The organism is Phyllobacterium sp. TAF24, assembly GCF_052113785.1.
Taxonomy (GTDB): Bacteria; Pseudomonadota; Alphaproteobacteria; order Rhizobiales; family Rhizobiaceae; genus Phyllobacterium.
On the sequence record NZ_JBFRDN010000023.1, the window covers coordinates 1 to 55,763 of the forward strand.

Genomic DNA, 55,763 nt, shown 5'->3' on the forward strand with positions numbered 1-55,763 from the left:
GGGCCGCCCGGGCCGCCCTCATATCAGGCGCATCCTCTACATGGCGTGCCTTTCCATCATAAGGGCCAAGAGCCAGCCACTGGCACGCTTCTACCAGAAACTCAGAGCCGCTGGAAAACCCTTCAAGGTTGCAATTGTGGCCATCATGCGAAAACTCATCGTCATCATCAACGCCATCATCAAAACCGACACACCATGGAGATTAGAACACCAAATCTGATCAACACCCAAACACAGTTGCTCACCATGAGGGAGAGGGGTGATGAAAGGGAACCAAGTTCTGCAATCCTTGTGATCTGCAATGCTGGTGATTATCGTTGCATCCACCCATCTCCCTCATGGTGAGCTTGTCGAACCACGAACCACGCTAATGCAATCCCAAAAGAAAAACCCCGCTGGCAAGCCAACGGGGTTTTTACTCAATCCATCAATCTGCATTTACTGCAGCATAACCGTGCGCAGCTCATGCTCCTGTGCGCCAACAAGAATGTTGTCACGTTCATCGGAAAGCACAATCGGATCGCCGTTGGCAGCAAAAAGTGCCCAGAGTTCAACACCCGGCGTCATCGGTGGCAAAGCGGGGAAACTGGTGGCGAGATCGTCGGTCTTCACCTTGCGCATATAGGCAACCTGTCCGGCGCCAAGACGCGAAAATTCCAGTTCACTCAGGAAATTCTTCGAAACAGTGTTTTGCATATCAGCCTCCATATTCGGACAGTCCTTCCAAAGGCCCTGTCCTGTTAGAGCTACGATCAATCCTGAACCGCAATGTTGATGCGTTTGACCAATCGTTCGGGTTCCGGACGGTCGAGATCGATCGACAGAAGCCCATTCTTCAAAGTGGCGGCGCTGACGCGCATTCCATCGGCAAGAACAAATATGCGCTGGAACTGACGCGCTGCGATGCCACGATGCAAATATTCCCGTTCGCTTTCATCGGCTTGCCGCCCGCGAATGACCAACTGGTTATCCTCGGTGGTCACTTCAAGATCATCATTGGAAAAGCCAGCAACTGCGAGGGTGATCCGAAGCTGTTCCCGGCCATTATCGGCCTGGATGCGTTCGATATTGTAAGGCGGGTAGCCGTCACCGGATTTGGCGATACGCTCCAGCGTCTTTTCCATCGTGTCGAAACCAAGCAGCAAAGGGCTTGAAAACGGTGTCATTCGTGTCATCTGTGCAGTCCTCAGAAAAGCGACCTAAAAGAGAAACCCGGAGATGGCATTTCCCTTCTGTCCTTTGATATGGTTGATCCGGATGCAGACTTCAAGAGAATGAAAGCAAGAGATGACGCGGAAAATAATAATCGATACCGATCCGGGCCAGGATGATGCGCTGGCGATCCTTCTGGCGCTGGCAAGCCCGGAACTGGATGTTCTCGGCATTACGGCCGTTGCGGGCAATGTGCCGCTGAATCTGACACAAACCAATGCCCGTAAAATCTGCGAACTGGCAGGACGCCCTGATGTAAAAGTCTTTGCCGGCGCAGACAGACCGCTGATGCGCGCGCTGGTCACCGCTGAAAATGTGCATGGGAAGACCGGCCTTGACGGCCCTGACCTGCCCGAACCGACCATGCCTCTGCAACAACAGCACGCGGTTGATTTCATCATCGAAACCTTGCTCAAGGAAGAAAGCGGCAGCGTGACCCTGTGCCCGCTCGGTCCCCTTACCAATATTGCGCAGGCGCTGATCCGTTCGCCCGAGATCGCCCCGCGTATTCGCGAGATCGTGCTGATGGGCGGCGGTTTCTTTGAGGGTGGCAACATCACCCCAACCGCTGAATTCAACATCTATGTGGACCCGCAGGCGGCACAGGTGGTGCTTGCGTCAGGTGTACCAGTTGTCATGCTGCCGCTCGACGTAACGCACAAGGCATTGACCACGGCCAAGCGTATTGACCGGTTTCGGGCCATGGGCACCAAATCAGGCACGGCCTGTGTTGCGCTACTGGAATTCTTCGAACGTTTTGATGAGGAAAAATATGGCAGCGATGGCGGCCCGTTGCATGACCCGAACGTGATTGCCTATCTCCTGAAGCCGGAGCTTTACAAGGGAAGGCATTGCAACGTCACCGTTGAAACAGCTTCGGAGCTCACGCTCGGCATGACCGTCGCCGATTGGTGGGGTGTGACCGACAGGCCGAAAAACGCCTTTTACATACGAGATGTGAATGATGACGGTTTCTTCGATCTGCTGGTTGAACGCATAGCCCGTCTCCCCTGAACCAACAGGGTCCGGCGGCGCGTGCTTCCGGACCTATCTCCTTGTTTCATCACAAAAAGTTGAGTCCGTGTAAACCTTCGTTCAGCAATTGAGGCGCATAATCATTGCATGACAGAAGGCCCAAAACGAGGGGCTCAAGCGTATGGGATCGACATGCTGACACGGCGAACGTTCTTTTACGGATTTGCGGCGGCCCTTGCCGCACCACAGCTTGCATTGGCGCAATCCAAGAAGCGGCCCTTTGTTCTCAATCCTGAATATATGCCGCAGATCGTTGACTACCCGGGCTATGAAGAGATCGGGACAGTCGTGATCGACCCGCGCAACCGTTTTCTCTATCTGATCGAAGACGAATATTCAGCGGTGCGTTACGGCATCGGCGTTGGCCGCGCCGGGCGCGCCTTTTCAGGGACGGCGGAAGTCGGACGAAAAGCCAAATGGCCGCGCTGGCAGCCGACAGACAATATGATCAAACGTCAGCCGGAAAAATATGCTCGGTATGCTGACGGTGTGGCTGGTGGTGGAAGCAATCCGCTGGGGGCTCGCGCGCTCTATCTTTACCGCGATGGCCGCGACACCTATTACCGTATCCATGGCACAACCGAGCCTTCGTCAATTGGTAAAGCCGTTTCGAACGGCTGTATCCGCATGATCAACGAGCATGTGATGGATCTTTACGAACGGGTTCCCTTGGGAACTCCCGTTGTCGTGCTCTGATCAATCAGGCAGCGGATGTGCCTCGCTATTGCGTGTCGGGCACACGGCGCCAGCTATAGGTGCCCGCTTTGGTGTGTGAGCCGCGGCCCGGCTGATAATAAACCGGCGTATCGTGCAGATTGTGATCCGCAAGCCGTGTCAATGTAACCGCATGGGTGACTTTCAGCGTATCGAAGCCGGTCCGTAGCATATAGGCGACCTGATCGATCAGCACATCGCCAACCGCACGCAACTCACCCTGAAACTGATGACGGTCCTTCAGCACTTCGGCCTTGGAATAGGAACGGCCATCGTTAAATGCGGGAAATTGCAGTGCAATCACCGGGATGGAACCGAGCAGCGGCAGGAGCGGATCAATGCTCTCCCCCGGTGCAACGGAAACACCAATACGGCGGTTGGTTGCATTGCGCACGCCTTCATCAAGCCCAAACCATACGGCCAAGGGCAGGATCACCGCAGGAGCATCACCCGCCTCTTCCAATGTTTCAGCCGTAATATAGGGGTCTTCGCGAAAACCCTCGCGGCTCCAAAGCTGGCTCTCGGGCTTTTCAGAAATGTCGGTCATAGATTCGAATCCGTCAGGGAAATATTGCTCAACTGGTCGGTCAGGCCAGTCAGATGGATGCCGCATTCAGTTTTATCAGAGCCTGCCCAGCGACCAGCACGATCATCCTCGCCTTCTTTTACAGGGGAGGTGCAGGGCATGCAGCCGATGGACCGGTAGCCTTCTGCGATAAGCGGATGCGGCGGCAACTGATTAACAGCCATATAGGCCTTCAGATCCGCCGAAGTCCAGCGCGCCAACGGATTGATGCGCACGCGCGCCCCGACCGCTTCAAATACGGGCAATGCCGTGCGCGTCGATGCCTGAAACTGCTTGCGACCGGTCATCCAGGCGCGATAGGGCGCAACCGCACGGGCCATCGGCTCGACCTTACGGATGTAGCAGCACCGATCCTTGTTGGTCATGGACAGCGCGCCAAAGGGGTCTTCATCCTTCAGGCTCTGCTTCAGCGGGTGAATATCCTGCACGTCGGTCAGACCAAGATCATGCACCAATTGGTCCCGATAACGCAAAGTGGCCGGAAAATGCTTGCCCGTTTCAAGGAAGAGCACCGGTAAGGCTGGATTCACCTGCGCAATCATGTGCAACAGCACCGAGGATTCGGCACCGAATGAAGAAACCACGGCGATCTCATCATGAAAAAGATGTTCGATGGCGAGTTCTATCACCGCTGATGGTTCGAGATTGCCATAGCGGTCTTCAAGCGCAAGCGCTTCGTCCGCTACGGTGATCTCATTGGCTTCATGCAGCATTTGCAGCCTCGCTATAGAGCGCTTCCTTGAAGGGAGCAGCACCCAGACGCCGGTAGGCAGCAAGGAAAGTTTCCTCCTTGTCCGTCCGCACTTCGAGGTAACGATCGACAATGGTCTCAATCGCATCGACGATTTCTTCCGAGGAGAAACCGCGCCCAGTAATGTCACCGATGGTGCAGACCTCATCGCCCGAACCGCCGAGCGAAATCTGGTAGAGTTCCTCGCCTTTCTTCTCGACGCCGAGAATGCCGATATGGCCAACGTGATGATGCCCGCAGGCATTGATGCAACCGGAAATTTTTAGCTTGAGTTCACCAATATCCGCCTGACGGGCCGGATCGGCAAAACGTTCCGATATGCGCTGGGCAACGGGGATCGATCGGGCGGTCGCCAGAGCGCAGTAGTCCAGACCCGGACAGGCGATGATATCCGTGATCAGCCCTGCATTGGCGGTGGCAAGGCCATCAGTCAAAAGCAGATCATAGACAATGCGCAGATCGGCAATCGCCACATGCGGCAGGATAAGGTTCTGCTCATGGCTGACGCGGATTTCATCCTGCGAGAATTGTTCGGCAATATCGGCAACCAGATCCATCTGTGCATCAGTCGCATCACCCGGAATGCCGCCAATTGGCTTCAGGGAAATGGTCACGACACCATAATCCGGGTTCTTGTGCGGCGTCACGTTTTGGTCTACCCACGCCGCGAAAGCATGATCCGCCTTGCGGGCAGCGGCCAGTGCAGACCAGCCTTCTGGACGCTGCGGCAGATGCGGCGGACGGAAATAGCTGTCGATGGCATCGACATCTGTCTGCGGCAGCTTCAGATCACTGTTTTTGAGAGCCAGCCATTCGGTTTCAACCTGACGGGTCAACTCTTCTGTGCCGGTTTCATGCACGAGGATCTTGATGCGCGCCTTGTACTTGTTGTCGCGGCGACCATTGAGATTGTAAACGCGCATGATCGCGGTGGTGTAGGTCAGCAGGTCTTCGACGGGCAAGAAGTCGCGAATCTTCTTGGCAACCATCGGCGTGCGGCCCTGACCGCCGCCGACATAGACGGCAAAGCCAATCTCGCCCGCTTCGTTGCGCTTCAGATGCAGACCGATATCGTGCACCTGAATGGCCGCGCGGTCGCGCTCGGCCCCGGTAACAGCGATCTTGAACTTGCGCGGCAGATACGAAAACTCCGGATGCATTGACGACCACTGGCGCAGAATTTCCGCATAGGGGCGCGGGTCCGCTACCTCGTCGGCAGCGGCACCGGCAAAGTGATCGGCTGTGACGTTGCGAATGCAATTACCTGAAGTCTGCAAGGCATGCATTTCAACTTCCGCAAGCTCATCCAGCACCTTTGGCATGTCTTTGAGCGCAGGCCAATTGTACTGGAGATTCTGGCGGGTGGTAAAATGGCCATAGCCGCGATCATAGGTGCGGGCGATATGGGCAAGCTTGCGCATCTGGCGCGCCGACAATGTGCCATAGGGAATGGCGACGCGCAGCATATAGGCATGCAATTGCAGATAGACGCCATTCATCAGCCGCAGCGGGCGGAACTGGTCCTCGGTCAGTTCGCCGGCAAGGCGGCGCTCCACCTGATCCTTGAACTGTTCAACGCGGGCTGAAACAAACGCGTGATCAAACTCATCGTAACGATACATTCTGCGGGCCTTCGATTACAGGTTAAGCGGCGTTAGCCGCAGGCTTATCAGCCTGTTTGCCAAGATCAAGACGGACGGTGGGGCCGAGCTGACGGATGCGCTCGCGCAGCCGCACCGGATAAAGATGTTCACCGCGCTCTTCCACATCGATAACATTGACGTCGATGACAAGGTTGGACTTGATCGCCGCCTTACCAGCTTCTTCAAGTGCTGCCGCCGCTTCCGCGTGACGTGCAACAAGGGCACCATCAATATGATCGAGCCATTCGCCATTGGCGCCAAGCCAAACGGCTTCGCCATCGGTCAGACGGTTTGCTGTGAGAACTTTTACACTCATGATCGTCATCCTTCGCGGTTAAGCGGCATTGGTCTGAAGGTGGCGTTTGGCCACCGAAGAGGTTGGAATTTGAACGGCCAGAGGCTCCGCCTTGTCGATTGCAGCACCTGCAACAGCATCACCGATGACCACCATCACGGGTCCATCAAGATCAAGACGCTGTTCCAGCGCCGGCAAATCGTGCAGCGTACCGTGGAACATGCGGCGATCCGCACGACCGGCATTTTCGATGACAGCCACACCGGTATCGGCATGCAGTCCAGCACTCATCAGTCGTTCAGCAACGGATGCAGCAACACTACGGCCCATATAGACGGCGATTGTTGCACCTGAAATGGCAAGGCGGGCCCAATCGGGCAGCACTTCACCTGCCATGTCATGCCCGGTGGTGAACACAAGGGAGGATGCGACACCACGCAGGGTCAGAGGCAATTGCATATCGGCAGCAGCGGCAAAGGCCGATGTGATGCCGGGAACGATTTCGAACGGAATACCGGCAGAACGCAGCGCTGCCATTTCTTCACCGGCACGGCCATAAACCAGTGGATCACCGGATTTCAGGCGGACAACGCGCTTGCCTTCACGGCCAAGGGAAACGAGGAGTTCATTGATTTCACTCTGGCTCTTGGTATGGCAACCCTTGCGCTTGCCAACCGAAAGCCTGACCGCATCGCGGCGACCCATGGAGACAACTGCCTCGGGCACCAGCGCATCATAGACGATGACATCAGCTTCCATGAGAACACGGTGGGCGCGCAAGGTCAGCAAATCCTCAGCGCCGGGACCTGCACCAACAAGCCAGACGTAACCTTTCGGCTCGTCCTGATTGTCTAGGAGCATACCAGCGGCCTGACGGGCACCATCAAGATCATTGTTATAGACTTTGCCTGCCACATCGCCGGAGAAGAACGAACGCCAGAACACGCGGCGCGCCAAGCCCTTCTTCACCAGCTTCTCGACGGCAGGGCGATAGGCATTGGCAAGGCGGGCCAGATCACCCAGACGCGGCGAGAACGCCGCATCGATCCGGGCACGAATAAGCTGGGTGAGGACTGGGCCAGTGCCTTCCGAACCGATGGCGATGGCAATCGGCGCGCGGTTGACGATGGCCGGGGTGAAGAAATCGCACAGTTCCGGTCGATCCACGACGTTAACAGGAACGCGCTGACGGCGCGCCTCACCAGCAATGGCGCTATCCTGCGTTTCATCGCCAGTCGCCACAAAAACCAGTTTTGCTCCAGTAAGATGTTCGGGAGCAAAATTTTCCACGACGTGATCATAGCGCCCGGAGTGGATGAAATCGGCAAGCTCGCGCTCAGGATTGGCAGCGACGATGCGGATCGCGGCATTGGTCTGCACCAGAAGTCGGGCCTTGTTCAGCGCTTCCTCGCCATCACCAACAACCACAACCACTTCATTCCGCACGCGGAAGAAGGCAGGAAAGACAGAAAGCTGGCTGGCATGAACAGACATGAGCAGATAATCCCAATGATTACCGGGATTATCGTTGATCCGACCACTCTTTATAAGGAACGAAAGTGCGCCGAATCGAACAGCGGAGCATGGAATTTCTGAAAATCCGGGAACAAGCGGATTTCCGTTCTACATTACACAGAAAAACACACGTCCGGCTTTTGCATAATCTGCAAAACGGACATGCTGCAACCAAGGGCGTCAGCTCAAAACGCGCTGATCCAATACACGACCACTTTTATCGTGTTAGTGGAGAAATGCAAGCGATTTTTCTACTCGCCGCTTCGGGGATCACCAAATGACCGGGATTGAGCGCAGCCATGAACCAATGCGTTAGACCATGAAAACAGCAGGAACATGCACCGGCCAGCGCCAAGGCAGGATGGCAACAAGATCAAACCGCAGCGAGAGTTTTGCATAATCGGGCTGGCGGGCAAGCCAAAGATCGGCTGTGGATTCGATGCGCCGCATGGTAGTGACGTTTACAGCGTCCATTGCTTGTTCAAGTGTTGTTCGCGCTTTCACTTCAACGATGAGAATGAGATTCCCACGCCGGGCAATAAGGTCGATTTCGCCGAGCTTTGTCCGGTAGCGCCGCTCGACGATACGGAAGCCTTTCAGCATCAAAGCAAGGGCGGCGAAATATTCGGCTGAGTGGCCACGCCTATACGCTTTGTGCCGTTTGCCCGCTCCGTTCATTTCATTGCGAGCAGCCGTTGATAGAGTTCACCCTTGGGACGGCCCGTCATGCGCGAGGCCTCACCGGCTGCCTTTGAAGGCGACATTTCCAAGACGAGCGCACGCAGCAGTGCATCGATATCATCGTCAGAACGGGCAATATTCTGGTCGCCTTCCGGAGGCCCGACTACAAGGACCACCTCGCCGCGAATACGGTCCTCGCCGTCGAATTCCGCTGCAAGTTCGGCCAGCGGCAAGGTGACGATGGTTTCATAGGTTTTGGTGAGTTCGCGGCACAGCGATGCCTGCCGTTTTGGCCCGAACACCTCGACCATATCAGCCAGCGTTGTGGCGGCGCGATTGGGCGATTCAAAGAACACCAGTGCTGCATCCAGCGTCTTCAATGATTCAAGTTTTGAGCGGCGCTGACCCTGTTTTGATGACAGGAACCCGGCAAAATAGAAACTGTCCGTAAACAGCCCCGAGGCCGTCAGTGCAGCCAAAACTGATGACGCGCCGGGAATGGGAACAACACGAATACCGGCCGCCTTGGCTTCCGGCACAAGTCGCCCGCCCGGATCAGAGACGAGCGGCGTTCCCGCGTCGGAAACGAGAGCAACACTTTTCCCTGCGAGCAAGGCTTCGATCAGTTTCGGCCCGGCTTCCGCAGCATTGTGTTCATGATAGGCATAGGGACGGCGGGAAATGCCGTAGCGATCCAGCAGCACACGGCTGACGCGTGTATCCTCGCAGGCGATCACATCCGCAGCCGCAAGGGTTTCAATGCCGCGCAGGGTCATGTCACCAAGATTACCAATGGGTGTCGCGACGATGTAGAGCGCCGGTTCAAGCGGGCGGGCGCGGAATGAACTGTTGCCGATCTGATAGTTTCGTTCGCTGGCTTCCCCGTCAGACACTTTATACCCCTACGCCGCCAGATCGGCGATAACCGCATTCAAAACGATAGCGCCTTCGGGCGTCGTGCGGATGCGACTATTGCCGATATATTCGATAAGGCCCTGTTCGGCCAAGGAAATTACGCGTTTTTCCTTTACACTGTGGCCGGTTAGGCGCTCGTAGCGCGCAAGATCGATACCCTCGACCAGTCGCAGGCCCATCAGCAGGAATTCATCGCCTTCCTGCTCGCCGGTCAGCAGCTCTTCTTCCACGATACCATGACCATCGGCCTCAACCTTGCTCATCCAGGTTTCCGGATGGCGCTCGGTGATCGTCACGGCGCGCTTGCCGTTCTCGATGAAGCGCCCATGTGCACCGGGACCGACGCCGACATATTCGCCGTAACGCCAATAGACGAGGTTGTGCTGGGATTCGGCGCCGGGTGCTGCGTGGTTGGATATCTCATAGGCGGGGAGACCGCGCTGTGCGGTCACATCCTGCGTTTCCGCATAAAGGGCGGCCGCATGATCACCATCCGGCGTGATCAGTTTGCCGGCTTTCCATAGCTGGTAGAATGCCGTGCCTTCCTCAATCGTCAGCTGATAGAGCGACAGATGATCGGCAGCATAGGAAATGGCGCGGTTGAGTTCTTCCCGCCAGGCCTCGATGGTCTGGTCAGGCCGGGCATAGATGAGATCGAAGGACAGGCGCGGGAAAATATCGCGCGCAAGGCCGATAGCCACCAAAGCCTCGTCGACATTGTGCATGCGTCCAAGCCGGCGCAGATCAGGATCATTCAGCGCCTGAACACCCAGCGAGACACGATTGACACCCGCCGCACGATAGCCGCGAAACCGGTTGGCTTCGACGCTGGTCGGATTGGCTTCCAGCGTGATCTCGATATTATCGGGAACAGTCCAGTTCTTTGCGATCTCGTTGAGAACCGATCCCACTGTTTCCGGTTCCATCAAAGACGGCGTGCCGCCACCAAGGAAAATGCTGGAAATTGTGCGTGGACCGGTACGCTGGCGCATTGTCGCCATTTCACGGGCAAAGGCCGCCGTGAATCGCTGCTGATCCACTGGCTGGTGGCGTACATGCGAATTGAAGTCGCAATAGGGGCATTTGGCCATGCAGAAGGGCCAATGGACATAGACGCCAAAGCCCCCTTCATTTTCCTGGCCACGCACCGGATTTGTCATTACGCGCCCAGACAATCGCGGGCAAAATGCTGGAAGGCTCGGGCGCGGTGCGATAGCGCATCGGCTTCGCCGGGCTTCCAGCCGTGTTTCTGCTCGGCAGTCATTTCGCCGAAAGTGGCATCATAGCCTTGTGGCTTGAACACCGGATCGAAACCGAAACCGGCTGTGCCGCGCGGCGGCCAGACAATCTCGCCCTCCACCTCGCCGCGATAGTAATTGGCTTCGCCATCAGGCCATGCAAGGCAGATGACCGAAACAAAGCGCCCGCCCCGATCCTGAGGGTTGGTGACGCCCTTTTCCTGCAAGGCGGATTCAACTTTCTGCATCCCATGGGCGAAATCGCGCTTACCATCTGGCAGTTCGGCCCAATTGGCGGTGTAGACGCCGGGGTCGCCGTTCAGCGCATCAACACAAAGGCCTGAGTCATCGGAGAGAGCAACAAGGCCCGTCGCCTTGGCTGCCGCAAAAGCCTTGATGTAAGCATTTTCTTCAAAGGTGGTGCCGGTTTCATCCGGCTCCGGCAGACCAAGATCACCGGCAGATACCACTTCGAAACCGAAGGGACCGAGCAGGTCGATCATTTCCTGAATCTTGCCCTTGTTATGACTGGCAACGAGCAGCTTGCCTTTTTCGAGTGTTCTCATTTCGGGTTCCATAAAGCCGGTTCGGCAAATTCTATCGAGTTTCCGGAAGGGTCGCGGAAATAAAGGGAGCGGGCGCCGTTTGGCCAGTCAAATTCACTTTCGATGGTAACGCCATTGGCCTCAAGATGGGATTTCCAGCTGGAAATTTCATCCCGCGTTGAGCGAAAACAGACATGACCCGGACCCTTGGCACCATGGGCGGGGATAGGCAGCCCGCCTTTGGGTCTTTCCAGCAGCTTGTCCGCATCAAACAGGATCAGCACACCGGCACCGCAGCGAAAGAATACCGATTCATTGCCCGCGCGCAGAATGACTTCCAGTCCAAGCACGTCCGTATAAAACCGTGCAGCCAATTCGATATCGGTCACATAAAGTGCAGTTTCCAGAATACCCGATGGCTGCATGATGTTTTCCGTTTAGGCGACCGCCATTTTCTGCAGGGAAACCAGACGGGTAATGCCGTTGCGGGCAAGATCCATCAATGCCAGCAGTTCTTCCTGCGAGAATGGCTCGCCTTCCGCCGTTCCCTGCACTTCCACAATACCACCCTTGCCGGTCATGACGAAGTTGGCATCGGTCTGTGCCGTTGAATCCTCGGCATAATCGAGATCGATAACCGGCGTACCGTTGGAAATACCGCAGGAAATCGCCGCGACATGATCCTTCAGCACTTTTTCGACCTTGAGCATCTGGCGGGTTTCCATCCAGCGCAGGCATTCATGCAAGGCAACCCAACCGCCGGTGATAGCAGCGGTGCGCGTACCGCCATCGGCCTGAATGACATCACAATCGACGGTGATCTGCACTTCGCCCAACGCCTGCAGGTCCACTACAGCGCGCAGCGAACGGGCGATCAGCCGCTGGATTTCTAAAGTACGACCACCCTGCTTGCCGGATGAGGCCTCGCGGCGCATGCGGTCGCCGGTGGAGCGTGGCAACATGCCATATTCAGCTGTTACCCAGCCCTTGCCGGTGTTGCGCATCCAGCCCGGGACCTTTTCCTCAAGGCTGGCGGTGCACAGAACGTGCGTATCGCCAAACTTGACCAGGCACGAGCCTTCAGCATGTTTGGAAACACCGCGCTCGAAGGAAATGGCGCGCATTTCGTCTGGGGCTCGTTTGGAAGGACGCATGGAATGACCTCTTGAAAATATGTTTGTCCGGCCTTTTAGAGCAATGGACGCTTAAATGGAACCATGCAGCAAAAGCTTTGATGATTGGACCGACAATGCCTATATTCCCTGACAGGAAACAAGGGCGTTACACAGAATGAACAGGGCAGTCACTCCCGAACCATTGCAATCGCTAGACCAGCGATCGCGAGATATCTTTCGGCGCATTGTCGAGAGCTATCTTGGCGATGGCGAACCGGTTGGGTCGCGCAATCTGTCGCGGATATTACCGGTTGCGCTTTCGCCTGCGACAATCCGCAATGTTATGAGTGATCTGGAGCATCTCGGCCTCGTCTATGCGCCGCATATCTCGGCTGGACGTCTGCCGACGCAGCTCGGCCTGCGATTCTTTGTCGATGCCTTCATGGAAGTCGGCGACCTTTCCTCGGACGAGCGCAATTCCATCGAGGCACAGGTTCGGGCGGGTGGTGATGCCCAATCAACCGAGAATGTTTTGACGCAAGCCAGCCAACTCCTTTCCGGCATGTCGCGCGGTGCGGGTCTTGTTCTGGCAACGAAAGCGGAAGGCGCGCTCAAGCACATCGAATTCGTGCGGCTCGAGCCAACAAAGGCGCTGGCGGTGCTGGTTACGCAGAGCGGCGATATCGAAAACCGGGTGATCGATCTGCCGCCTGGCGTCACCCCCTCCCAATTGATTGAAGCGTCGAACTTCCTCAATGCCCATATTCAAGGCCGCACCATCACCGAAGCGCGCGCCGAAATCGCACGCCTGAAGGACGAGACCCAGCAGGCGCTCGATGCACTATCACAGCATCTGGTCGAAGAAGGGCTGGCAGTCTGGGGTGGAGCAGGCGGCGGACAACCGCCACGGCTGATTGTGCGCGGACGCGGCAATCTGCTCGATTCGATCAATGCTGAGGCTGACCTTGACCGCCTGCGTCATCTCTTTGATGACCTTGAAACCAAGGAAGGCACGATACAGCTGCTTGATCTGGCAGAAGCGGGCTCGGGAGTGCGTATTTTCATCGGCTCGGAGAACAAGCTGTTCTCGCTTTCGGGTTCATCGCTGGTTATCGCCCCCTATCGCGACTCGGAGCAGCGGGTTATCGGCGCACTCGGCGTTATCGGTCCAACGCGGCTTAACTATGCGCGGATTGTTCCCATGGTGGATTATACGGCACAACTCGTCTCAAGACTGTTGCGTTAGCTCCGATTGTACCATTCTGCTGCGTGAACTTGCCCTGCTCAGGGCATTTGCACTTGATTTTCATGGCCTAAACCTCGATATCCAGCGCAGATTGGATTTATGAACGGACAGGATAGATGACTGAAGAAAAGAAACATCATGACGCACCCGATCTCGATCAGCGCGATCTGAAGAATCCGCGCGACCGTGATGCGCTGAAGCGTGCCGCCGATGATTTTCTGAAATCACGCAAGGCGGAAGAATACGCCATGGCGCAGGAAGAGGAAGACGAGGCGCAAGCCATCAGCAGCGCCGAACTGGACGCATTGCGCGCCGAAAACGGCGATCTGAGGGACCAGTTGCTGCGGCTAGCCGCTGACATGGAAAACCTGCGCAAGCGTACAGCACGCGACGTGCATGACGCACGTTCCTATTCGGTTGCAAACTTTGCCCGCGACATGCTGTCGGTTTCCGACAATCTGAAGCGCACGCTCGAAGCCATTCCGGCCGACGCACTTGCCAATGGCGATGCGGGTTTCAAAACCCTCGCCGAGGGCGTGGAACTCACCGAGCGTTCGATGATGTCGGCGCTGGAACGCCATGGCGTAAAGAAGATCGAACCACAGGGCCAGCGTTTCGACCCGAATTTCCATCAGGCCATGTATGAAATCCCCAACACCGACGTGCCGCATAACACGGTGCTGCAGGTGGCGCAAAGCGGGTTTGTCATTGGCGACCGCATGTTACGCCCGGCACTGGTCGGCGTTTCCAAGGGCGGCCCCAAGCAAGCTACAGGCGAAGGTCAGGCGGAGCCGGGCCCTATCAATCCACAGGCTGAAAAAGACGCATAATCAAAGCGCCTTCATGTAAAAAAGGGCCAGATACCGGTAACGGTGTCTGGCCTTTTTCATTTCGCTATTTACCGTCCGGATTGGCCGTGTTCTACCTCTGGTAAAAGGGGGAGCGGTCGATGACATTGATCCAGATATTCAATTATGCGGGCGTTTTTGTCTTTGCTGCCACGGGCGGTCTTGCCGCCTCACGCCGCCAGCTTGATATCATCGCCTTTGTGTTTCTGGCTGCGGTAACAGGCATTGGCGGTGGAACCTTGCGTGATCTCATTCTCGGGGTTCCGGTCTTTTGGGTGAGAGAGCCCGGCTATATCCTCGTCTGCGCCGCAGCCGCTGTCCTTGTCTATTTCTCCGCCAATCTGCTGGAATCGCGTTACCGGCTTTTGCTCTGGCTTGATGCGCTCGGACTTGCCGCCTACAGCGTCATGGGTGCAGCCAAGGGGTTGGCACTTGGATTTGATCCGGCGATTGCCGTTGTCACCGGTATTCTAACGGCCACATTTGGCGGCGTACTGCGCGATATTGTATCGGGGGAACCATCTGTGCTGATGCGGCGCGAGATTTACGTAACGGCAGCGCTTGCCGGTTCGGCCGCCTATACGATCCTCCTTGGACTTTCGGCAGGGCCGGAGGTTTCGGCACTGCTCGCCGCCCTCACCGCTTTCACGGTGCGTGGCGGCGCGCTGTATTTTGGCTGGACGCTACCCAACTATCATAAACCGGGCCGCACGCCTGAAGAACTCAAGCGTGACGGCATTGTGCGGTCAGAGTAATCCGGCCTGCTGCGCAGCAATCTTCAGGTTTTGTGCGGGACGCGGGCCAATCTGCTGGATGACAAGACCGGCTGTCAGCGAACCCAGTTTCGCGCAATCGGTCAATGACCGGCCATTGGTATAGCCGAACAGAAAACCCGACGCGTAGAGATCGCCAGCGCCTGTCGTATCGACCAGTTCGGCAATCTCGATAGCAGGAACCGCGACAGTTTCATCCTTCGAAACAACAACCGAGCCCTTTTCGGAACGCGTGATGGCGGCCAGTTTGCAATCCCTGCGGATCGCATTGAGACCCTTTTCGAAATCGTCGGTCTGATACAGCGATTTGAGTTCCGCCTCGTTGGCGAAGACGATATCAACCGTGCCGGAACGCATCAGATCGAGGAATTCCTCGCGATAACGATCGACACAGAACGGATCTGATAGCGTCATCGATACTTCACGCTTGTGCTCATGGGCAATTTTTGCCGAGAGGCGGATGGCTTCCTTGGCCCGGGGCGGGTCCCAGAGATAACCTTCGAAATAGGTCACCTTGGCTTCCGACACTTTTGAACTTTCCACATCTTCCGGTCCAAGCTCGACGCAGGCACCAAGATACGTGTTCATCGAACGCTCGCCATCGGGCGTTACGAAAATCATGGACCGGGCTGTGGGCGGCGGTGCTTTCAGAACACGCGTATCGAAGGCAACGCCCTGTGCACGGATGTCATGGGTAAAGATATGGCCGAGCGGGTCATCTGCCACCTTGCCGAAATAGGCAGCGCGGCCACCAAGGCTGGCAACGCCCGCCGCTGTATTGCCCGCGCTTCCGCCTGACGCTTCGATCGCCGGGCCCATGCGCTCATACAGAAATTCCGCACGGTCGGCATCGATCAGATTCATCGCATTTTTGATGATACCGTTCTTGACGATAAAATCATCATCCGTGCGGGCTATGATATCGACAATGGCATTGCCGATGCAAAGCACGTCATAACTCGACATGAAAACTCCAGGATTGATTCAATTGCAGTTCTTGGCCTCTCACGGTCCGATTCTGACATTTGCATGGTTCGCGTGATGTCAAATTCGTTCCATTCATTTGCCAAGTCCTAGCGGGAACGATAGGCGTTGACTACCCCCAATAAGTGTCACCGCCTTGTCTGTGCCGAAGTCGTTCCCTATGTCGGAAGTTCCCGAGTGGCCAAAAAGGATGATGGCACAATGATCTTTGAAAGCGCACGCGCCGCCGCAAGCCATCTGTTTCGGCCGGAATTTCGATCCGTGCTGTGGAAATCACTCGGGATGACCATTCTGCTGCTCATCGGAGCGTGGTTTGGACTGCGGGAATTGTTTGAAGTGCTGGCTCTGCCGTTTTTCGATCAGTGGATGCCAGATCTGCCATCCTGGGCCGGTTGGTTTGGTTTTATTGCAGCAATTCTTGCCAGCATTGTCCTTGCACTGGGGCTGGCACTGCTGATTGCTCCGGTTTCAGCCATCGTTGCCGGGCTGTTTCTCGACGACGTGGCGGAAGTTGTGGAAAAGTCAGATTATCCGCTCGATCCAAGAGGCCGCCCGCTGCCGGTGCTGCGCTCCTTCGTGCTTTCGCTGAAATTTATGGGCGTCGTCATCATCGGGAATATCATCGCTCTGCTGATGCTTTTGATCCCCGGTGTCAACATCATCGCGTTCTTCGTGGTCAATGGTTATCTGCTCGGTCGCGAATTCTTCGAATTTGCCGCCATGCGGTTTCGCCCGGAAATGGAAGCCAAGGCGCTGCGGTCAAAACATTCAATAACGGTGTTTCTGGCCGGTCTTGTGATTGCCGCCTTTATGGCTATCCCCATTCTCAACCTGCTGACGCCGCTGTTTGCAGCCGCCATGATGGTGCATCTGCACAAGGCGGTCGCGCAGTCGGAACCACCTGCCGCATTGCGCTAGAAGACTTGCGGCGGCAGAGGCACCAGCGGCGCTGGCATTTCTGATGTTTTCTCGGCTGATTTGCAGATATCGGCGATGACACAGGCGCTGCATTCCGGTTTACGGGCTTTGCAGGTATAGCGGCCATGCAGAATCAGCCAATGGTGGGCGTGATAAAGATATTCCGCCGGGATGATTTTCATCAGCTTGGCTTCCACCTGATCCGGCGTCTTGCCGGGAGCGAGGCCAAGCCGGTTGCCAATGCGGAATATGTGCGTATCAACAGCCATCGTCGCCTGTCCGAACGCCATGCTGAGCACGACATTGGCCGTCTTGCGGCCCACACCGGGAAGCTTGACCAGTTCGTCGCGATCATCCGGCACCTGACTGCCATAATCGCGGATCAGGGCTTCCGAGAGGGCGATGACATTCTTCGCCTTGTTGCGCCAAAGACCAATAGTGCGGATATATTCGCCAAGTTTTTCCACGCCAAGATCGCGCATTTTCTCCGGCGTGTCGGCCACTTTGAACAGGGCGCGTGTTGCCTTGTTGACACCGATATCGGTTGCCTGAGCGGAAAGCGCAACCGCGACAAGCAGTGTGAAGGCGTTGACATGTTCCAACTCGCCCTTGGGTTCCGGGCGCTGGATGGAGAACCGGCGAAAAATCTCATGAATCTCATCAGCCGTATAGCGCGTACCCGCGACAAGACGTGGCTTCTTTGCCGGTTTTCCGGCAATCGCACTCACGTCAATCTGATCAACTTTGCTCTTGGGATTTTCCATGACCCTTCTATACTCAAGCGTCATGAGCCAAACAATGAACCCAATTGACGCTGCCGTGCGCAATGAAGAGGAAATTTTCCGCGCCCTTCTTGTGCCGCATCGCTCGCTTGGACAAAAAGGGTTTCTCATTGTCATGGCCGCTATTGGCGGCTCCAGTTTTCTGACCGGACTGTTTTTCCTTTCGCTCGGCGCATGGCCTGTTTTCGGCTTCTTCGGGCTTGATGTGCTTTTGGTCTACCTTGCCTTCCGCATGAATTATTCGGCAGCGAAAGCCCATGAAGAGGTCAGCGTTTCGCGCATAACATTGCAGATCAAACAGGTAGCGCCATCGGGACGGACGAAACTACACGAGTTCAACCCCTTCTGGACGCGGTTCAGCGTGGCCCGTCATGAGGAAATTGGCATTACGTCCATGCGCGTCGAGGGACAGGGAAAGGCCGTTACAATCGGCTCATTTCTCAATCCCGATGACCGCGAAAGCTTTGCATCGGCCTTTACGCGTGCTCTGGCAACAGCCAAGGGCCGGTAGTTTTCACAAGGTGCAAGAATCGGGTGGCAGATCAGGCACCTGCATGGTCATATGACACTCAACAGAGCAGTTTGTGTCCATCGTAGATGCATAGAATGCTTGAAACGAATTGAAAGCCTGAACCGGCCTTGGCGATGTAACGCACCCGGCACAGGCCTGAATGAGGTAAAGATCATGAAACCCCATGCCATACTTCAAAATGACATCACGCCGACAGGCAATGACTATGCCATCGTCAGCCATATCATCGAGCGAATCAGCGAGGATTATCGCGATCAACCATCGCTTGAAACACTGGCCAAGGATGCGGGTCTATCGCCGACAGCATTGCAGAAGCTTTTCACCCGCTGGGCCGGTCTGTCACCGAAAGGCTTTTTGCAGGCAGTGACCATCGATCATGCACGGCGCCTGCTTGACGAAGGAATGCCCCTGCTTGAAACGGCCTATGAAACAGGCCTTTCCGGTCCGAGCCGCCTGCATGACTTGTTTGTCACCCATGAAGGCATGTCCCCCGGCGATTACAAGACGCGCGGCGCGGGGCTCATCGTCCGCTATGGTTTCCATATCTCGCCATTCGGGCGCGCACTGGTCATGGTGACGGATCGCGGCCTCGCCGGTCTGGCCTTTGCCGATCAGGGCCAGGAGCGCGAAGCTTTAGGCGATATGACATCGCGCTGGCCCAATGCCACCTATGTGGAGGATCTCAACGCAACATCACCCTATGCGGCGCGGGTATTCGATCCGGCTGAATGGCGCTCCGACAGGCCGCTGAAGGTTGTCATGATCGGAACGGACTTCCAGCTTCGCGTCTGGGAAGCCCTGTTGAAGGTTCCTATGGGCAGGGCTTGTGCCTATTCGGATATTGCTCAGGACATCGGCTCCCCCAAGGCTTCCCGTGCTGTCGGCGCAGCTGTAGGTGCCAATCCGCTCTCCTTTGTGGTTCCGTGTCATCGCGCCGTTGGAAAATCGGGCGCTCTGACCGGCTACCACTGGGGCCTGACCCGCAAACGCGCCATTCTGGGCTGGGAAGCCGGACAGATGGGCGACCCTGACCAGCTCGATATGGCGCGCTCCGGCTGATTGCCACATCCTCCCGCAGACAAAAAAGCCCGGCAGAAATGCCGGGCTTTTCATTTTTCCAAGAAACTTTCGAGCAGGCCTTGACCTTCCAGTTACTGGAAAGATTACCTTTGCATCACTATCTCATTACCCATGTCGAAAGTTCTATCATGAAACATGACCATTCCGCCCATCACAATCATGCCCATGACACCCACGGGCATAGCTGTTGCAGCACGCATAAGGATGAGACGGATGTCGTCCGTGATCCCGTATGCGGCATGCTGGTGGACCCTGCTGCGGGTAAGCCCACGGCTGAGCATGCGGGCCGCGTGTTTCATTTCTGCTCGGCCGGTTGCCATAGCAAATTCGTTGCCCATCCCGAATCTTATCTGACTGCGGTTGATCCAGTCTGCGGCATGACTGTCGACCGGGCGACGGCCAGCCATTTTTTGCGGCACGACAATGAAAAATATTATTTCTGCTCGGCAAGCTGCATGGCAAAGTTTGAGAAGGCACCTGAAGATTATCTCGGTGACCGGCCAGCGCCAAAGCCTGTGCCCGCAGGCACGCAATATACTTGCCCGATGCATCCGGAAATCATCAAAGATGGTCCCGGCGCGTGCCCGCTTTGCGGCATGGCTCTGGAGCCGATGGGTATACCGACAGGCGATGAAGGCCCCAACCCTGAACTCGTTGATTTCACCCGCCGGTTCTGGATCAGCGCGCTGTGTTCTGTACCACTGCTGTTGATCACGATGGGCCCGATGCTTGGCTTGCCGTTCCGTGAATGGATTGGCGAAAGCCGCGCAGGATGGCTGGAGTTTGTATTGGCAACCCCTGTTGTTCTGTGGGCAGCCATACCATTCTTTGAAAGGGCATGGGCTTCCTTCGTTAATCGCAGCCCGAATATGTGGACGCTGATCGCAATCGGTGTCGGCGCTGCCTATGCTTTCAGTGTCGTAGCGACACTGTTTCCCGACATTTTTCCGCATGCATTCCGTATGCATGGCGGTGCTGTGCCGGTTTATTTCGAAGCCGCTGCCGTTATCGTTACACTGGTATTCCTCGGGCAAATTCTCGAGCTGAAAGCGCGTGAACGTACAGGCTCGGCGATCCGCGCATTGCTCGATCTTGCACCAAAAACAGCGCGCCGCGTGGCTGCTGATGGCACGGAAAACGATATTCCGCTGGATGAGGTGGTGGCCGGAGACCGGTTGCGGGTGCGTCCAGGCGAAAGCGTTCCCGTGGATGGCATCGTCTTGGAAGGCCGTTCTTCCATAGACGAATCCATGCTCACGGGCGAACCGCTCCCCACCGAAAAGACCGAGAACGATATGGTGACGGGCGGCACGCTTAATCGCAACGGCACGCTGCTGATCAAGGCGGAAAAGGTGGGCGCCGATACGGTCCTGTCGCAGATCGTCGGCATGGTTGCGACCGCCCAGCGCTCACGCGCGCCCATTCAGGGACTGGCGGACCGGGTGGCCAGCTATTTTGTACCGGCGGTGGTCCTCGTTGCCATTGTTTCGTTTATTGCATGGGCATGGTTCGGGCCTGAACCCGGCATGATCTATGGCCTTGTGGCTGCTGTTTCGGTGCTGATCATCGCCTGCCCCTGTGCGCTGGGTCTTGCGACCCCCATGTCGATCATGACCGCCACGGGACGAGGTGCGCTGGCCGGTGTTTTGATCAAGGATGCGGAAGCGCTGGAGCGCTTTGCCGGCGTCGATACGCTGATCGTCGACAAAACAGGCACTCTGACCGAAGGCAAACCGAAACTCACCGATATCGTTTCGGCCGGTCCACTGCCTGACGACCAATTGCTCGTCCTTGCGGCGACACTCGAAACGGGTTCGGAACATCCGCTTGCCGAAGCCATTGTCGAGGGTGCGAAGACACGCAATCTCGCTTTGCTCAAGGCGGAGCAATTTGAGGCGATCACGGGTAAGGGCGTTTCCGGTACCGTTGAGAAATGGACTGTCGCCTTGGGCAACAGAGCGATGATGCAGGATATCGGCGCTGATATCGCTTCCTTGAGCGGCAAGGCGGATACATTGCGCGCAGGCGGCAAGAGCGTTCTTTTCATTGCCGTCGATGGCAAGGCTGCCGGTATCATTGCCGTGGCTGATCCCATCAAGTCCACAACGGCGGAAGCCATCCGCCTTCTGCATAAGGCTGGCCTCAAGATCATCATGGCCACCGGTGACAACCGTATAACAGCACAGTCGGTTGCTTCACAGCTCGGCATTGATGAGGTGCGCGCGGACATGCTGCCCGAGAGCAAGAAACAGCTGGTCGATGAGTTGCGGGCAAAGGGTGCAAAGATTGCCATGGCCGGTGACGGCGTCAACGATGCGCCTGCGCTTGCGGCAGCCGATGTCGGCATTGCCATGGGCACCGGTGCGGATGTAGCCATGGAAAGCGCCGGTATCACCCTGGTGAAGGGCGATCTTAACGGCATTGTCCGCGCCCGTCATCTGGCTGACGCAACGATCCGCAACATCAAGCAGAACCTGTTCTTCGCCTTCGTCTATAATGTGCTTGGTGTGCCGGTTGCAGCCGGTGTTCTCTACCCCGTCTTCGGGGCAATGCTTTCACCCATGCTGGCAGCAGCGGCAATGAGCCTTTCTTCCGTATCGGTTATTGCCAATGCATTGCGGCTGCGCACGCTGAAACTGTGAGGTTCCCATGAATATCGGCAATGCATCGGAAAAATCAGGTCTGCCACCCAAGACCATTCGCTATTATGAGGATATCGGGCTGCTCAAGCCCGACAGATCAGACAATGGCTATCGGGACTATTCGATGTCGGATGTGCACAAGCTGCGTTTTCTGCAACGCTCACGCGGCCTTGGATTTTCCGTGGAAGAATGCCGTCAGCTTCTGGCGCTTTACGAAGACAAGGAGCGCGCGAGTTCCGATGTCAAAACCATAGCGAAAACGAAACTCAAGGAGATCGACCGCAAGATCACCGAACTGCGCGAGCTGCAACATACGCTGCAACATCTGGTCGCCCATTGCCATGGCGACCAGCGGCCGGACTGTCCCATTCTGGAGAGTATTTCCGGTACCGGTGACGCTTAGGCGATAGTGGAAACCACGTCTGCCGAGATGCGCAACTCGCGCAAGGGACGCACAACAGCTGTCGTTTCACTGTAGATCGGGTGTGCCTTATAGGCCGCCAAGGCTTCGGCGCTTTCGAATTCGCCATAGACAACGATGTCAATCTCGCCGGAGATTGGATCGGTCTTGGTGTTCTTCATGACCTCAAAAACGATGGAATGCGGAATTTCTCCAAGCCGTTTCAGGCGGGTGTGGATTGTGTCGACATCTTCGGGATTGCGGGCACTGAAGAATACAATATGGCGGATCACGGTCGTTATTCCTGCTTGATCGAACTGGCGCGGACTTTTAATGCACCTGATCATAGCGTCAATAGATGTGCTGTCGCAGTTTGACCGGCAGCCTTGCCAGCGGACGTAATTTCTGCGCTGGTAGCTGCAAACACGCGGCATCCTGCCCTTGGCATTTTCGGTAAGCTTGGGGTAAACGTTCTGGCGTTTAACATGTCACCCGACGATCTGAAAACACCAATTTGAGGCGTATATGGCCGACTACGGTCAACAGACACGACCCGATCCTGATAAGCTGCTTGAGCTTGCCACGCGTGAAACGCGCGGCAAGCTGACCGTTTTTCTGGGGGCTGCTCCCGGCGTGGGCAAAACCTATGCGATGCTCTTGCGCGCGCGCCGCCTGAAAGAGGATGGCGTTGATATCGTCATCGGCCTTGCTGAAACGCATGGCCGCACTGAAACAGCTGAGCTTCTTGACGGGTTGGAAGTATTGCCACGCAAGCAGTTCGGTTATCGCGGCCGCTCGCTGGAAGAGTTCGATCTGGATGCGGCACTGGCACGTAAGCCAAAAGTGCTGGTGCTTGACGAGTTGGCTCACACCAATGCACCGGGCAGCCGCCACCCCAAGCGCCATCAGGACATTGAAGAATTGATCTGGCAGGGGATCGACGTCTGGACGGCAATGAATGTCCAGCATCTGGAAAGTCTGTCTGATCTGGTAACGAAGATTACCGGCGTGATTGTGCGCGAGACCGTGCCTGACGTCGTGTTGAAGCGCGCCGATGAGGTGCTGCTCGTCGACCTGCCGCCAGCGGAACTCATTGCCCGCCTGAAAGAGGGCAAGGTGTACCTGCCCGGCAATGCCGAGCGCGCTGCCGTGGGCTTTTTCAAGCCAGCCAATCTGACAGCATTGCGCGAGCTTGCGCTGCGCCGCACTGCCGACCGTGTTGATGACCAGATGATCGATCTGTTGCGGCAGAACGCCATTGAAGGCCCCTGGGCTACCGGTGAGCGGCTGCTGGTCTGTGTCGGTCCTGACAGCCTGTCCGACAAGGTTGTGCGCACTGCAAGTCGTCTCGCTTCCGGTCTCAATGCACGCTGGCTGGTGGTTTCGCTGACCAAGACCAGCGACGCCGGCATGGATATTGGTGCAAACCAACGGCTCGATGAGTTGCTTGATCTGGCGGAAAGACTGGGTGCGGAAACCCGGCGGGTGATCGCTCGGGATTTTGTTGATGAAATCTTCCGTATTGCGCGGCGTGAAAACGTCACACAAGTCGTACTGGGCCGCCCCAAGGGCAAGCGCTTTGCCAATCCGTTCCGCCGGTCGCTTCCCGATGAAATCATGAAACGCTTCACCGATGTGGGCGTGCATATTGTAACCGGCGACGAACAGGATAAACCCTACGTGCCGCCTGCGCCGCAAAAACGCTCAAGACGCGAGCTTGCGGAATCCATCGCCATTCCTGTTGTGGCAACCGCTGCAACGACACTTCTGGGGCTTGGCGCCAGTGAAATTGTGCATCCGCAAAACCTTTCCATGCTCTATCTGGTTGCGGTCATCCTTTCAGCCATGTCGAGCGGACGTTTCGCCGCCATCATTGCGGCTGGCCTGTCATTCGTCCTCTACAACTACTTCTTTATTGACCCGATCCACAATCTCAGCATCGCCAAGCCGCATCAGCTGTTTTCGCTGATCATCTTCCTTGGTGTGGCGCTGATGATCGGCGATCTCGCCGGACGTTTGCGTGATCAGGTGGCCCGGTCGCGTAATCAGGCCAAGAATACACAGGCGCTCTACGAATTTTCCCGCAAGCTTTCCGGCACCGCCCGGCTTGACGACGTGCTTGTGGCCGCCGCCATGCACCTGCATTCAACGTTTGGCACAGGCGTTGTTATCCTGCTGCCGGAAGAGGGTGATCTCTCGCTGCAAACCGCGTGGCCGCCGGACCTGACACTTGATAATACGGATATGACTGCCGTCCGCTGGGCATTCGAAAAGAATGAACGATCCGGGCATGACACAGGCACATTGCCGCAAATCCATTGGCAATTCCTGCCCATCCTCACATCGCACGGTGTCGCAGGGGTTCTTGGCCTTTCCATGCTGGAGCATCCGGCATCGCTGACCGAAAATGAGGACCGCATGTTGACCGCGATCCTGGATCAGACGGCAATTGCCATTGATCGTGCATTGCTGGTGCGGGAAAACGCCAAGACGGCGGCGCTGCAGGAGAGCGAACAACTGCATGCTGCGCTGTTCTCTTCCCTTTCGCACGATCTGAAAACGCCGCTGGCTTCGATCACAGGCGCGGTCACGACGCTGCGCGAGCTTGGCGGCCGCATCAAACCGGAAGGCCGTGATGATCTTCTGCTTTCCATCGAAGAAGAAGCGGGGCGTTTGACCCGCTTTGTGTCCAACCTCTTTGACATGACGCGGATTGAGGCTGGCACGCTCAAGGTCAAGAGCAGCCCCGTCGACGCAGCAGATGTCATCGTTTCCTCGGTGGAGCGCATGAAGAAGCTCAAACCCGGCGTTGCGATTGACATCAGCATTGCTCCTGACCTTGCAACGGCGAGTGGCGATTCTTCCCTGCTCGGGCAGGTGCTGTTCAATCTGCTCGACAATGCGGCCAAATATGGTGGCGAGGGCGCGATTTCGGTTTATGCAAAGCAAGATGCAACAGATGTGGTGATCAATGTCACCGATCAGGGAAAAGGCATTCCCGCAAAAGATATTGATCGGATCTTCGAGAAGTTCTACCGGCGCGTAAAAGGCGATGGAAGAGCTGCAGGCACCGGGCTTGGCCTCTCCATTTGCCGAGGCTTTGTCGAGGCCATGGGTGGTACAATCAAAGCCGAAAGTCCTGCTATCCGTAAGCGTGGCACGCGGTTTATTATCCGGCTTCCTATTTTTGACGAGACCAAGAACGAGGATACGGCTGCATGAACGAGAACCGCATTCTTGTGGTCGATGATGAACCGCAAATTCAGCGTTTTCTGCATCCCGCACTGACGGCATCCGGTTACGATGTCATCACTGCCACGACAGGTGCAGAGGCAGAGCGCATGATTGCGACAAGCGCGCCCGATCTCGTCATTCTCGATCTTGGTCTTCCTGACAAGGACGGCAAGGAAGTCATCAAAACTGTACGGGCCTTTTCCGAAGTACCGATTATCGTTCTGTCGGCGCGGGACCGCGAAGTGGAAAAGATTGCAGCGCTTGACCTCGGCGCCAATGATTACGTGGAAAAGCCCTTCGGCATTGGTGAATTGCTGGCGCGGGTGCGAACTGCCCTGCGTCAGAAAGTGGCCGGGACCAGCGTTCCCTCGCGCTTTGAGTGGAATGGCCTTGCTGTTGATATGGCGAAGCGGGTGGTCACGCTCAAGGGCGAGGAACTTCATCTGACCCGCAAGGAGTACCAGCTTCTTGTGCATCTTGTCCTGCACCCCGGTCTTGTTGTGACGCATCGCCAGCTTCTGGCGTCCGTGTGGGGCGCTGCCCATGTGGAAGATGTGCACTATCTCAGGGTTTTCGTCGGCCAGCTCAGGGCCAAGATTGAGGAAGATCCGAACCATCCGCAGTTTATCAGGACAGAGGCTGGCGTCGGCTACAGATTCATCGCCGAGTAAGGCGTTTCACTGCTTCTCCAACTTCCTGTCGACAATTGCTGGCAGCTTTGACAAGCTTCCGTCAATCCATCAACAACAGATTCGGGAAACGCCTCCATGACCTCATTCAGCGCGACGGTTCTATGGAGCCGTGCTTCAGATGCCATTTTTACTGACAATAAGTATAGCCGCGCCCATGTCTGGCAATTTGACGGCGGGGCGGAAGTGCCCGCTTCATCATCGCCGCATATTGTGCGCCTGCCCTATTCGGCGGCGGAGAATGTCGATCCTGAAGAAGCCTTTGTTGCCTCCCTCTCCAGTTGCCACATGTTGTTCTTCCTGTCAGGCGCCGCAAAGGGCGGTTTCGTTGTCGATGAATATCGCGACGAAGCATCAGGGGAACTTGGCAAGAATGAAAATGGCAAGCTCTTTGTCAGCAAGGTCGTACTGAAACCACATGTGACCTATGCTGGTTCTGCACCGGATCGAGCCACGGAAGAGCATTTGCATCACGAAGCGCATGAGCAATGCTTTATCGCCAACTCCGTGCGAACCGATATCAGCATCGATCTGGGATAAGGGAAGAAATATTATGTCAGAACTGAAAATCGGTGATGCCGTCAACACGACCTGCCCATGGTCGGGCGATCCCATCAAGGAAGATAGCCTCACCCTCTACAAGGGTGCCGTAGTGGGTTTTTGCAATACCGGCTGCCGCGATAAATTCGAGAAGGCGGTCAACCATTTTGAAGAAGCGCTTGTTCATAACAGGCACGAAAGCATTTAAATCAGCAGGCCCGGCAAATTCCGTTGACAAATTCAGGCGGCAGATATACTTAAGTGTATGCTTAACCAACAGACACCACTTGATCTCATGTTCCAGGCGCTGGCAGACCCATCCCGGCGCTTCATGGTCGAACGGCTGAGCCGTGGCCCGGCCTCCGTCAGCGAGCTGGCCAAACCATTGACCATGTCCCTGCCCGCCGTCGTGCAGCATTTGCAGGTGCTTGAGAACAGTGGCCTGATCCGTACGGAAAAGGTCGGCCGCGTGCGTACCTGCCATATTGAATGGACAGCCATGCGAACGGCAGAACAGTGGATGGACGAGCGGCGCAAATCTTGGGAGCGCCGGCTTGACCGGCTGGGCGATTTTCTCGCCAGCGATGACAATCAATAATCGGGAGCAGAAGTATGACCAACCGATCGGTAAAACACGATACATTTGTTATCGAGCGCAGCTATGCGGCGGCCCCGGCGCGGGTGTTTTTTGCCCTTAGCGATAAGACAGCCAAGAGCAAATGGTTTGCCGGGCCGGATGAGAGTGCCGCGAGATTCGAGATGGATTTTCGGATTGGTGGCCATGAAATCAACCGCGGCGGACCAAAGGGCGGTCCTGTTTATACCTATGATGCGGTCTATCAGGACATCGTGCCCGACCAGCGCATCATCTATACCTACGATATGTATATCGACGACAAGCGCATTTCTGTCTCGGTTGCAACAATGGAACTGAAACCCGAGGGAACCGGCACAAAGCTTGTCCTTACCGAACAGGGTGCCTTTCTTGATGGGCTCGACGAGCCAGATATGCGCAGACGCGGAACGGAAGAGCTGCTCGATGCTCTTGGTGCCTCGCTGAAGGGCGCGCCAGTCAACGCCTGACGGCTGCCCTCAAAGCGGATCACCGGAGCCGGTGACAATTGTCTCCACCGGCTCTTCTTTTATCCGTCCCTGACGCTTCAGCTGCTGTTCGCGGAAGAAGATGAACAGACCCGATGCGACGATGAATCCTGATCCTATCAGCATGGGCAGCCGCGGCACGTCGCCAAAGACCAGCCAGCCGAACACGATGGCCCAGAACAAAAGCGTATATTGCAGCGGCGCAACCGTGGCCGCATCAGCCATCTTGAGCGCGCGATTAACCAGCATATGGGCCAGCATAGCCACAACGCCGAGAATGCCCAACAGAACCAGATCGCGCGAGCTGACCGGTTTCCAGTCGAAATAGAGCGATGCCGCACCAGCAAGGCCGGCGCCGACGATCTGCCAGAATACCAGCGTCGTGTCGGGCGTTCCTCGCAGCGACCGTCCCAGCAACAGCATCAGCGCAAAGGTCATGCTGCCCAAAATCGAGATAATGGCTTGCGGTGTCAGCGCCTGTGAAGAGGGTTCCAGTGCAATGACAACGCCGATAAAGCCAACGACAATCGCGCTCCACCGCCGCCAGCCGACCGGCTCTTTCAGCACAAGGGGTGAAATCGCCGCAACGTAAATCGGAGCCGCCAGCCAATAGGTCATCACATCCGCCAGCGGCAGATAGACCACGGCAAAATAGAACGCAAAAATCTCGGCAGTTGACGCCGCAACCCGCGCAAATTGCAGGAATGGCTTGTCGACCTGCATGATTTTCTTCGGCCCTGAGAACCAGAGGAAGGGCGCAAGAACGATCAATGCCGCAACACTGCGAACAAACACCACCTGCCCGACGGAATAAGTCGATACCAGCCATTTACCCATCACATCGTTCAGGGCAAACATCAGCATGCCGAGCAGCATCAAAAGCACGCCGGTGCGCGCCAGAGATGGTTCGGACGTTGCAGAAAAGGCACCGGAGCGGGCGGACATGGGAGTTTCCTCGATACTGGTCTTTTTCAGACTGCTTTGATCGATTTTATCAAGCTAATCCAGTCGAAAACAGCAATCGCGGCGCAAGGCTGCAAAATAGTTCACCATTATGGCATTCCGGTCGCGCTTTGCCCGAAAGCTGCCCCTCTGGAATAAACCCGGATTCGGGAATATAAATCTGCGAGACTGATATTTTAGCTCAACGAAAGAATACGCTCATGCCCCGGGTTTCGCAGCTGTTCTTCAAGACCGCAACTGTCTTCTTTCTGATCGGTATTCTGCTAGGGCTTCAAATGGGCATATCGGGCGACCATGCGGCGTTCCCTGCTCACGCGCACCTCAACCTGCTTGGCTGGGTCACCAGCGCCATATTCGGCATTTATTACGCGCTCAATCCCGCCAAGGCCCAGGGTCGATTGCCGATGATCCAGTTCGCCGTCTTTACGATAGGCGTCATCATCATGATTCCGGCGCTGTATTTTCTCAATCTTGGCAACACGGCAATGGAGCCGCTTATTGGTATCGGCTCGTTTATCGTTCTTGCCGGTGTCGTGTTGTTCGCAGCCGTGGTTTTTTCCAACAAGGCTTAATCTGCTTCGCATTCTTTTACTGACTAATTCTTGAACCGAAGACATCCCCAATTGTTCGTGCGTAGGGAGCGATGTTTGGGTCTTTCACTGGCACGACCGTTAGAATTTGCAGCCCGTTTGCAATTGCATAACCGATTTCAAGAAGCGCAGCTGACCCTATATACCCATCAATATTGCAAACAGTGAGGAAGGAAGAAATACGAATCTTGGCGAAAATCGAATCTTGAAGAGTTCGCGGGTCATGTATGGGATCGGCATCAAGGAGCACAAACTCTTCGCCAACGTTGATCGCACCCGAGCCCACCGGAGAAAGAACCCTGATTCCAGCGGATTCCAGCCGCTGCTTTAAATCGTATAGCGCGCGAAGATGCTTGCGATATGAGCCGGAAATAACAGTCGTAAGTTCGGAAGACATGACCTTTCCTTCGTCAAATGCATAAGAGGACCACAAGGCCCAGATAAATGGTTAGCGAAAAGGTTTCTAAAAAACCCCTGAATAAAGGGGAATGAGCAATATCTCCGACAATCGGATCAGACCCTTTCGGTGTCAATGCCAGAAAACTAAAATTTAGTACTGAAGGATTTGGTGGAGCCAAGCGGGATCGAACCGCTGACCTCTTGCATGCCATGCAAGCGCTCTCCCAGCTGAGCTATGGCCCCATTCCATTAGCCGGTTTCGGCTAAGCCGGATAAATCCGGCTGGACAGTCGAACGGTCGGGAACCGTTCCGAGGCGGGTACATAAAGCCCGCCGCAGAGAAGATCAAGGTCTATTCGCCGGATATTTCCGTTATTTTCCGGAAGAGCGAAAGACCTTGATGAAAATCAATTTTCGTCGTCTTCGCCGATACCGCCGCCGAGGATGTCGGTAACGTCATCATCTTCATCTTCCTCGTCTTCGGCAAGGAACGTGTCGTCATCATCGGCATCATCGACATCAACGTCGACGTCATCGCCCAGATCCGGCACATCAGCATCGGTATCGCCGTCAGCTTCTTCAAGTGAAACGAATTCCGGCTTTTCCAGAACAACGTCCACTTCTTCGGTCTCGGCCTCTTCCTCTTCTTCACGAACAGATGGAGCGGTCGAATCAAAATAGCTCAGCGGATAGCTCTTGCCTGTATAGGGCGAGACAATCGGATCGCGGTTCAGATCGTAGAATTTCTGACCCGTTTCAGGGTCAACTCGCTTGGTACCAAGTTTTGCATTTACCACGTTATGCCTCGTCTTCTGGCTGCGCCTGCATTCGGTATGCCATCGTCCAACCGTTTATGCCAGCGCTCATCAAATGGATTTCTGGTCCCATAAACGCAATTCAGCGCATTTGTCAAAGCCAAAAACGATGAGTGATTGCCATTGAGCCAATCAATGCATTTGCGAGATGACCGAACCGGCAAGCTGTGTTACGAACGCCAGCGCCTGTAGGCAACACCTGAAACATCCATTTTCCTTGTGATCGATTCTGCTCATGTCCCATTCCGCATTACCCAAGCCCGCCACAGCCCGCCGCTCCAAAGCCCTTACCGGCGATATCCGGATTCCGGGCGATAAATCGATATCGCATCGTTCCTTCATGTTTGGCGGCCTTGCCTCCGGTGAAACCCGTATCACCGGACTGCTTGAAGGCGAGGATGTGATCAACACTGGCCGCGCCATGCAGGCTATGGGCGCAACGATCGTCAAAGAAGGCGACGTCTGGATCATCAAGGGCACCGGCAATGGCTGCCTCTTGCAACCCGAAGCCCCACTTGATTTCGGCAATGCCGGAACCGGCGCACGTCTCACCATGGGCCTTGTCGGCACCTACGCGATGGAAACCACATTCATCGGTGACGCATCCCTGTCGAAACGGCCGATGGGCCGCGTGCTCAACCCGTTGCGGGAAATGGGCGTTCAGGTGACCGCATCGGAAGGCGACCGTATGCCGCTGACATTGCGCGGTCCGAAAGTTGCCGCTCCCATCACTTACCGCGTTCCCATGGCGTCGGCGCAGGTCAAATCCGCTGTGCTGCTGGCAGGTCTCAACACGCCTGGAATCACAACGGTCATCGAACCTGTGATGACACGCGACCACACGGAAAAGATGCTGCAGGGCTTTGGTGCCAACCTTACCGTCGAAACCGACAGGGACAATGTGCGCCATATCCGCATTGAGGGTCAGGGCAAACTTACAGGTCAGACCATTGATGTGCCCGGCGATCCATCGTCGACAGCGTTCCCGCTCGTGGCAGCATTGCTTGTTCCCGGCTCCGATATCACCATCCGCAATGTGCTGATGAATCCCACCCGCACCGGACTTATCCTGACCTTGCAGGAAATGGGTGCCAGCATTGAAATCCTCAATGCACGCCTTGCTGGCGGCGAGGATGTGGCCAACTTGCGGGTGCGTGCTTCCGAACTCAAGGGTATTGCCGTGCCTGCTGATCGCGCGCCCTCGATGATCGATGAATATCCCGTGCTCGCCGTGGCTGCGTCTTTCGCCACGGGAGAGACTGTGATGAACGGGCTCGAGGAATTGCGGGTCAAGGAATCGGACCGCCTGTCAGCGGTTGCCAACGGCCTCAAGGTCAACGGCGTCGATTGCACGGAAGGGCCTGAAACCCTGAGCGTTCGCGGGCGCCCTGACGGTAAGGGCATCGGCGGCGGTACGGTTGAAACGCATCTTGATCATCGCATTGCCATGAGCTTCCTTGTCATGGGCCTCGTCGCGGAAAAGCCCGTCACCGTCGATGATTCAACCATGATTGCCACCAGCTTTCCGGAATTCATGGGTATGATGACCGGCATGGGTGCCGAGATTTCAGAGCAGGGAACGCCAGCCTGATACGCATATGAGCGCATTTTTTTCCGCATTGACGGTATACTTTCTCTATTTGATGTCGAGCGTACCGTTCATCGTCTGGGCGGGGCGAAGCGCCTATGCGGGCACAATTTCCAGTGGATCATCGCGGCCATGGCCCGGCATTTTGAGCACGATCATGCGGGTCGTTCTTCCTTTGCTGCTGATCTTCCTCTATGCGTGGAACGTCTCCGACGGTTCACGGTCAGGCTTGCCCGAGGTCGAAACTGCAGGAACAAGCGATTGGACGCCATATCAGTTTTTGCTTCTGCCGCCCGCGTTCGGTTCAATCGCCGGTTATGGTATAGGCTTCCTCATGGGCGCAAAGGCCGGAAAAAGAGTGTTATGATCGAACCTGCTGTCCATATGCAGAGTGTATCGAAAACGGTCTTGCCGCAGGCAGGGGGCGTCTGATGTATTTTATCCTAACGTCTCTGGTCATTGTCGGTGTTTCCTACGCTATTGAGCGATTTGCGCTGAAAGTCCGCTTCGGACTGTTCGCTCTCCTGTTCTGGCTGTTCATTTTCCAGTTTGCGTTGATCTTCGCCATTGATGCATTGCTGCAGAATTTATCGGCCTATCTGCCGGACTGGCTTTCCTCGATGGTGACAACGGTGGGTGGCTTTGCCTTTGTGTCAATCGGCATTACGCCCCTGATAACGCTGGTCCTTGCTGCTGCCTATTCGCTATTTGCTCTCGGCAATTGGCTGTTTGACCGCGATGAAAAAGATGATGTCGATGTACCATCCCGGTTCACCATTGCCATTGATGGTCCGGCTGCATCTGGCAAGGGAACACTGGCGCGACGGATCGCCGACTATTACGGCTATCACCATCTCGACACGGGTCTGACCTACCGGGCTGTTGCCAAGGCATTGCTCGACCAGAACATGGCGCTTGATGACGAATTCCTCGCCGAAAAGGCAGCGCGCACGGTTGACCTGTCCAAACTTGACCGGACGGCGCTATCGACACACGACGTCGGTGAAGCCGCATCGAAGGTCGCAGTCATGCCCGCTGTACGCCGGGCACTTGTCGCGTCACAACAGGCTTTTGCCCAGCGCTCACCCGGCACTGTGCTTGACGGGCGCGATATCGGCACCGTTGTTTGCCCGGATGCGCCGGTCAAACTCTATATTACCGCCTCACCGGAAGCACGGGCCAAGCGCCGCTTTGAAGAGATCAGATCAACCGGCGGGGGTGCCGAGTATGAGGAGATTCTGGCCGATCTCACCCGCCGTGATGCGCGCGATATGGGCCGCACGGACTCGCCGCTCAAGCCCGCTTCCGACGCGCACTTGCTTGATACGACAGAAATGGATATAGAGACCGCGTTTCTTGCTGCCAAAAAGCTGATTGATCAGGCTTTGGTGGGAAACAAGCATTAAACAAGCATTTGCTACCGATCCACGCACCGGATTGCCCCTGTAAGGGCGGGTTGGCATGCAAATGAACCGTAACACGAACCACCGGTGCTGTGTCCGATGACTATTTCCGGACATATCAGGAGTATTTATGTCTCAAGCCAATCCAACGCGCGAAGATTTCGAAGCTCTTCTCGCCGAGTCCTTTGCCACCAATGACCTTGCTGAAGGTTATGTCGTCAAGGGCCGCATCGTCGCCATCGAAAAAGACATGGCGATCATTGACGCCGGCCTCAAGGTTGAAGGCCGCGTACCGCTCAAGGAATTCGGCGCGAAAGCCAAAGACGGCTCGCTGAAGCCGGGCGATATCGTTGAAGTTTACGTCGAGCGTATCGAAAACGCCCTCGGCGAAGCCGTTCTGTCGCGTGAAAAAGCACGCCGCGAAGAGAGCTGGGTCCGTCTTGAAGAGAAGTTCAACCGCGGCGAACGCGTCGATGGTGTTATCTTCAATCAGGTCAAGGGTGGTTTCACCGTCGATCTCGACGGCGCCGTAGCCTTCCTGCCGCGCTCGCAGGTCGACATCCGTCCGATCCGCGACGTTACTCCGCTGATGCACAACCCGCAGCCCTTCGAAATCCTCAAGATGGACAAGCGCCGTGGCAACATCGTTGTTTCGCGTCGTACCGTTCTTGAAGAGAGCCGTGCTGAACAGCGCTCTGAAATCGTCCAGAACCTTGAAGAAGGTCAGGTCGTTGAAGGCGTCGTCAAGAACATCACCGATTACGGTGCGTTCGTTGATCTGGGCGGCATCGATGGTCTGCTGCACGTCACTGACATGGCATGGCGCCGCGTCAACCATCCTTCGGAAATCCTGAACATCGGCCAGACGGTCAAGGTTCAGATCATCCGTATCAACCAGGAAACACATCGTATTTCGCTCGGCATGAAGCAGCTCGAAAGCGATCCTTGGGATGGTATCGGTGCAAAATACCCGATCGGCAAAAAGATCACCGGTACGGTTACGAACATCACCGACTACGGTGCATTCGTCGAAATCGAGCCAGGCATCGAAGGCCTTATCCACGTTTCCGAAATGTCCTGGACAAAGAAGAACGTGCATCCGGGCAAGCTGCTCTCGACCACTCAGGAAGTCGAAGTCGTTGTTCTCGAAGTGGATCCGGTCAAGCGCCGCATCTCCCTCGGTCTCAAGCAGACACTCGACAATCCATGGACAACCTTCGCAGACAAGTTCCCTGTCGGCACGATCGTCGAAGGCGAAGTCAAGAACAAGACCGAATTCGGCCTGTTCATTGGCCTCGACGGCGATGTGGACGGCATGGTTCACCTCTCCGACCTCGACTGGAACCGTCCAGGCGAACAGGTCATCGAAGAGTACAACAAGGGTGACGTGGTCAAGGCGCAGGTTCTTGATGTTGACGTCGAGAAGGAACGCATCTCGCTCGGCATCAAGCAGCTCACAGGCGACAAGGTCGGTGAAGCAGCAACGTCAGGTGAACTGCGCAAGAACGCTGTTGTAACTGTCGAAGTGACCGGCATTACCGATGGCGGCCTCGAAGTTCGTCTGGTTGACCATGATCTCGACTCGTTCATCCGTCGTGCGGATCTTTCCCGCGATCGTGACGAACAGCGTCCAGAGCGTTTCACGGTTGGCCAGAAGGTTGACGCCCGCGTTATCGCCTTCGACAAGAAGACCCGCAAGCTGCAGGTCTCCATCAAGGCGCTTGAAATCGCTGAAGAGAAGGAAGCAGTCGCACAGTACGGCTCGTCCGACTCCGGCGCTTCGCTCGGCGACATCCTCGGTGCCGCTCTGAAGAAGCAGGAAAAGAACTAAGCTTTTCCCAGCGTTTCAGACTGAAACAGAAACCCGCCGGTCTCGCGACCGGCGGGTTTTTCTTTGTGCGTTGTTAAATCGTATCGAACTGGATGAGGATGAATACGATCTGGCAGATGAGCGCGAGACCAAGAAGTATCAGCTGCGTTCTCTGCTCGCGCACAAAAATGGCAGCTCCACAGACAATGATGAGAAACAGATTGCGGAATGGATACTCCGGTCCGAGTGAATGAAAATGCTCCCGCCCTTTCATGGCTGTGTCGGCAAAATCAACCACAAAAATCGCCATCAATATGCCGAAGAACCACGCACGCCGTGACATGAAGTAGTTCTCATAACCGGAATAGCCTTCCATGCTATCGGGGAACAGCAAGCCGCAGGCCAGAAAGTGCAGGCTGGCGTAGAAAATAACAAAAAGATAAGCCTCAAATTTCCACACTAATGTCTGGTGCAGATAAAATTCAAACCACCAGAAATGCACAACCGTCAAAAATGCGAAGAATACCCAGCCAAGATGAACCGCGTAGATATTTTTGCGCAGGGGATGCTGGATGATACGGGCGACACCGGTCAACAGACGCGAGATACTCAGCCCCAGAATAATTCCTATGATCACGCGTACATGGGTAAATACTTCCGGGCTCGGTATATTGCTATCCATTACATATTCCTCATCCTGATCCAATCAAATTGGCATGAGGTTTATGCTAGCCAAGTCTTATACCGATGCAAATCTTCATCTGTTTTATTCAGTTGAAAATTGTACTTTCATGGTCTGTGGGGTTGCTGTCCCTTTCGAGAGGTAGGGAAGGACGTCCGCAAGCGGCAAGCGATGGGACACCAGCTTTGCCATCATTCCATCGTCGCGTTGCAGGATAGCCAGTGCTTCGGGAATATTGCGGTTCAGCGAATGGGAGCCAACCAGACTGATCTGGCGGCGGAAAATCTCGAATGGTGCAATTTGAATGCGCGCATCCGGGGCGCTGACTCCGAAGACCAATGCAGTCCCGCCATCAGCGGTATAGGCGATCATATCCTCCACCACCCGCGCGATACCCGTAGCGTCAGCAACAAAATCGAACGCCTTTGCTCGGCTTTGAAGATCGGATGAGCCAGAGCGCAGAGGCGTCAGGCCAAGGGACTGGGCGAATGTCAGGCGGCTTTCGTTGATATCCGCAACGCTGACATCTTCAACGCCCTGCGCCTTCAATGATAGGGCCATGAGAAGGCCGATCGGTCCGGCACCAAACACAAGGGCATTTTCGGCATTTGAAGCCCGTGCATTGCCAAGACCGTTGAGAACACAGGCCAGAGGCTCCGCCAGTGCAGCAATATGGAAAGGCAAATTACCCGTGGCATGGAGATGACCGGTTTTAACGGTGCTATATTCAGCAAACCCACCATTGCGTGATACGCCATAGGCTTCCAGTGTCTCGCATAGATTGGTCAGCCCCTTGCGGCAGGAACGGCATTTACCACAGGGTATGTTCGGGTCGACGGCAACCCGGTCGCCGGGTCGCCAGTCTGTGACGTCCTCGGCAACCGCTTCCACGATACCAGCATATTCATGCCCCGGCACCAGCGGAAAGGCACCATTGCCATAACGTCCATAAAGAACATCGATATCGGTATGGCAGAGACCGGATGCCATGACACGCACAAGGGCGTGTCCCGGCTCAAGCTCCGGTTCCCTGAGATCGGCCAATCCGGCGGCGCCCAAGCCCGTGAAATGAATGGCTTTCATGGCAAATCCACTCTGTCCTGTTGAAATTTCAGATGCTGGCGAATGGTCCGCGCATTTACTGCGCGGACCTTCATTATGGGGCTATTTGATATAACCAGCGCGGGTCATGATCTGTTCGACCTGCCGCTGCCCCGCATCCAGCGCCTGATCGACGGTCTGCGTTCCGGCAAGCGCCGACGATATGAGCTGCCCGATCGTTGTCCCGAAAGCCTGAAACTCGGGGATGGCAACAAACTGCACACCCGTATAAGGCACGGGATCCTTTGTCGGCTTTGTTGGGTCGGCGGCCATGATGGACTTCAGAACGGTAACTGCAAAAGGCGCCGCCTTCTGATACTCCGGATTGTCGTAGGTGGATTTGCGCGTTCCTGGCGGAACGGCAACCCAGCCTTCACTGGCGGCAACCCGTTTGACATATTCTTTCGATGTCGCCCATTTGACGAAGGACTTTGCCGCATCCACCTTTTTGGAGGTGGCAGGAATGGCAAGGGTCCATGCCCATGACCAGCCCGCACCATTGGGGGTGACCTGAACCGGCGCACGCGTGAACGCTACCTTATCGGCTACCTTGCTTTGCTTGGGATCATAAATGCGGCCCGCAGCGGAGGTCGCATCAATCCACATGGCGCAATGGCCGGTGGCAAAGAGCGCCTGATTTTCATTAAAGCCATTGGATGTGGCACCGGGCGGGCCATAATGCTGCATCAGATCGACATAGGTCGCCACCGCCTGTTTCCAAGGTGCCGAATTGATCTGGGGCTTCCAGTCCATATCGAACCAGCGACCGCCATAGGTGTTGATCATGGTTCCAAGGAACGCCATGTTCTCACCCCAACCAGCCTTGCCGCGCAGACAGATGCCATATTGTTCTTTCGATTTGTCGGTCAGTTTGGCCGCAAATTCCTTGATCTGATCATAGGTGGGCTGATCCGGCATGGTCAGGCCTGCCGCATCGAAAAGATCCTTGCGATAAAGGGTAAAGGAACTCTCGGTGTAGAACGGAACCGCATAGAGCTTGCCGTCTACGGTCAGGCCTTTTTTGATCGGATCGAGCAGATCGGCGTAATCATAATCATCGCCAAGATCATCCATCGCCGTGAGCCAACCCGATTTGCCCCAGATTGGCTCTTCATATCCGCCAATGGTCAGGATATCGAACTGGCCGCTCTTGGTGGCGATATCTGTGGTGACGCGCTGACGCAGCACGTTTTCTTCCAGAACCACCCAGTTAAGCTTGTTGCCGGTCGCTTTCTCCCATTCGGGCGACAGTTTCTGCATCACGATCATATCGGCATTGTTGACAGTCGCGATGGTCAATTCTTCTGCAAACGCAGTGCTGGCAAGAACGCCTGTTACGGCGGTCATGAGCAGCAGATGCGCTGGCCTCCTCAAGGTAACGCTCATTCTTTTCCTCCTCCAAGGTTAAGCCTACGAACTTTACGCACGTAAACTTAAAATAAGTCATACAAAAATATTTACGGACATGTATACAAAAATCTGATGGAATAATTCCGAAGCTCCGTATGGGATCAATCTACAGCGCTTCAGTGACTAGGAACATCCCACATCACCATGCGTTATAAATGCGAAGTTTGACATGATCCAGAGTTGGTACGGTTTAATTGAAAACTTGACGCATGTGATTAGCCTTGTAAATTTTTGATTGGCATGATTTGCAGCCGATGGCACGAATACAATCGAAAGACCGATGAGATTGTCTCAGGACATTTTCTTCACAAGCACGACGATGTCTCCTAGAACAAGCGAAACGGTCGTGAAAAGGGAATGCGCGGTGAAAAAGACGATCAAGACCATGGAAGACTTTTCCGCGTTTGTGGGCCTGTCCCGTCCGACCGTGTCGAAATATTTCAACGACCCCAACTCCGTGCGCAAGAAAACCCGCGAAATCATTGAGGCTGCCGTCAAGCAATCTGGCTTCCGGCCGAACATTTTTGCGGTCAACCTCAATCGCCGCCGCACCAATATTCTCGGCATCATTATTCCCAATTCCACTGATCCGTTCTATACGGCCCTCACCCGGCGCATTGAGGGAATTGCCGAACAGGCGGGTTACCTCGCCTTTGTGCTCAGCTCCGATGGCAAGCCGGAACTTGAAGAGCGCGCCATCGAAACATTCAAATCGATGAACGTCGCCGGGTCCATCATCGCGCCCCTCGGCGTGCAGTCCCATCAGGAGAAATTGCTGAAGCTCGGCGAGTCCATCCCCATGATCTATGTGGACTCCCCGCTCGACACAGTTTCGCCCTTTGTCGGCACGAATAACCGGCAAAGTTTTCAACTCATCGTCGACTATCTGACGCGATCCGGCGATGCGCCGTGCTATTTCGGTATGCCGCCCGTCAACAGCAACGCTTTTGAGCGCCGCGAAGCCTATAGTGAAGCCATGGAGCGCCTCAAGCTTGAGCCTCGGATCATCGAAGTGGAGCAGACAGCCAATTGGGATTTTGAAAAGTCCGCCTTCGACGCAACGATCCAGATCTTGCGCAATGGCGGTTTTCCAACAAAGACCGTTCTTTGCGCCAATGACCGTGTTGCATTCGGCGTAATTGCTGCGGCTTTCCAGATCGGCGTCAAGGTTGGGCGTGGCGATGATTGCGACCTGCGGGTTGCAGGTCACGATGATCAGCCATTATCGCGCTATATGTGCCCGCCACTGACAACTGTGGCGCAGAACTACAACGAGATCGGCAGGCTAGCGGCGGCGCTGCTGTTTCACAAACTCGGCGAGCATCAGGATGCGAAGTTCGAACTGCCCGCCAATGAGCGGATATTGCTGAACGCCGAGATCATGCTGCGCATGTCCGCCTGATCCAAAACTTGTCGCGCGTAAAGATTTATTTGTTGACATGGAAATAATACGGCTTATCTGTCTTTGTCGAGCGTATTGACGATTCATGCGCGAGACAACAGGCAGATACCGATATGACGCTTGACATGCCCCTTTCTTCCCTGGCCCCGGAAAGCCTTGGCCTGACCATCACCATTGGCGAAATTCTCGTCGAGATCATGGCCACCACAATAGGCAATGGCTTTCTCGAGGCACAGCCGCTGATCGGGCCTTTTCCCAGTGGTGCGCCGGCTATCTTTATCGATCAGGTGGCCAAATTGGGGGCTCAGGCAGGTATCATTGCGACCGTTGGCAAGGATGATTTCGGCCGGTTGAATATTGAACGTTTGCGCAAGGATGGTGCCGACGTCTCGGCCATTACCATCAGCCCCGATTATCCGACGGGGAGCGCTTTTGTGCGCTATGCAAACGATGGAACACGGGATTTTGTTTATAATATCGCCCGCAGTGCTGCCGGTGAAATCAAGCTAACGGACGCCGCCAAAGCTCTGATTGCGCGCGCCGGTCATCTGCATGTCATGGGCTCGGCCCTGTCGATCCCGGCCGTATGGCCCATCGTCGAATACGCCCTGCACGACATCAAGCAGCGTGGCGGAACGCTCTCGCTTGATCCCAATATGCGCAAGGAACTGGCCGCGGGCAAAGAAACGGGCAGTCAGTTCACCGCTCTTCTACAGGCAACAGACCTGCTTCTGCCATCAGGAGATGAACTCTTCGTTGCCTGCCCAGCCGCCTCCGAAAACGAAGCTATCGAAGCGCTTCTTTCGTCAGGTATTTCCGAGATTGTCCTGAAGCGGGGACAGGACGGTTCCACGCTCTATACAAAGGCTGGTCCTGTTCATCGTCCGGCTTTCATTGTCGATGAAATCGATCCGACCGGCGCTGGCGATTGCTTTGGCGCCACCTACCTTACATGCCGTCGTCTTGGCCACTCAGCCGAACACGCGCTCGACTATGCCAATGCGGCCGGAGCCCGCAATGTTACCCATCGCGGTCCCATGGAAGGCACATCGACTTTCCATGAACTTGACCAGTTCATGGCCTCGACACCAAGGAAATAAGCATGTTCAAGTCCCTCTCACAATTGGCCAGCGCAAACAGGAACGGCGAGAATGCGGGAATCACATCCGTCTGCTCCGCTCATCCACTTGTCATCAGGGCTGCCCTGCGACGAGGCAAGCAGCATGGGCAGATCGTGCTCATCGAGGCGACGTGCAATCAGGTCAACCAGTTTGGTGGCTATACCGGGATGACACCCGTGGATTTTGTCGTCTTCGTCGAAGCGATTGCGCGGGAAGAAGGCGTTGACCGGAACAGCCTCATTTTTGGCGGCGACCATCTTGGACCCAATCCATGGCGCAAGCTCCCAGCCGAAGAGGCAATGGCGAAAGCCGTGACGATGGTCATCGACTATGTGCAGGCTGGCTTCACCAAAATTCATCTGGATGCCAGCATGGGTTGCGCGGGAGAGCCTGCAGCGCTTGATGATGAAATAACCGCCCAGCGCGCGGCGCGGCTTGCCAAAGCAGCTGAACAGGCGGCCCAGAACAGTGGCTTTGCCCTGCCGAATTATATTATCGGCACGGAAGTGCCTGTTCCCGGCGGCGCGGATCATGAATTGACTGAAGTCACGCCGACCAGCCCGGAGGCAGCGCGGCACACAATTGCCGTCCACCGGGCGCGGTTTGCCAGCGAAGGGCTGCAGGATGCCTTTGACCGCGTTATCGGAATTGTCGTTCAGCCCGGCGTCGAATTCGGCAATGAGAATGTTGTCGAGTACAGGCCGGATCGGGCGATAATGTTGACGAGGCTGCTGGATAGCGAGCCGCAATTCATCTTCGAAGCCCATTCCACTGACTATCAGACAGTACAATCACTTTCGGCGCTTGTGCGCGACGGATTTCCGATCCTCAAAGTCGGCCCCGGCCTGACCTTCGCATTGCGCGAAGCGCTGTACGGGCTTGATCTCATCGCGTCGGAGCTCGATCCATCCTATGGCGAACGCCCGCTCGCTCGCGCCATGGAACGCTTGATGCTCCAAARGCCTGACCATTGGGCATCGCACTATCATGGAGCGGCAGCTGCTCTTCATGTCCAGCGCCACTACAGCTATAGCGACCGTATTCGCTATTACTGGACGGAACCCGAGGCGGTAGCAGCGGTTAACACCTTGATGGCTGCTCTAAGTGACCGAGACATCCCGGAAACACTGCTGCGGCAATTCCTGCCTGCTCTCACTGTAAAACCGGCAGACCGCAACAATCCTGAGGCGATCCTCATTACCGCTATTGACCGCGTTCTTGCGGATTATTCCGCCGCCTGCGGCTGGTAATCAGCCACAATTGATCCATAACGCTTCGGGCCATTATTCTTTCCTGCCGTGCCCGGAGCCATCCATGAAGAATTGCCTGATCCGCTGGGTTGCCAGTTTTTTGATTTTCAGTCTGGCGATGATATCCCAGTCACAAGCCCAGGCCGCATCAAATTACATCGCTGGATCGATCAAACCCAATCATGTGGAGCAATCTGATCTCGACCGGCAACTCCTAGTCTTCTACCAACAATGGAAGAAGCTGTATGTTGTGCAGGCATGCGGCGACGGGCGCTTCTTCATCAAGGTTAATGCGGATGGAAAACGCGTTGGCGGCGATACGGCTCCCGGCACCATCACGGTATCGGAAGCCCATGGTTACGGCATGATGCTGATGGTGTTGATGGCAGAGCGTGATCCACAGGCCCATGCAATCTTTGATGGCATGGTGCGCTACTTCAAGGATTTTCCGGCAACATCCAATCCCGGCCTCATGGCTTGGAATCAGGTCACAGGCTGCAAGAATGCTGGCGGCCGGTTTCGCGGCCAGATTAGCGCAACCGATGGTGATCTTGATATCGCCTATGCGCTTCTGCTCGCCGATTCCGTTTGGGGAAGCAAGGGAAGCTTCAACTACCGGAAGGAAGCGGACCGCACGCTCAATGCTATCTTGAGCCATGACGTTCACGGACAGAGCGGTCATCTGATGATCGGCGACTGGCCAATTGCCGATGGCGAGCCAGAGATCGCAATGACCACGCGCTCTTCCGATTTCATGCAGTCGCATCTAAAAGCCTTTGCTGACGCGACGGGCGACAAACGATGGCTGGAGGTAAGGGATCGCACCTATGATAACATTGACGATATCCGCAAACGCTATGCTTCCAAAACTGGCCTGATGCCCGATTTCATCTTTCATCTTGATACAAAGCCAACACCTGCCACTGCCGGTTTTCTGGGTGACGAGCGGGACGGTCTCTACTCCTGGAACGCCGCGCGCTATCCCTGGCGCGTGGCGATGGATTACCTGTTGTACGCGGAGCCCCGCGCGCGCACGGCCCTGCAACCGCTCAATCAATGGGCCCGCATGGCGACAAAAGATAACCCCCGACATCTTGCTGACAGCTATCGACTCGATGGTCGAACGTTGGCGGATCACGACAAGAATTCCATGGCCTTCGTTTCTGCATTCGGTGTTTCAGCGATGATCGACGCCGGTAATCAAACGTGGCTGAATGCAATTTGGGATGACATGGTGGAACGGAAGATTTCCGATGAAGATTATTATGGCAATACGCTGAAGCTTCTTTCCATGGTCGTCCTGTCGGGCAACTGGAAAAAGCCGTGAGACGAAGCGCGGCAACGCGCCGCGAGAGTTGATATCGATCAACTCTTTGCCTTCGGAGCAAAAGGCTTTAAACAGCAGGGGAATATAGGACGATTTCCATAGGAGAGCCTGATGACAATCACGAAGCCAAAACTTGTCACGATTTTCGGAGGCTCGGGTTTTGTCGGTCGTCACATCGTGCGGGCGCTGACCAAGCGCGGTTATCGCGTTCGTGTCGCCGTTCGCCGTCCTGACCTTGCCTTCCACCTCCAGCCTCTGGGCGGCGTCGGCCAGATACAGGCGGTTCAGGCCAATCTGCGTTATCGTTGGTCCATCGACCGCGCCGTTGCAGGTTCCGACCACGTCATCAATCTTGTCGGCATTGCCTATGAGAGCGGTGCCCAGCGCTTTAGCACTGTGCATGAGTTCGGCTCCCGTGCCGTGGCAGAAGCTGCGCGTGCCGCGGGCGTTCCGCTGACACATATGTCAGCCCTCGGCGCTGATGCGCACTCCTCTTCGCTTTATGCCAGCACAAAGGGTCGTGCAGAGGCTGCCGTCCATGAAACATTGCCCGATGCGGTGATCATCCGCCCGTCCGTCGTGTTCGGTCCGGAAGATGATTTCTTCAACCGGTTTGCCGCCATGGCGCGTATCTCGCCATTCCTGCCGCTGATTGGTGGTGGCAAGACCAAGTTCCAGCCTGTCTATGTCGGTGATCTGGCGGAGGTCTTCGCCCGCTCGGTCGATGGCTCGCTGAAATCAGGACAGATCTATGAGCTTGGCGGTGCGGAAGTGCTGACATTCCGCCAGTGTCTTGAAGAGACCCTGCGCGTCATCGGCCGCAAGCGTATCTTTATTCCAATCCCATGGTGGGTCGCCAAAATTCAGGGCACCGTGCTGGGCATGTTGCCAAAGCCGCTTCTGACAAAGGATCAGGTGGTGCTGCTGCAGAAAGACTCCATCGTCTCCGAAGCGGCAAAAACCGAGAACCGCACACTTGAAGGGCTCGGCATCCAGCCGCAGACAATTGAGACGATCCTGCCGTCCTATCTCTGGCGCTTCCGTGTGCAGGGCCAGTATTCGAGCCAGAAACCCGCCTGATTTCAGTATCTGTTCTCTGAAATGAAAACCCCGGCACTGCCGGGGTTTTTTATTGTTACTTCATCAGGATGAGAGCGATGAGACCAATCGTACCAACAATCACCCGCCAATAGGCAAACAGTGCAAAGCCATGGCGCGAGACGTAATCGAGAAGATAACGCACAACGAATACGCCCGAGATAAAGGCGGCAATGAAGCCGATAGCGATGAGAGACGCGTCATTGAACGTCAGCACATCGCGATTTTTGTAAAGATCATAGGCAAAGGCGCCCGCCATGGTCGGCATGGCCAGGAAGAATGAAAATTCGGCGGCCGAGCGCTTGTCCGTGCCAAGCAGCAACGCGCCAACAATGGTGGAGCCGGAACGGGATGTTCCGGGGATCATGGCCAGGCACTGGATAAAACCGATCTTCAGGCACAGGGACAGCGGATAATCCATCACATTGGTGTAACGGGGTTTCAGATCCAACCGGTCGACCCACAGCAGGATAATACCGCCGATGATCAGCATGACGCAGATCAGCATGGGCGATTCAAACAGCACTGTTTTGATGAAGCCATGCGCAAAGATACCGATCACGACAGCGGGCAGAAATGCGAGCAGTATACCGGCAACGAAGCGCCGCGTGCGTGCGTCACTGGGGAAATCCTTGGCAATTTTCAGAAGACGGCCGAAATAGACGGTGAGGATGGCAAGGATCGCTCCAAGCTGGATAAGGACCTCAAAAGTCTTGCCGTTGGACTCAAAGCCGAGGAAGTGACCGGCGAGCAGCAGATGGCCCGTGGAGGAAACAGGTATAAACTCTGTTAACCCTTCCAGCAATCCGAGAAAAAGGGCTTCGACAATTGTCTGTGATTCCATGATTATAACTTTCCATGGTGATCCCGGTCCGGATGATCACGCGCTGTTTGCTTGTCTCGTGCCGCGGTTACGCCTATAGGTTTGGCATAGACTCAAGGCAGACGAGCAATACGCTGCCCATTGTTAAAATGCCAGTTCGAAAGATTTATGAAACACCTGCCATGTTGACGCTTTTTCATCATCCGATGTCCACCGGTTCGCGCTATGCCCGGCTTATCCTCAACGAATATGATATTGAAGTTGAGCTGATCGAGGAAAACAGCTGGTCGAGGCGCAAGGAATTTCTGGCGCTCAACCCTGCTGGAACGCTGCCTGTTCTTCTGGCGGAAGGCGACGTTCCCGTTGCCGGCGCAACCGTGATTTCAGAATATATTGACGAAACGCGCGGCGCGTTGAAACGCAGCCGCCGCCTGTTTCCAGAAGATTCGCTGAACCGCGCGGAAGTACGCCGTCTGGTGGACTGGTTTCTGATCAAGTTTGAGAATGAAGTCACCCGCCACATGGCGCGTGAGCGCATTTTCAAGCTGCATATGACAGCCGAACAGGGTGGCGGTGCACCTGATTCCACCGCCATTCGTGCCGCACGGGCAAACATTACCCAGCATATGAAATATATCGACTGGCTGACCGCCACGCGGAACTGGCTGGCGGGTCCGATGCCAAGCTACGCTGATATGGCCGCAGCCGCTTCAATCTCCATCCTCGATTATCTCGGCGAGATAAAGTGGGCTGAATACAAGGCCGCGCGGGATTGGTACACGCGGATGAAATCGCGCCCCTCATTCCGGCCATTGCTGACTGACCGCGTACGCGGCCTGCCGCCATCATCGCATTATGGCGATCTGGATTTCTGATGCTGCCCGCGGATGCAAAAGCCGCGACACGTTCAGGGCCAAAAGCGCAGCCACAGGGGCTGAAACAATTCATACTAGAAGAGGCCCGCGCTGCGGGCTTCGATCTTGTCGCCATTACGCGCCCCGATGCCATTCCATTGGCCGAGGAACGGCTACGCCACTATCTGGAAAAAGGCCGCCACGCCTCCATGGCGTGGATGGCGGAAACGGCGGAACGCCGCGCCAGCCCCGAAAATCTGTGGCCGGATGTGCGCTCGGTCATTGTTCTGGCGATGAATTACGGTCCGGATGGCAACCCGCTTGAAATCCTCAGCAAGAAAGACAAGGCCGCGATCTCAGTCTATGCGCAGAACCGCGATTACCACGATATTATCAAGGGCAAGCTGAAAGGCGTCGCCAGCCGCCTCGCATCCCGTATGGCGGGCGAGAGTGTCAAAGTGTTTGTCGATACAGCGCCCGTGATGGAAAAGCCGCTTGCGGAAGCTGCGGGCTTGGGCTGGCAGGGCAAGCACACCAATCTCGTCAGCCGCACTCACGGTTCATGGCTGTTTCTTGGCACGATTTTTACCACAGCCGAACTCGAAGCTGACACGCGAGAGGCCGATCATTGCGGCTCCTGCCGGGCGTGTCTGGATGCCTGCCCGACGAATGCCTTCCCGGCACCCTATCAGCTTGATGCGCGGCGTTGCATTTCGTACCTGACCATCGAACACAAGGAGCCAATCGCCCTGGAATTCCGCAAGGCCATGGGCAACCGCATCTATGGATGCGATGACTGCCTTGCGGTCTGTCCATGGAACAAATTTGCCGAGACTGCGCGGGAAGCAAAACTGCAGGCACGGGATGATCTGAAGGCGCCTGACCTAGCCACATTTCTGACGCTTGATGATAGTGCCTTTCGCGCCCTCTTCTCCGGTTCGCCAATCAAGCGCATCGGCAGAGACCGCTTTATGCGCAACGTGCTGATCGCCTGTGGCAATTCGGGACAAGCGGATTTGAGCGCGCTCGTCGAACGGCACCTCGACGATCCTGCACCGGTGGTGCGCGGCGCCGCCATCTGGGCGTTGGGGGAGCTTGTCGATGCTCAGCATTTTGCTACTCTGCAAATACGCTATGCTGCACAGGAAACTGATGCTGATGTACTGACTGAATGGCGCAATGCAGGAAAGAAACAATGATGCGGATTTTTCTCTTCGGGGCCGGTTATTCAGCCCGCGCTTTTGCCCGGATGATGGCCGATAAAGCAGACTTCATTGGCGGAACCACGCGTGACAGCGACAAATTTGCGGCGCTCAAACGGGAAGGTATTACACCGTTCCTGTTTCAGGGCACCCATGCATCGCAGGAGATCGTCAGTGCGCTTGAGGACGTGACCCACATCGTCATCTCGACCTCGCCCGGACAGACTGGTGATCCCGTTTACGCACAGTTCGGCGACACAATCCGCTCCGCCATGCCGAAACTGAAATGGATCGGTTATCTTTCCACCGTCGGCGTTTATGGTGATTATGGTGGCGCTTGGGTTGATGAAACCACGCCATGCCATCCCGTTTCTGCGCGTTCGGTCGAGCGGGTCGATGCCGAGCAGGACTGGCAGAAACTGGCCGATGCACACAAGGTGCCACTGGCAGTCCTCAGGCTCGGTGGCATTTATGGGCCGGGCCGCAATGCATTCGTCAATCTTGCCAATGGCACTGCACGCCGCCTGAACAAGGCGGGGCAGGTATTCAACCGCATTCATGTCGACGATATTGCCGGAGCCCTGCGCTTTCTGGCAGAGCGCAACGAAGCCGGTGTATTCAATGTGACCGACGATGAGCCGGCACCCCCGCAGGACGTCGTTGCCTATGCGGCGGAGTTGATGGGTGTTGAAGCGCCGGCTGAGTCCCAATTTGAAACGGCAGAACTTACGCCCATGGCGCGGTCGTTCTATGGTGAGAACAAGCGCGTTTCCAATGCACGCCTCAAGAAACTTGGCTTTGCCTTTCGCTATCCCGATTACGGAACAGCTTTTTCCATGATGTGGCGCGACGGAAGCTGGCGCTAGAAGCTTGTAACGACGCTAATGCCGGTACCCTCGAACCGGTCCATGCCCATCAACGCCGCAGGTGCTTCATCAAGGGCAATGCGTTTGCCGATAAGCTTTTGCGGGGCGAGCTTGCCATGCTCAAGCATGTCCATCAGCGCCTTGTAACGAAAAGCCTGCATGCCATGGCTGCCGAGAATTTCCAGCTCGTAGGCAATAACTTTGTCCATCGGAATGGGCGCGCGCGCATGATCACCCAGCATCAACCCGACCTGCACATGACGGCCGCGGCGACGCAGATTGGCGATGGAATTGAAGCACGTTGAGGGATGCCCCAGTGCATCAATTGACACATGGGCCCCACCTTTGGTGATCTCCTTGACGGCACCGACGATATCTTTCTGTTCCGAGCCATTGACCGTTGCTACGGCACCTAACTCCCGTGCAAAAGCGAGTTTTTCTTCGGTCAAATCCACCGCGATGACGTTCGCACCCATGGCGGTCGCGATCATGATCGCTGATAGACCGACACCGCCGCAACCATGCACCGCAACCCATTCGCCGGGTTTGACCTTAGCCTGATCGACGACAGCCCGGAATGACGTGACGAACCGACAGCCAAGGCTGGCGGCTGTGGCAAAATCCAGTGTTTCGGGCAAGCCAACCAGATTTGTATCGGCGAAATCCACCGCGACATATTCGGCAAAAGAGCCCCACGCGGTGAAGCCCGGCTGGAACTGATGCTCGCAGACCTGATGATTGCCGGAATTGCACTCGAAACAATGGCCGCATCCGCCAACGAAGGGCACAGTGACCCGGTCGCCGATTTTCCACTGGGTTACATGCCTGCCAATCGCCTGAACAGTTCCTGCCAGCTCATGTCCGGGCACATGCGGCAGCTGGATATCAGGATCATGGCCCATCCAGCCATGCCAGTCACTGCGGCATAGGCCCGTTGCCTCGACCTTGATAACCACACCCGTCGGTGCCGGTGCCGGATCGGCTACATTTTGTATCGACGGAGCCTGGCCAAATTGTTCGAAGACAACTGCTTTCATGGGATGCGCTTTCGTTCGAACCATGGTGAGGGCGAATCAGACGAGGGCTATATCTCGGTAGCATATTGCGACTTTCACGCGAATCTGGCCATCATAAAGCCCGGAATCCCGATGCTAACTCACGGGAATCGCCCTTAGCTGGTGGACAGTGGCCATGAAATCAAAAACTCTGATGCGTCTTGCACTCACAGCGCTCCTGTCTTTTTCCGGAGTAGCGAATGTATTTGCCGAGGATGGACCGGCCAAACAGCTGTTTGGCGGCGTCGCGCTGCCATCGCTTGGTTCGCCGCAATCAACAGGTTTTTACGCCAAGGGTTGTCTTGCCGGTGGTGTGGCCCTGCCCGTTGACGGTCCGACCTGGCAGGTGATGCGGCTATCGCGCAATCGCAATTGGGGTCATCCCCGTATGATTGCCCTCCTGGAGCGATTGTCCCGCGATGCCGCAGCCAAGGATGGCTGGTCTGGACTGCTGGTCGGGGATATTTCGCAGCCGCGCGGCGGCCCGATGCTGACGGGTCACGCCTCGCATCAGGTTGGTCTTGATGCCGATATCTGGCTGACCCCCATGCCCAAAGCCCGCTTCAACAATGATCAGCGTGAAAAAGTCGAAGCCAAGTCCATGCTGAAAGGCGACACTCTTTATGTCGACCCCGACAAGTGGACGCCTGCACATGCGGCTCTTCTGAAGCGTGCCGCAAGCTATGCCGAGGTAGAGCGTATCTTCGTTCATCCCGGCATCAAGAAAAAACTCTGCGAGACAGTGCAGGGCGACCGCAGCTGGATGGCAAAAATCCGCCCCTACTGGGGCCACTTCTATCACTTCCACGTTCGCATCAAATGCCAGCCCGGCTCACCCAACTGCAAGCCGCAAGAACCAATCGGCACATCCGATGGTTGTGACAAGTCGCTGGCCTGGTGGTTCACTGACGAGCCATGGCGCAAGGCGCCTCCATCAACCAAACCGGTCAAGCCGAAGGTGATGATGCTGTCAGACCTGCCGAAGCTTTGTGCGCAGATACTTGATGCACCCGGCCCGCAATCCAAGGATCAGGTTACCTATGGTCTGGGTGCAAAGGCCAATTCCGACAGCGATGTCCCGGCTGTTGTGCCGGATGAACCCGTCGCGGTTCCCCGGCCAAAGGCGCGCGTGAAGACAAACTAAACCATTGGGTGTCTCAAAGGGTGCTGCTCTACCACTTAAAGTGGCAAGGCAGCACCGTTTCAGGTCTTTTTTGCCTTCGGTCTTTTCAGGCGAGCACGAATTGAGTATAGGGTTTCAATCGATTTAAGACCAAGGTCCAAAGCAGTTCCTTCATGAAGCAGCCTTTCCGCCTCGCGCTGATCGCCCATGACCAGAAAAAGGATGACATGGTGGCTTTCGCGCGCGCCTATGAGGCACAGCTTGCGCCCTGCACCATTGTGGCAACAGGTACAACTGGTGGTTTGATCAAGGACGCCTGTCCGTCACTGCAAATCACCCGCGTCAAAAGCGGCCCGCTTGGCGGTGACCAGCAGATTGGCGCACTGATCGCCGAGGGACTGATTGACGGGCTGATTTTCTTTGTCGATCCGCTGTCGCCTATGCCGCATGATGTGGACGTGAAGGCGCTGATGCGGCTTGGCATTGTCTATGACATTCCTATGGCCTTGAACCGGGCCACCGCCGAGGTTCTTGTGCAAAAGAAGGGTTTGCTGCGCGCTGATTGATGGTTAAGCATGGCGCAGCACGATTGAGATTGGGGACGGAATTTATGGTTACTTCAGCAGACACCGATTGCATCATGAAATTCCCGATTCTGGTCGGTGATATCGGTGGCACCAATGCGCGTTTCGCCATTCTTGTCGATGCCTATGCGGAACCGAAAGAGTTTCCCATCATCCAGACGGCAGATTTCGAAACCATCGACGAAGCGATCCAGACCGGCATTCTCGATCATACATCGATTCAACCGCGCTCCGCAGTGCTTGCCATTGCCGGTCCCGTGGAAGGTGACGAGATCGATCTGACCAACTGCGCCTGGGTCGTCAAACCCCGCAAGATGATGGAAACGCTCGGTCTTTCCGACATTACTGTTCTTAATGATTTCGAGGCGCAGGCGCTTGCCGTGGTCTCGCTAGAGCCAAAGCATCTGGAAAAACTCGGTGGCGGTGACGGCGATCCCCATGGCAGCCGCGCGGTTCTTGGACCCGGCACCGGGCTTGGCGTTGCGGGCATGGTTCGCTCGCGCAACAGCTGGGTTCCCGTTCCCGGCGAAGGTGGTCATGTGGATATGGGTCCGCGCACGGCGCGCGACCTCGAACTTTTCCCGCATATCGAACATATTGAAGGGCGCATTTCCGGCGAACAGCTTTTGTGTGGGCGCGGTCTGCAGAATATTTATCGTGCCATTTGCAAGGTCTCTGGCACCGAAGCCAAACTGCAGACGCCTGCCGATATCACAGCTGCGGGCCTTTCCGGTGAATCAGCAGAAGCCAAGGAAACCCTGTCGCTGTTCGTGACCTATCTTGGCCGTCTTGCCGGTGATTTCGCACTGACATTCATGGCGCGCGGTGGTGTTTATCTTGCGGGTGGTATTGTCCAGAAGATCGTAGCGCCACTCAAAGATCCGGCGTTCCGCGAGGCCTTTGAAGACAAAGCACCACATCGCCAGATCTTAAGCGAGACACCTGTCTACATCATTACCCATCCTCTCGCGGCGCTCAGTGGGTTGTCGGCGTTTTCGCGCACGCCGAGCCGGTTTGGCATAGCAACCGAGGGCCGCCGCTGGCGCAAAGATTAGACTTTGTGCGTAGGCATGAGGGCAACACCTTCCCTGTCCCGTTCATGACGTTAGCCAAAACCAATAGGCAAGGCCGATCAATAACGCTATAGGGTCAGCTTGAAGAAGGGCGCGACCACATTAAATCGTTGCCCGAAAGCTTGATACGAACGAGTTGCCGTCCGTCATGAATGATCAGACCAAGAAGAAGAAAATCGATCCGAATGAGGCGCGCCGCGTCATCGGACGTGTTTTGAATGAAAATCTTCGAGACCACAGATCATCCTATGCCATCGCGCTTGTCGCAATGCTGGCCGTCGCGTGCACAACGGCATTTGTGGCCTATATCTTCAAGGACGTCATCAACAAGATTTACTATGAGAGACGCGAGGAGCTGATCATTCCGATCAGCCTCGGTATTCTCGTTGCCTTTGTCATCCGCGGCATTGCGACCTACACGCAATCGGTGATGATGGCGAAGATCGGCAACAATATTATCGCGCGATATCAGCACCGCATCTTCGACCACCTGATGAAACTCGGTCTCGATTTTTATCATGATACGCGCTCGGCGCAGCTCGCGGCCCGGATCAATCAGAACGTCTCAGGTGTCCGCGAACTCATGGATATTACCGTGACGACGATCGGTAAGGATCTCCCGACCCTCATTGCCCTGATCAGCACCATGGTGATTCTTGATCCGCTTTTGTCACTCTTTGCCTTGCTGATCGGACCACCTGTCATTTTGACCGTGCGCTATCTGGCAAAGCGTTTGCGCAGCATCCATCGCGAATCCGTACAGGTGAATTCACATCTTCTCGGTGCCATGCAGGAGGCAACACAGGGCATCGCCATCGTCAAGGCATTCACGATGGAAGACCAGTTGCGCAACAAGATCAGTCTGCTAATCAAGCGTGCCGAAGAGCGTGCCAACAAGATTGCGCGGGTTTCGGAGCGGACGACCCCTATTACCGAGCTCATAGCTGGTATCGCTATCGGATCAATGATCATCTACACCGGCTATCGGGCGGTCATCAACATGGAACCGCCCGGTGCCATGTTCGGCTTCATGACAGCCGTCCTGCTCGCCTATGATCCCGTACGGCGTCTGGCGCGGGTTCAGGTGGGCCTTGAGCGATCGCTGGTCAATGCGCGCATGTTCTTTGAAATACTCGACATCGAGCCGCGTCAGGCTGACAGCATCGGCGCCGTGCCGATTACCGTACCAACGGGCGAAGTGCAGTTCGACAATGTACGCTTCAGCTATGGCAATGAGATACCGGTGCTGCATGGCATCAGTTTCACAGCTGAAGCAGGCAAAACCACTGCTATTGTCGGCGCATCCGGTGCAGGCAAATCCACCCTGATCGGCCTTGTGCAGCGTTTTTATGACATCGACAGTGGCCGTATTCTGATTGATGGACAGGACATTGCCTATGTCAGCAAGAAGTCTCTGCGCCAGTCGATCGCCTATGTATCGCAGCAGCCTTATCTGTTCGAAGGCACCATTGCCGACAATATCCGCTATGGTCGCCCTGATGCGACCGATGAAGAGGTGATCGAAGCGGCAAAGCTTGCCAATGCCGACGAGTTCATCCGCCAGCAGCCGCAAAGCTATGGCACCGAAGTGGGCGAGAACGGCGCGACGCTTTCCGGTGGCCAGCGCCAGCGTCTTTCCATTGCCCGCGCCATCGTGCGCAACGCCTCCATTCTTCTGCTTGATGAAGCCACCTCGGCCCTCGACAATGAATCGGAAAAGCGCGTCCAGCAGGCACTTGAACATGTGATGCAGGGGCGCACGACCATTGTCATCGCGCATCGCCTGTCGACCATCGTCAATGCGGATCATATCGTCGTTATGGAGGCCGGACGCGTTGTCGAGGAAGGCGTGCACGAGACCTTGCTTGGCGTGCCCAACGGCATCTATGCACGTTTCTATCAGTTGCAAGGCAAGGAAGAGTCGCCCATCATTGATGACAGCAAAGAGCGGGCAACCCCAGTAACAGGAACAGCCGAATGAGTGAGACATCCGCAATGAAGCTTGCCGTTGTCGGTGCCGGCGGCCGCATGGGACAGACCTTGATCCGCGCGATTCAAGCCATTGACGGTGCTGTTCTTGCGGGGGCTATCGAGCGTCCGGGCTCTCCCCATATCGGTCAGGACGCTGGCGAACTCGCCGGTGTCGGCCATCTCGGCATTCCCGTGACCGATGACGCGCTCTCCGTCTTCGTCGGCGTCGAAGGCGTCCTTGATTTTACAGCGCCCGCGGCAACGGTTGCCTTTGCCGAACTCGCCGCACAGGCGCGTATCGTGCATGTGATCGGTACAACCGGCTGCTCGCCGGAGGATGATGCAAAAATTCGCGCTGCCGCGCGCCACGCGGCTGTCATCAAGTCAGGCAATATGAGCCTTGGCGTCAATCTTCTCGGCGTGCTGGTCAAGCAGGCTGCAAAAGCACTTGGGTCCGATGATTTTGATATCGAAATTCTTGAAATGCATCACAAGCACAAGGTCGATGCGCCATCAGGCACCGCATTGCTGCTGGGTGAAGCGGCAGTAGCGGGACGCAACATTTCGCTGGCTGATCACAGCGTGCGCGTGCGCGACGGGCATACCGGCCCGCGCGAAGAGGGCACTATCGGCTTCGCATCCTTGCGCGGCGGCTCGGTTGTCGGTGACCATTCGGTTATTCTGGCGGGACCGGGCGAGCGCATCACCCTCTCCCACCATGCGGAAGACCGCACGATATTTGCACGCGGTGCCGTCAAGGCGGCGCTGTGGGGCAAGGGCCGCAAGCCGGGCCTCTATTCGATGCTCGATGTGCTTGGCCTCAACACCTGATATCCCGAACCGATTTCCGTCCAACAGGAGTATTGCAATGTCCGGAACCCTCGTCCTTGTCCGTCATGGCCAGAGCGAATGGAATTTGAAGAATCTGTTTACCGGCTGGCGTGATCCGGGACTGACCGAGCTTGGCCACAGTGAAGCCAAGGCCGCCGGTCAGCGCCTGAAGGCCAAGGGTCTGCATTTCGACATCGCCTACACATCTGTGCTGTCGCGCGCTCAGGTAACGCTGCAGCACATTCTTGACGAGGTTGGTCAGCCAACCCTTCAGACGATCCGTGATCAGGCTTTGAACGAACGCGATTATGGCGATCTTTCCGGCCTCAACAAAGACGATGCCCGCGCCAAGTGGGGCGAGGATCAGGTGCATATCTGGCGCCGGTCCTATGACGTTCCACCGCCCGG

60 protein-coding genes, 1 tRNA gene and 1 pseudogene (1 of these 62 running past the window's edge) are annotated in these 55,763 nt (G+C 55.9%); 37 read left to right on the plus strand and 25 right to left on the minus strand.

Going from position 1 to position 55,763, the window contains the following annotated elements; genetic code table 11:
- Positions 1-220 (plus strand): annotated as a pseudogene (locus AB4Y96_RS18505) (IS110 family transposase); the annotation flags it as partial.
- 218 nt (positions 221-438) lie between these two features.
- Here AB4Y96_RS18505 and AB4Y96_RS18510 read toward each other — a convergent pair.
- Both AB4Y96_RS18510 and AB4Y96_RS18515 read right to left on the minus strand, forming a co-directional pair.
- Positions 439-708, minus strand: coding sequence for a DUF1150 family protein (locus tag AB4Y96_RS18510; RefSeq protein ID WP_441919005.1), 270 nt, complete (start codon positions 706-708; stop codon positions 439-441).
- 44 nt (positions 709-752) lie between these two features.
- Complete coding sequence (locus AB4Y96_RS18515; RefSeq protein ID WP_112522668.1) at positions 753-1,175, minus strand: Hsp20 family protein; 423 nt, start codon at positions 1,173-1,175, stop codon at positions 753-755.
- Positions 1,176-1,287: 112 nt separating this feature from the next.
- Here AB4Y96_RS18515 and AB4Y96_RS18520 point away from each other — a divergent pair, with 112 nt between their 5' ends.
- Together AB4Y96_RS18520 and AB4Y96_RS18525 are read left to right on the plus strand one after the other, a co-directional pair.
- Entirely contained in the window at positions 1,288-2,226 is a 939-nt protein-coding gene (locus AB4Y96_RS18520) for a nucleoside hydrolase (protein WP_441919007.1), read from the plus strand.
- 153 nt (positions 2,227-2,379) lie between these two features.
- Complete coding sequence (locus AB4Y96_RS18525; protein ID WP_441919009.1) at positions 2,380-2,943, plus strand: L,D-transpeptidase; 564 nt, start codon at positions 2,380-2,382, stop codon at positions 2,941-2,943.
- Between the two features lie 25 nt (positions 2,944-2,968).
- Here AB4Y96_RS18525 and AB4Y96_RS18530 read toward each other — a convergent pair whose 3' ends face one another.
- The 11 genes from AB4Y96_RS18530 to rph form a co-directional block, all read right to left on the minus strand.
- Positions 2,969-3,499, minus strand: coding sequence for a DUF934 domain-containing protein (locus tag AB4Y96_RS18530; RefSeq protein WP_441919086.1), 531 nt, complete (start codon positions 3,497-3,499; stop codon positions 2,969-2,971).
- Positions 3,500-3,504: 5 nt separating this feature from the next.
- On the minus strand, positions 3,505-4,260 hold the full coding sequence (locus AB4Y96_RS18535) for a phosphoadenylyl-sulfate reductase (protein ID WP_441919011.1): 756 nt from the start codon (positions 4,258-4,260) through the stop codon (positions 3,505-3,507).
- Entirely contained in the window at positions 4,250-5,920 is a 1,671-nt protein-coding gene (locus tag AB4Y96_RS18540) for a nitrite/sulfite reductase (RefSeq protein ID WP_441919012.1), read from the minus strand. The genes AB4Y96_RS18535 and AB4Y96_RS18540 overlap by 11 nt, the downstream gene beginning before the upstream one ends.
- Positions 5,921-5,942: 22 nt before the next feature.
- Positions 5,943-6,257, minus strand: coding sequence for a DUF2849 domain-containing protein (locus AB4Y96_RS18545; RefSeq protein WP_112523082.1), 315 nt, complete (start codon positions 6,255-6,257; stop codon positions 5,943-5,945).
- An 18-nt stretch (positions 6,258-6,275) separates the two neighbouring features.
- Positions 6,276-7,730 (minus strand): siroheme synthase CysG, encoded by a 1,455-nt coding sequence (gene cysG, locus AB4Y96_RS18550; RefSeq protein ID WP_441919014.1) that lies wholly within the window; start codon positions 7,728-7,730, stop codon positions 6,276-6,278.
- Positions 7,731-8,063: 333 nt separating this feature from the next.
- Complete coding sequence (locus AB4Y96_RS18555) at positions 8,064-8,429, minus strand: YraN family protein (protein ID WP_091879162.1); 366 nt, start codon at positions 8,427-8,429, stop codon at positions 8,064-8,066.
- Positions 8,426-9,325 carry a 16S rRNA (cytidine(1402)-2'-O)-methyltransferase gene (rsmI, locus tag AB4Y96_RS18560; protein ID WP_441919016.1) on the minus strand — a complete coding sequence of 300 codons (900 nt, stop codon included), beginning with the start codon at positions 9,323-9,325 and terminating at the stop codon, positions 8,426-8,428. Before rsmI ends, AB4Y96_RS18555 begins: the two co-directional genes overlap by 4 nt.
- A 9-nt stretch (positions 9,326-9,334) precedes the next feature.
- On the minus strand, positions 9,335-10,507 hold the full coding sequence (hemW, locus tag AB4Y96_RS18565) for a radical SAM family heme chaperone HemW (RefSeq protein WP_175540549.1): 1,173 nt from the start codon (positions 10,505-10,507) through the stop codon (positions 9,335-9,337).
- Complete coding sequence (gene rdgB / locus AB4Y96_RS18570; RefSeq protein ID WP_091880175.1) at positions 10,507-11,151, minus strand: RdgB/HAM1 family non-canonical purine NTP pyrophosphatase; 645 nt, start codon at positions 11,149-11,151, stop codon at positions 10,507-10,509. The genes hemW and rdgB overlap by 1 nt, the downstream gene beginning before the upstream one ends.
- Positions 11,148-11,555, minus strand: a complete 408-nt coding sequence (locus tag AB4Y96_RS18575; protein WP_441919018.1) for a VOC family protein — start codon at positions 11,553-11,555, stop codon at positions 11,148-11,150. Before AB4Y96_RS18575 ends, rdgB begins: the two co-directional genes overlap by 4 nt.
- Before the next feature lie 12 nt (positions 11,556-11,567).
- Positions 11,568-12,284, minus strand: coding sequence for a ribonuclease PH (gene rph, locus AB4Y96_RS18580; RefSeq protein ID WP_091879166.1), 717 nt, complete (start codon positions 12,282-12,284; stop codon positions 11,568-11,570).
- Positions 12,285-12,420: 136 nt separating this feature from the next.
- On the opposite strand from rph, the gene hrcA reads away from it, so the two are divergent.
- The 3 genes from hrcA (at position 12,421) to AB4Y96_RS18595 (ending at position 15,094) form a co-directional block, all read left to right on the plus strand.
- Complete coding sequence (hrcA, locus tag AB4Y96_RS18585; protein WP_091879168.1) at positions 12,421-13,491, plus strand: heat-inducible transcriptional repressor HrcA; 1,071 nt, start codon at positions 12,421-12,423, stop codon at positions 13,489-13,491.
- 116 nt (positions 13,492-13,607) lie between these two features.
- Positions 13,608-14,321 (plus strand): nucleotide exchange factor GrpE, encoded by a 714-nt coding sequence (gene grpE, locus AB4Y96_RS18590; protein WP_091879169.1) that lies wholly within the window; start codon positions 13,608-13,610, stop codon positions 14,319-14,321.
- 119 nt (positions 14,322-14,440) lie between these two features.
- Positions 14,441-15,094, plus strand: coding sequence for a trimeric intracellular cation channel family protein (locus tag AB4Y96_RS18595; RefSeq protein WP_091879171.1), 654 nt, complete (start codon positions 14,441-14,443; stop codon positions 15,092-15,094).
- Here the strand turns inward: AB4Y96_RS18595 and AB4Y96_RS18600 are convergent.
- Positions 15,086-16,078 carry an adenosine kinase gene (locus AB4Y96_RS18600; protein ID WP_441919019.1) on the minus strand — a complete coding sequence of 331 codons (993 nt, stop codon included), beginning with the start codon at positions 16,076-16,078 and terminating at the stop codon, positions 15,086-15,088. The genes AB4Y96_RS18595 and AB4Y96_RS18600 overlap by 9 nt on opposite strands.
- A 219-nt stretch (positions 16,079-16,297) precedes the next feature.
- On the opposite strand from AB4Y96_RS18600, the gene AB4Y96_RS18605 reads away from it, so the two are divergent.
- Positions 16,298-17,014, plus strand: a complete 717-nt coding sequence (locus tag AB4Y96_RS18605; protein ID WP_091880176.1) for a sulfate transporter family protein — start codon at positions 16,298-16,300, stop codon at positions 17,012-17,014.
- On the opposite strand, the gene nth is transcribed toward AB4Y96_RS18605, so the two are convergent.
- A complete protein-coding gene (gene nth, locus AB4Y96_RS18610; RefSeq protein ID WP_441919021.1) occupies positions 17,011-17,778 on the minus strand; it encodes an endonuclease III in 768 nt (255 codons plus the stop codon). The two genes, AB4Y96_RS18605 and nth, sit on opposite strands and share 4 nt — an antisense overlap.
- 34 nt (positions 17,779-17,812) lie before the next feature.
- On the opposite strand from nth, the gene AB4Y96_RS18615 reads away from it, so the two are divergent.
- The 4 genes from AB4Y96_RS18615 to cueR all read left to right on the plus strand — a co-directional run bounded on the left by AB4Y96_RS18615 (position 17,813) and on the right by cueR (position 22,453).
- On the plus strand, positions 17,813-18,307 hold the full coding sequence (locus AB4Y96_RS18615) for a DUF2244 domain-containing protein (protein WP_091879176.1): 495 nt from the start codon (positions 17,813-17,815) through the stop codon (positions 18,305-18,307).
- A 174-nt stretch (positions 18,308-18,481) separates the two neighbouring features.
- Positions 18,482-19,387, plus strand: coding sequence for a methylated-DNA--[protein]-cysteine S-methyltransferase (locus AB4Y96_RS18620; protein ID WP_091879177.1), 906 nt, complete (start codon positions 18,482-18,484; stop codon positions 19,385-19,387).
- Positions 19,388-19,536: 149 nt separating this feature from the next.
- Positions 19,537-22,050 carry a heavy metal translocating P-type ATPase gene (locus AB4Y96_RS18625; protein ID WP_441919023.1) on the plus strand — a complete coding sequence of 838 codons (2,514 nt, stop codon included), beginning with the start codon at positions 19,537-19,539 and terminating at the stop codon, positions 22,048-22,050.
- A 7-nt stretch (positions 22,051-22,057) separates the two neighbouring features.
- Positions 22,058-22,453 (plus strand): Cu(I)-responsive transcriptional regulator, encoded by a 396-nt coding sequence (gene cueR, locus AB4Y96_RS18630; RefSeq protein ID WP_227987505.1) that lies wholly within the window; start codon positions 22,058-22,060, stop codon positions 22,451-22,453.
- Here the strand turns inward: cueR and AB4Y96_RS18635 are convergent.
- Positions 22,450-22,743, minus strand: coding sequence for a Dabb family protein (locus tag AB4Y96_RS18635; protein ID WP_091879180.1), 294 nt, complete (start codon positions 22,741-22,743; stop codon positions 22,450-22,452). The two genes, cueR and AB4Y96_RS18635, sit on opposite strands and share 4 nt — an antisense overlap.
- 93 nt (positions 22,744-22,836) lie before the next feature.
- Between AB4Y96_RS18635 and AB4Y96_RS18640 the strand changes: the two genes are divergently transcribed.
- The 7 genes from AB4Y96_RS18640 (at position 22,837) to AB4Y96_RS18670 (ending at position 27,996) form a co-directional block, all read left to right on the plus strand.
- Positions 22,837-22,968: a potassium-transporting ATPase subunit C gene (locus AB4Y96_RS18640; protein ID WP_441919025.1), complete on the plus strand. Its 132-nt coding sequence runs from the start codon at positions 22,837-22,839 to the stop codon at positions 22,966-22,968.
- A 7-nt stretch (positions 22,969-22,975) separates the two neighbouring features.
- Entirely contained in the window at positions 22,976-25,672 is a 2,697-nt protein-coding gene (locus AB4Y96_RS18645; RefSeq protein WP_441919027.1) for an ATP-binding protein, read from the plus strand.
- A complete protein-coding gene (locus tag AB4Y96_RS18650) occupies positions 25,669-26,355 on the plus strand; it encodes a response regulator (protein WP_091879183.1) in 687 nt (228 codons plus the stop codon). The genes AB4Y96_RS18645 and AB4Y96_RS18650 overlap by 4 nt, the downstream gene beginning before the upstream one ends.
- A gap of 96 nt (positions 26,356-26,451) precedes the next feature.
- Positions 26,452-26,913 carry an OsmC family protein gene (locus AB4Y96_RS18655; RefSeq protein WP_091879185.1) on the plus strand — a complete coding sequence of 154 codons (462 nt, stop codon included), beginning with the start codon at positions 26,452-26,454 and terminating at the stop codon, positions 26,911-26,913.
- A gap of 13 nt (positions 26,914-26,926) precedes the next feature.
- Positions 26,927-27,121 carry a glutathione S-transferase gene (locus tag AB4Y96_RS18660; protein WP_441919029.1) on the plus strand — a complete coding sequence of 65 codons (195 nt, stop codon included), beginning with the start codon at positions 26,927-26,929 and terminating at the stop codon, positions 27,119-27,121.
- A 57-nt stretch (positions 27,122-27,178) separates the two neighbouring features.
- Positions 27,179-27,511 carry an ArsR/SmtB family transcription factor gene (locus AB4Y96_RS18665; RefSeq protein ID WP_091879186.1) on the plus strand — a complete coding sequence of 111 codons (333 nt, stop codon included), beginning with the start codon at positions 27,179-27,181 and terminating at the stop codon, positions 27,509-27,511.
- 14 nt (positions 27,512-27,525) lie between these two features.
- Entirely contained in the window at positions 27,526-27,996 is a 471-nt protein-coding gene (locus tag AB4Y96_RS18670; RefSeq protein ID WP_441919031.1) for an SRPBCC family protein, read from the plus strand.
- A 9-nt stretch (positions 27,997-28,005) separates the two neighbouring features.
- Here AB4Y96_RS18670 and AB4Y96_RS18675 read toward each other — a convergent pair whose 3' ends face one another.
- A complete protein-coding gene (locus tag AB4Y96_RS18675) occupies positions 28,006-28,959 on the minus strand; it encodes a DMT family transporter (protein ID WP_441919033.1) in 954 nt (317 codons plus the stop codon).
- A 218-nt stretch (positions 28,960-29,177) separates the two neighbouring features.
- On the opposite strand from AB4Y96_RS18675, the gene AB4Y96_RS18680 reads away from it, so the two are divergent.
- Positions 29,178-29,549 (plus strand): hypothetical protein, encoded by a 372-nt coding sequence (locus tag AB4Y96_RS18680; RefSeq protein WP_441919035.1) that lies wholly within the window; start codon positions 29,178-29,180, stop codon positions 29,547-29,549.
- Between the two features lie 16 nt (positions 29,550-29,565).
- Here the strand turns inward: AB4Y96_RS18680 and AB4Y96_RS18685 are convergent, their stop codons facing one another.
- From AB4Y96_RS18685 to AB4Y96_RS18695, 3 genes are all read right to left on the minus strand, one after another.
- The gene (locus AB4Y96_RS18685) at positions 29,566-29,964 is read right to left on the minus strand and encodes a hypothetical protein (RefSeq protein ID WP_441919037.1); all 399 of its coding nucleotides are present in this window, start codon (positions 29,962-29,964) and stop codon (positions 29,566-29,568) included.
- Between the two features lie 169 nt (positions 29,965-30,133).
- A tRNA-Ala gene (locus AB4Y96_RS18690) sits at positions 30,134-30,209 on the minus strand.
- Between the two features lie 164 nt (positions 30,210-30,373).
- The gene (locus tag AB4Y96_RS18695) at positions 30,374-30,763 is read right to left on the minus strand and encodes a TIGR02300 family protein (protein WP_091879193.1); all 390 of its coding nucleotides are present in this window, start codon (positions 30,761-30,763) and stop codon (positions 30,374-30,376) included.
- 253 nt (positions 30,764-31,016) lie between these two features.
- On the opposite strand from AB4Y96_RS18695, the gene aroA reads away from it, so the two are divergent.
- From aroA to rpsA, 4 genes are all read left to right on the plus strand, one after another.
- Positions 31,017-32,372: a 3-phosphoshikimate 1-carboxyvinyltransferase gene (gene aroA, locus AB4Y96_RS18700; protein WP_441919039.1), complete on the plus strand. Its 1,356-nt coding sequence runs from the start codon at positions 31,017-31,019 to the stop codon at positions 32,370-32,372.
- 7 nt (positions 32,373-32,379) lie between these two features.
- Positions 32,380-32,736 (plus strand): hypothetical protein, encoded by a 357-nt coding sequence (locus tag AB4Y96_RS18705; RefSeq protein WP_091879197.1) that lies wholly within the window; start codon positions 32,380-32,382, stop codon positions 32,734-32,736.
- 358 nt (positions 32,737-33,094) lie between these two features.
- Positions 33,095-33,775 (plus strand): (d)CMP kinase, encoded by a 681-nt coding sequence (gene cmk, locus AB4Y96_RS18710; RefSeq protein ID WP_244518298.1) that lies wholly within the window; start codon positions 33,095-33,097, stop codon positions 33,773-33,775.
- A gap of 127 nt (positions 33,776-33,902) precedes the next feature.
- Positions 33,903-35,603 carry a 30S ribosomal protein S1 gene (gene rpsA / locus AB4Y96_RS18715; RefSeq protein WP_091879198.1) on the plus strand — a complete coding sequence of 567 codons (1,701 nt, stop codon included), beginning with the start codon at positions 33,903-33,905 and terminating at the stop codon, positions 35,601-35,603.
- Positions 35,604-35,676: 73 nt separating this feature from the next.
- On the opposite strand, the gene AB4Y96_RS18720 is transcribed toward rpsA, so the two are convergent.
- The 3 genes from AB4Y96_RS18720 to AB4Y96_RS18730 form a co-directional block, all read right to left on the minus strand.
- On the minus strand, positions 35,677-36,264 hold the full coding sequence (locus tag AB4Y96_RS18720) for a hypothetical protein (RefSeq protein WP_091879200.1): 588 nt from the start codon (positions 36,262-36,264) through the stop codon (positions 35,677-35,679).
- Between the two features lie 84 nt (positions 36,265-36,348).
- Complete coding sequence (locus tag AB4Y96_RS18725; protein WP_441919041.1) at positions 36,349-37,347, minus strand: zinc-dependent alcohol dehydrogenase family protein; 999 nt, start codon at positions 37,345-37,347, stop codon at positions 36,349-36,351.
- 81 nt (positions 37,348-37,428) lie between these two features.
- On the minus strand, positions 37,429-38,712 hold the full coding sequence (locus tag AB4Y96_RS18730) for an ABC transporter substrate-binding protein (protein WP_091880181.1): 1,284 nt from the start codon (positions 38,710-38,712) through the stop codon (positions 37,429-37,431).
- Between the two features lie 448 nt (positions 38,713-39,160).
- Between AB4Y96_RS18730 and AB4Y96_RS18735 the strand changes: the two genes are divergently transcribed.
- From AB4Y96_RS18735 to AB4Y96_RS18755, 5 genes are all read left to right on the plus strand, one after another.
- Positions 39,161-40,177 (plus strand): LacI family DNA-binding transcriptional regulator, encoded by a 1,017-nt coding sequence (locus tag AB4Y96_RS18735; RefSeq protein WP_441919089.1) that lies wholly within the window; start codon positions 39,161-39,163, stop codon positions 40,175-40,177.
- Between the two features lie 125 nt (positions 40,178-40,302).
- Positions 40,303-41,277: a tagatose kinase gene (locus AB4Y96_RS18740; protein ID WP_441919042.1), complete on the plus strand. Its 975-nt coding sequence runs from the start codon at positions 40,303-40,305 to the stop codon at positions 41,275-41,277.
- 2 nt (positions 41,278-41,279) lie between these two features.
- Positions 41,280-42,548 carry a D-tagatose-bisphosphate aldolase, class II, non-catalytic subunit gene (locus tag AB4Y96_RS18745; RefSeq protein WP_441919043.1) on the plus strand — a complete coding sequence of 423 codons (1,269 nt, stop codon included), beginning with the start codon at positions 41,280-41,282 and terminating at the stop codon, positions 42,546-42,548.
- A gap of 64 nt (positions 42,549-42,612) precedes the next feature.
- Complete coding sequence (locus AB4Y96_RS18750) at positions 42,613-43,875, plus strand: glycosyl hydrolase family 8 (RefSeq protein WP_441919045.1); 1,263 nt, start codon at positions 42,613-42,615, stop codon at positions 43,873-43,875.
- Between the two features lie 111 nt (positions 43,876-43,986).
- A complete protein-coding gene (locus tag AB4Y96_RS18755; protein WP_441919046.1) occupies positions 43,987-44,955 on the plus strand; it encodes a complex I NDUFA9 subunit family protein in 969 nt (322 codons plus the stop codon).
- Positions 44,956-45,010: 55 nt separating this feature from the next.
- Here AB4Y96_RS18755 and AB4Y96_RS18760 read toward each other — a convergent pair whose 3' ends face one another.
- Positions 45,011-45,817 carry an undecaprenyl-diphosphate phosphatase gene (locus AB4Y96_RS18760; protein ID WP_091879211.1) on the minus strand — a complete coding sequence of 269 codons (807 nt, stop codon included), beginning with the start codon at positions 45,815-45,817 and terminating at the stop codon, positions 45,011-45,013.
- A 161-nt stretch (positions 45,818-45,978) separates the two neighbouring features.
- Between AB4Y96_RS18760 and AB4Y96_RS18765 the strand changes: the two genes are divergently transcribed.
- The 3 genes from AB4Y96_RS18765 to AB4Y96_RS18775 are packed head-to-tail and all read left to right on the plus strand — an operon-like array spanning position 45,979 to position 48,718.
- Positions 45,979-46,671, plus strand: a complete 693-nt coding sequence (locus tag AB4Y96_RS18765) for a glutathione S-transferase family protein (protein WP_441919048.1) — start codon at positions 45,979-45,981, stop codon at positions 46,669-46,671.
- Positions 46,671-47,849, plus strand: coding sequence for a tRNA epoxyqueuosine(34) reductase QueG (queG, locus tag AB4Y96_RS18770; RefSeq protein ID WP_441919049.1), 1,179 nt, complete (start codon positions 46,671-46,673; stop codon positions 47,847-47,849). The genes AB4Y96_RS18765 and queG overlap by 1 nt, the downstream gene beginning before the upstream one ends.
- The gene (locus AB4Y96_RS18775) at positions 47,849-48,718 is read left to right on the plus strand and encodes an SDR family oxidoreductase (protein ID WP_091880182.1); all 870 of its coding nucleotides are present in this window, start codon (positions 47,849-47,851) and stop codon (positions 48,716-48,718) included. The genes queG and AB4Y96_RS18775 overlap by 1 nt, the downstream gene beginning before the upstream one ends.
- On the opposite strand, the gene AB4Y96_RS18780 is transcribed toward AB4Y96_RS18775, so the two are convergent.
- Positions 48,715-49,755, minus strand: a complete 1,041-nt coding sequence (locus AB4Y96_RS18780; protein WP_441919051.1) for a zinc-dependent alcohol dehydrogenase family protein — start codon at positions 49,753-49,755, stop codon at positions 48,715-48,717. The genes AB4Y96_RS18775 and AB4Y96_RS18780 overlap by 4 nt on opposite strands.
- A gap of 172 nt (positions 49,756-49,927) precedes the next feature.
- Between AB4Y96_RS18780 and mepA the strand changes: the two genes are divergently transcribed.
- The 6 genes from mepA to AB4Y96_RS18810 form a co-directional block, all read left to right on the plus strand.
- Positions 49,928-50,917: a penicillin-insensitive murein endopeptidase gene (gene mepA / locus AB4Y96_RS18785; protein ID WP_244518300.1), complete on the plus strand. Its 990-nt coding sequence runs from the start codon at positions 49,928-49,930 to the stop codon at positions 50,915-50,917.
- A 152-nt stretch (positions 50,918-51,069) separates the two neighbouring features.
- On the plus strand, positions 51,070-51,462 hold the full coding sequence (locus AB4Y96_RS18790; RefSeq protein WP_091879218.1) for a methylglyoxal synthase: 393 nt from the start codon (positions 51,070-51,072) through the stop codon (positions 51,460-51,462).
- Between the two features lie 44 nt (positions 51,463-51,506).
- Positions 51,507-52,535: a glucokinase gene (locus AB4Y96_RS18795; RefSeq protein ID WP_441919053.1), complete on the plus strand. Its 1,029-nt coding sequence runs from the start codon at positions 51,507-51,509 to the stop codon at positions 52,533-52,535.
- Between the two features lie 166 nt (positions 52,536-52,701).
- Complete coding sequence (locus AB4Y96_RS18800) at positions 52,702-54,534, plus strand: ABC transporter ATP-binding protein (protein ID WP_441919055.1); 1,833 nt, start codon at positions 52,702-52,704, stop codon at positions 54,532-54,534.
- Entirely contained in the window at positions 54,531-55,355 is an 825-nt protein-coding gene (gene dapB / locus AB4Y96_RS18805; protein ID WP_091879223.1) for a 4-hydroxy-tetrahydrodipicolinate reductase, read from the plus strand. The genes AB4Y96_RS18800 and dapB overlap by 4 nt, the downstream gene beginning before the upstream one ends.
- A 37-nt stretch (positions 55,356-55,392) precedes the next feature.
- Positions 55,393-55,763, plus strand: partial view of a 2,3-bisphosphoglycerate-dependent phosphoglycerate mutase gene (locus AB4Y96_RS18810; RefSeq protein ID WP_113095268.1) — the 5' portion only. Its footprint extends 250 nt past the window's final position; only the first 371 of its 621 coding nucleotides appear in the window; it begins with the start codon at positions 55,393-55,395; the stop codon falls past the right edge of the window.

Coding starts and splice junctions, on each gene's coding strand:
- AB4Y96_RS18510 (WP_441919005.1), bottom strand. CDS start 708: ATGGAGGCTGATATGCAAAACACTGTTTCGAAGAATTTCCTGAGTGAA.
- AB4Y96_RS18515 (WP_112522668.1), bottom strand. CDS start 1,175: ATGACACGAATGACACCGTTTTCAAGCCCTTTGCTGCTTGGTTTCGAC.
- AB4Y96_RS18520 (WP_441919007.1), top strand. CDS start 1,288: ATGACGCGGAAAATAATAATCGATACCGATCCGGGCCAGGATGATGCG.
- AB4Y96_RS18525 (WP_441919009.1), top strand. CDS start 2,380: ATGCTGACACGGCGAACGTTCTTTTACGGATTTGCGGCGGCCCTTGCC.
- AB4Y96_RS18535 (WP_441919011.1), bottom strand. CDS start 4,260: ATGCTGCATGAAGCCAATGAGATCACCGTAGCGGACGAAGCGCTTGCG.
- AB4Y96_RS18540 (WP_441919012.1), bottom strand. CDS start 5,920: ATGTATCGTTACGATGAGTTTGATCACGCGTTTGTTTCAGCCCGCGTT.
- AB4Y96_RS18545 (WP_112523082.1), bottom strand. CDS start 6,257: ATGAGTGTAAAAGTTCTCACAGCAAACCGTCTGACCGATGGCGAAGCC.
- cysG (WP_441919014.1), bottom strand. CDS start 7,730: ATGTCTGTTCATGCCAGCCAGCTTTCTGTCTTTCCTGCCTTCTTCCGC.
- AB4Y96_RS18555 (WP_091879162.1), bottom strand. CDS start 8,429: ATGAACGGAGCGGGCAAACGGCACAAAGCGTATAGGCGTGGCCACTCA.
- hemW (WP_175540549.1), bottom strand. CDS start 10,507: ATGACAAATCCGGTGCGTGGCCAGGAAAATGAAGGGGGCTTTGGCGTC.
- rdgB (WP_091880175.1), bottom strand. CDS start 11,151: ATGAGAACACTCGAAAAAGGCAAGCTGCTCGTTGCCAGTCATAACAAG.
- AB4Y96_RS18575 (WP_441919018.1), bottom strand. CDS start 11,555: ATGCAGCCATCGGGTATTCTGGAAACTGCACTTTATGTGACCGATATC.
- rph (WP_091879166.1), bottom strand. CDS start 12,284: ATGCGTCCTTCCAAACGAGCCCCAGACGAAATGCGCGCCATTTCCTTC.
- hrcA (WP_091879168.1), top strand. CDS start 12,421: ATGAACAGGGCAGTCACTCCCGAACCATTGCAATCGCTAGACCAGCGA.
- grpE (WP_091879169.1), top strand. CDS start 13,608: ATGACTGAAGAAAAGAAACATCATGACGCACCCGATCTCGATCAGCGC.
- AB4Y96_RS18595 (WP_091879171.1), top strand. CDS start 14,441: ATGACATTGATCCAGATATTCAATTATGCGGGCGTTTTTGTCTTTGCT.
- AB4Y96_RS18600 (WP_441919019.1), bottom strand. CDS start 16,078: ATGTCGAGTTATGACGTGCTTTGCATCGGCAATGCCATTGTCGATATC.
- AB4Y96_RS18605 (WP_091880176.1), top strand. CDS start 16,298: ATGATCTTTGAAAGCGCACGCGCCGCCGCAAGCCATCTGTTTCGGCCG.
- nth (WP_441919021.1), bottom strand. CDS start 17,778: ATGGAAAATCCCAAGAGCAAAGTTGATCAGATTGACGTGAGTGCGATT.
- AB4Y96_RS18615 (WP_091879176.1), top strand. CDS start 17,813: ATGAACCCAATTGACGCTGCCGTGCGCAATGAAGAGGAAATTTTCCGC.
- AB4Y96_RS18620 (WP_091879177.1), top strand. CDS start 18,482: ATGAAACCCCATGCCATACTTCAAAATGACATCACGCCGACAGGCAAT.
- AB4Y96_RS18625 (WP_441919023.1), top strand. CDS start 19,537: ATGAAACATGACCATTCCGCCCATCACAATCATGCCCATGACACCCAC.
- cueR (WP_227987505.1), top strand. CDS start 22,058: ATGAATATCGGCAATGCATCGGAAAAATCAGGTCTGCCACCCAAGACC.
- AB4Y96_RS18645 (WP_441919027.1), top strand. CDS start 22,976: ATGGCCGACTACGGTCAACAGACACGACCCGATCCTGATAAGCTGCTT.
- AB4Y96_RS18650 (WP_091879183.1), top strand. CDS start 25,669: ATGAACGAGAACCGCATTCTTGTGGTCGATGATGAACCGCAAATTCAG.
- AB4Y96_RS18655 (WP_091879185.1), top strand. CDS start 26,452: ATGACCTCATTCAGCGCGACGGTTCTATGGAGCCGTGCTTCAGATGCC.
- AB4Y96_RS18660 (WP_441919029.1), top strand. CDS start 26,927: ATGTCAGAACTGAAAATCGGTGATGCCGTCAACACGACCTGCCCATGG.
- AB4Y96_RS18665 (WP_091879186.1), top strand. CDS start 27,179: ATGCTTAACCAACAGACACCACTTGATCTCATGTTCCAGGCGCTGGCA.
- AB4Y96_RS18670 (WP_441919031.1), top strand. CDS start 27,526: ATGACCAACCGATCGGTAAAACACGATACATTTGTTATCGAGCGCAGC.
- AB4Y96_RS18675 (WP_441919033.1), bottom strand. CDS start 28,959: ATGTCCGCCCGCTCCGGTGCCTTTTCTGCAACGTCCGAACCATCTCTG.
- AB4Y96_RS18680 (WP_441919035.1), top strand. CDS start 29,178: ATGCCCCGGGTTTCGCAGCTGTTCTTCAAGACCGCAACTGTCTTCTTT.
- AB4Y96_RS18685 (WP_441919037.1), bottom strand. CDS start 29,964: ATGTCTTCCGAACTTACGACTGTTATTTCCGGCTCATATCGCAAGCAT.
- aroA (WP_441919039.1), top strand. CDS start 31,017: ATGTCCCATTCCGCATTACCCAAGCCCGCCACAGCCCGCCGCTCCAAA.
- AB4Y96_RS18705 (WP_091879197.1), top strand. CDS start 32,380: ATGAGCGCATTTTTTTCCGCATTGACGGTATACTTTCTCTATTTGATG.
- rpsA (WP_091879198.1), top strand. CDS start 33,903: ATGTCTCAAGCCAATCCAACGCGCGAAGATTTCGAAGCTCTTCTCGCC.
- AB4Y96_RS18720 (WP_091879200.1), bottom strand. CDS start 36,264: ATGGATAGCAATATACCGAGCCCGGAAGTATTTACCCATGTACGCGTG.
- AB4Y96_RS18725 (WP_441919041.1), bottom strand. CDS start 37,347: ATGAAAGCCATTCATTTCACGGGCTTGGGCGCCGCCGGATTGGCCGAT.
- AB4Y96_RS18730 (WP_091880181.1), bottom strand. CDS start 38,712: ATGACCGCCGTAACAGGCGTTCTTGCCAGCACTGCGTTTGCAGAAGAA.
- AB4Y96_RS18735 (WP_441919089.1), top strand. CDS start 39,161: ATGGAAGACTTTTCCGCGTTTGTGGGCCTGTCCCGTCCGACCGTGTCG.
- AB4Y96_RS18740 (WP_441919042.1), top strand. CDS start 40,303: ATGCCCCTTTCTTCCCTGGCCCCGGAAAGCCTTGGCCTGACCATCACC.
- AB4Y96_RS18750 (WP_441919045.1), top strand. CDS start 42,613: ATGAAGAATTGCCTGATCCGCTGGGTTGCCAGTTTTTTGATTTTCAGT.
- AB4Y96_RS18755 (WP_441919046.1), top strand. CDS start 43,987: ATGACAATCACGAAGCCAAAACTTGTCACGATTTTCGGAGGCTCGGGT.
- AB4Y96_RS18760 (WP_091879211.1), bottom strand. CDS start 45,817: ATGGAATCACAGACAATTGTCGAAGCCCTTTTTCTCGGATTGCTGGAA.
- AB4Y96_RS18765 (WP_441919048.1), top strand. CDS start 45,979: ATGTTGACGCTTTTTCATCATCCGATGTCCACCGGTTCGCGCTATGCC.
- queG (WP_441919049.1), top strand. CDS start 46,671: ATGCTGCCCGCGGATGCAAAAGCCGCGACACGTTCAGGGCCAAAAGCG.
- AB4Y96_RS18775 (WP_091880182.1), top strand. CDS start 47,849: ATGCGGATTTTTCTCTTCGGGGCCGGTTATTCAGCCCGCGCTTTTGCC.
- AB4Y96_RS18780 (WP_441919051.1), bottom strand. CDS start 49,755: ATGAAAGCAGTTGTCTTCGAACAATTTGGCCAGGCTCCGTCGATACAA.
- mepA (WP_244518300.1), top strand. CDS start 49,928: ATGCGTCTTGCACTCACAGCGCTCCTGTCTTTTTCCGGAGTAGCGAAT.
- AB4Y96_RS18790 (WP_091879218.1), top strand. CDS start 51,070: ATGAAGCAGCCTTTCCGCCTCGCGCTGATCGCCCATGACCAGAAAAAG.
- AB4Y96_RS18795 (WP_441919053.1), top strand. CDS start 51,507: ATGGTTACTTCAGCAGACACCGATTGCATCATGAAATTCCCGATTCTG.
- AB4Y96_RS18800 (WP_441919055.1), top strand. CDS start 52,702: ATGAATGATCAGACCAAGAAGAAGAAAATCGATCCGAATGAGGCGCGC.
- dapB (WP_091879223.1), top strand. CDS start 54,531: ATGAGTGAGACATCCGCAATGAAGCTTGCCGTTGTCGGTGCCGGCGGC.